We start from the raw sequence: 57,432 nt of genomic DNA, 5'->3' as shown, positions 1-57,432 counted from the left end.
TGGCTAGGGCGGTGGCCGAGCTGCCGTCGTCGCTGATGACCGTGACCAGGTCCTTCCCGACGACGGCGCTGACGCCCGCTTCAAGCGCTTGGGGGAGCGAAATGCTGACCAGCTGTTTGTGGTGGGCCGTGGACTCCGCCACCAGCACCACGTTCTTCCGGGTGCTGTTGATGCCTACCCCAGCCAAGCGGCGGGCCGCTTCAATGGTTTCCAGGGTGCCGTGAATGACGTCGTCCAGCACCTGTCCTGCCATGGCCCGCTGCGACTGGCGCTGCTTGACCATGTTGTTGAGCTCCACGCTGATCAGGTTCTGCGCATAACTGACAATCCCGGAGTCCACGAAAGGCTGACGCAACCACAGTGTGCATGCGTCCCTGCGGCCCGTGGGAATGGGGTACGAAGCCCAGCCGTCCGCCGTCGGTGCCGGTTTCCCAGTCACGCTGTTGTAGAGCTGGGCACTGAACTGGGTCAGCACCACATCGGTGCGGAGCATGCTGCCCAGCTGCTTGAGGAGCTCGTTGAGCCCGCCGCCTGTGAGGAGCGAGCGGGCCAGGATCTGGTGCCCGGCCAAGAGGCGTTCGAGGTTGGAATAGTGGTCCGCGGAGTGCGACTCGGCCACGAGCTTGCCGATGGCGATGAACGGGATCTCGTAAGGTACCTCCACCAGCGGCAAACCCCACCGGTTGGCCTCGGCGATGAGGGCCTCCGGAACAGACTCGTGGGTCAAGCCGATGCCGAAACCGATTCCGACGGCACCGGCGCGTTGGGCCTGACGGACGAAACGCCGCTGGTCCGCGGCGCTCTTGAGACGCAAGCCCGTGGTGAGGACCAACTCGCCGCCGCTCAGGAAGCGCTGGGGATCCTCCAACTCCGTCACCGCAACCCAGCTGATGTCCTGGTTGAGGGTGGTCTCGGCAAGGCCGGCCTGGCGGAGTTTGAGTGAGGGGACAGCGACGAGCGAAGCGAGGGACATTGCCATGGATAAAGGGTAACCCGACGCTGGGCAAGCGCACTAAGGGAGGGGGGCGTCTGTGTGCAGCTGACTATTCCTTGGACCCCCTCCCTGGCATAGGCTCTGATCAGCTAAACCCATGCCCAGACACCGAAAGAGGGTTGCACGCCGTGGTTCAAACCTTGCAGAACTTCATCAATGGCGAATTCGTTACGCCGGCAGGTACAGGTCTCCTGGACATCGTCAATCCTGCCACCGGCGACATCGTTGCCAAGTCGCCCATTTCGGTTCAGGCCGACGTGGATGCCGCCATGACCGCAGCCAGTGACGCGTTCAAGTCGTGGAAGAAGGCCACCCCGGGCCAGCGCCAGCTCATGCTCCTCAAGCTCGCGGACGCAGTAGAGGCCCACAGCGACGAACTCGTCGAAGCGCAGCACCGCAACACCGGACAGGTCCGCTCCCTGATCGCATCCGAGGAAATCGCGGCAGGCGCAGACCAGCTCCGCTTCTTCGCCGGAGCTGCACGCATCATGGAAGGCAAGTCCGCCGGGGAGTACTTCGAAGGCCACACTTCCTACGTGCGCCGCGAACCCATCGGCGTCGTGGCCCAGGTTGCCCCGTGGAACTACCCGTTCCTGATGGCCATCTGGAAGATCGGCCCCGCACTGGCCGCCGGCAACACAGTCGTCCTGAAGCCCTCCGACACCACGCCGGAATCCACTCTGGTGCTGGCCCGCCTGGCCGGCGAGATTTTCCCTGCCGGCGTCCTCAACGTCGTCCTCGGCACCGGTGAGACAGGCGCAATGATGGTTGACCACAAGGTCCCGGGCCTGGTTTCCATCACCGGCTCCGTCCGCGCCGGCATCGCGGTCGCCAGCGGCGCAGCGAAGGGCCTCAAGCGTGCCCACCTGGAACTCGGCGGCAAGGCACCGGCCATCGTCTTCAAGGATGCCGACATCAAGAAGAGCGCCGCGGCCATCGCCGAGTTCGCCTTCTTCAACGCCGGCCAGGACTGCACCGCCATCACTCGCGTACTGATCGAAGACTCGGTCCACGACGACGTCGTGGCAGCAATGGTGGAGCACACCAAGACCCTGCACACCGGTTCGCAGAACGACGAAGACAACTACTTCGGTCCGCTCAACAACGTGAACCACTTCAACGCTGTGACCTCCGTGGTGGAGCACCTCCCGGAGAACTGCAAAATCGAAACCGGCGGCCACCGCGCAGGGGAGAAGGGCTTCTTCTTCGAGCCCACCATCATCTCCGGCGCCAAGCAGAGCGACGACATCGTGCAGAAGGAAACCTTCGGACCGGTCATCACCGTCCAGAAGTTCAGCACCGAAGAAGAAGCGATCGAACTGGCCAACGACGTCGAATACGCCCTGGCTTCCAGCGTCTGGACCACCGACCACGGCACTGCCATGCGCATGACCCGCGACCTGGACTTCGGTGCAGTTTGGATCAACACCCACATCCTCCTCACGGCAGAGATGCCGCACGGCGGCTTCAAACAGTCCGGCTACGGCAAGGACCTCTCCATGTACGGCGTTGAGGACTACACGCGCATCAAGCACGTGATGTCTGCACTCGACGCTTAACCCGGCTTCCCAGAAAGGCAACCACCCCATGACCACCACCGCGAACGAACTCTCGTACCGCATCGAGCAGAAGCGCAACATCAACGGCGCCTTCCCCGGCCCCAAGTCGCAGGCACTGGCAGAGCGCCGCTCCGCCGTCGTTGCTGCCGGCGTCGCCTCCGGCGTCCCCGTGTACGTTGAAGACGCCGACGGCGGCATCATCCGCGACGTCGACGGCAACTCCTTCATCGACCTCGGCTCCGGCATCGCCGTGACCAGCGTCGGTGCGTCCGACCCCGCCGTCGTCGCCGCTGTCCAGGAAGCTGCTGCGCACTTCACGCACACCTGTTTCATGGTCACCCCGTACGAGGGCTACGTTGCAGTCGCCGAGCAGCTCAACCGCCTCACCCCGGGCGATCACGCCAAGCGCACCGTGCTGTTCAACTCCGGCGCTGAAGCCGTGGAGAACGCCGTCAAGGTTGCCCGCCTGGCTACAGGTCGCGACGCCGTGGTTGCTTTCGACCACGCTTACCACGGCCGCACCAACCTGACCATGGCCCTCACCGCCAAGGCCATGCCGTACAAGACCAACTTCGGCCCGTTCGCGCCCGAGGTCTACCGCATGCCCATGAGCTACCCGTTCCGTGAAGAGAACCCGGAAATCACGGGTGCCGAGGCCGCCAAGCGTGCCATCACCATGATCGAGAAGCAGATCGGTGGCGACCAGGTTGCCGCGATCATCATCGAACCCATCCAGGGTGAGGGTGGCTTCATCGTTCCGGCCGAAGGCTTCCTGCCGGCACTGTCGGCTTGGGCCAAGGAAAAGGGCATCGTTTTCATCGCCGACGAGGTCCAGTCCGGCTTCTGCCGCACGGGCGAATGGTTCGCCGTTGATCACGAAGGTGTTGTCCCGGACATCATCACCATGGCCAAGGGCATCGCCGGCGGCCTTCCGCTCTCGGCCATCACCGGCCGCGCCGACCTGCTCGACGCCGTCCACCCGGGCGGCCTCGGCGGCACCTACGGTGGCAACCCGGTTGCTTGTGCAGCAGCACTGGCAGCCATCGACACCATGGAGCAGCACGACCTCAACGGCCGCGCCCGCCACATCGAAGAGCTCGCCTTGGGCAAGCTCCGCGAACTGGCAGCTGAAGTTTCCGTGGTTGGCGACGTCCGTGGCCGTGGCGCCATGCTGGCCATCGAACTCGTTCAGGCCGGCTCCAAGGAACCGAACGCCGAGCTCACCAAGGCTGTAGCTGCCGCTTGCCTCCAGGAAGGCGTCATCATCCTGACCTGTGGCACCTACGGCAACGTGATCCGCCTGCTCCCGCCGCTGGTCATCAGCGACGAGCTGCTCATCGACGGCCTCGAGGTCCTCGCCGCAGCCATCAAGGCCCACGCGTAAGGGCTGTTTTCCACCGCAAGAGGCGGGCCGGGGTTTTACTTCCCCGGCCCGCCTCTTTTGCGTTGCCATGTTTCCGCGAGCTCGTGGGAACATGTCGATTTCGCTGTCCAGTTCCGGCGGTTTGGCAATGTTCCCACGATCTCGGCGCGGGCGCCTTCCCGGCACGTACGACGGCGGCGCTTGCCTAGGTGGCCAGCAGCAGGTTCTTCTGGTGGCCGTGTCCGTTGAGCTGGACCTCGATGGTGTTGCCAGTGATGAGCGCAGCGCCAGCATCCGCCTGGACCACGGTGTTCCACGAACCGGGAAGCGTCACCCGCACCGAAGCCTGGGACCGTGACGGGTCTGCCACGGACACGGTGAGCTTGTCACCGACCTGGCGCACGGCAACGCTGCATGGTCCGGACGCCGTATATCTACCGCCGGAGCCTGCATCGAAGAAGTTGGCCATGACCAGTCCGTCTTTGCCGGACTCAACCATCTGGACATCCGCCGAGTTGGCAAGGACCTTTACGTCGGGATTAGCGGACTGGGAGAACGTGGTGGAATGATCGGCGGCAGGCAGGATCATGTAGGCGTAGCCCGATCCCGCAGGGTCAACGCCATGGCGATGCGTGATGGTCACATAGTCCCTGGTGACAGGATCCGCGCTGCCGCCGGTGTCCGCGCCTGAATTTATGTTGAACCACGTCCCTGACCGGCGGACCACAGCAACGTCGGGTGTTCCGGTAAGCCCCGGCGCATCAAGGAAGACGTACCCACCGTGACCCTCAAGATGCACGGATCGCTTCAAAGCTACGGGAGCATCTCCGGGGGCGAAGGTGCGGTTCCGGGAATCCGTCCGGATAGCCGGGACGGAACCCGGGGCAAAGGACCTGTTCTCGATGGTGGTCTGCACCGCAGCCCCGCCCGCCCCGGTAATGCCCGCACCGAGGCACACCACGGCGTCGTCCAGGAAAAACCAGGACTTCCGGCCGGAGAGAGTCTTGTTGTGGTTCAGGTGGTCCATGCCGATGATGCCCCACCGGCCGTCCACCGTGAGGCCACCAGCGAATGCCTGGAAAGCGCGGGGGATTCCGGTTCCCGCACTGCCGGCGCCGCTGGCACGAACTTGGTCGCTAACGGTGGTCCCGGGAAGGGCATAGGGGTCAACAGTGGGCCAGAAGTCTGCGCTGAACTGTGAAGGGTCTTCCCGGGTATAGAGGAACGTCATGCCATCGCCCTGGTACCAGCCGAGGTTGTTTTCACTGTTGCCCCACTCGTAGCGCCCTATCCGCTTGGAGGAAAGGTTCACTGTGAAGCCCCACTGCGGTCGGTGGTGGACCAACCGGTCCTGATCAGCAAACATACGGCTGTAGACGGGGGCTGGGGCACTGACCACCGCTGAATCGGAAAGCACGCCAAGGGAAAGCAACGACTTTGCCAGGCTCTGGGTTGGGTGGCCGACGAGCTTCTGGTCCGCGCAGCGTTCCAGCCAGCCCTTGGCCAGAGCCAGGAACCGTGAACGGTACGGCTCCTCGCAGCCCGGCGCCAGCAGCAGGACCGCCGAGATCAGGCCAAAACCGCTCACGTAGTCGGGTTCACGTTGCCGGGAGACCGCACGGCCACGGACGGTGTCCATGATGCGTCCGTCCCACACGAACGGCGCATACGTGTCCTCCACAGCGTCAAGGAGTACCGAACGCTTGGGATCGTTCACCGACCACGTGCTTCCACCCAGCATCGCAATGATCTCCGCGATTCCAGCCAAGGCAACCACGCCGTAGGTTCCTGCGTAGGGTAGGTAAGAGTGCTGAACATAGGAGCCATCGGCGTAGAAGCCGTCGCCGTTGGTGACGTAGGTGAAGACACTATTGGTGCCGCCGCGGACGGTATCGCTCAGGGCATCCCGGCCGACGGCAATCTCGTCCGGTTTGTTATCCAGGATCCCCCGCATGCAGCAGGCCAGCGACTTGTCCACGCGGTTGGCGCCGGTCTCTGCCAGGGACGTAGCACGGCCGCGCCAGTTTGGATTGGGTGCGAACCAGCGGACAGCAGTCAACAAGGACGTCCGCAGGGCTTCGGGAACTTCAGCATGAAGGAGCGTCAGGATGTCAACGGTCTTGCGCGGGACGCCGATCTCCCAGAACCACCAGTTGCCCGCTGCCTTGATGGACGGCTTGTAGGCCGTATCGTTCAAGAGTTGCAGGCCGCCAACAATGTCAGCAGCCAGTGCCGTATTTCCAGCGTAGGGATTGCCCGCCACCGCGTATCCGAGGGCCATGTCGTAGAGACGGTTGAAGTGCAGGCCCATATTTCCGGTTGCAGCCGTGGACTGACCGATGCCAGTCAGTGGAATGTCGGCCCACAAGGTTGTCCGGGCGGACGCCTTGTCCATGGACGACCACCATTTTTCGGTGGTCTGGCCCATGCCTGCAAGCTGCGACGCCAGTTCCGGGATTCCCGCGGCGCTCTGGCCACCTGTGAGGACCAGCCGCCGTCGATCAATGAGTTCCTGCAGCCCGGCGTCGGTGGCGGCAAACGAGGTGCCAGCTTGGGAAAGCAGCACCCCTGCAAGGGCCGCCGCACCTCCTGCCCGGAAAAGGGTCCTGCGGCTCACTGTGGGTCCATTGAAGTTCAAAACTGCTCCGTTCAGACTGCGGGGGTGCGGTGGGGTGGACATTGCGGTGAAAGTTTCCGCAACTTTATGTCCGGCTCCCCGGCCCCTCAACAGAAATGAACAAAACTGCTCACCATGCCCAGAACCGCACGGACCCTACATGTGGGACGCCTCGAGTCGGGCTTTCTTCTTGAGCGCGGAGTTTTTCCGTGTCGTCCGCAGCATGTCTATGGTCAGCAGCACCAGGGCGAGCCAGACCACGCAGAAGCCGATCCAGCGGGCCATGGTCATGGTCTCGTTGAAGACTGTCAGGGCCACAATGAACTGGAGGATCGGCGCGAAGTACTGAAGCAGACCTATGGTGGTCATGGGCAGCCGTCGGGCCGAGGCGCCGAAGAAAAGCAGGGGCACAGCCGTGATGACCCCCGACGCCACCAGCAACCAGAAATGCCCGGACCCGTGGGTGGTCAGTGTTGCGGCGCCCGATACGCCAAGGACAACCATGGTGATCGCGGCGAAGGGCGCCAACACCACCGTTTCAACGGACAAACTCGTGAGCGCATCAACCTTGGGTCCCACACGCTTTTTCACGAAGCCGTACAAGCCGAAACTGAAGGCAAGGATCAGGGCGATCCAGGGAAGCTGTCCGTAGGAGAATGTCAGGACGCCCACCGCGACGAAGCCAATACCTACCGCCGCCCACTGGAGGGGACGCAGTTTTTCCTTCAGGACGAAAACGCCCAGCAGCACCGATACCAGCGGATTGATGAAGTACCCCAACGACGTTTCAACGGCATGCCCGGTGGTCACGCCGAACGTGTAGGTGAGCCAGTTGATGGCGATCAATGCGGCCGCCAAGGCCAAGGGACCAAAGACGGACCGGTCCTTGACTGCGGCACCGAAGACCCGCCAGGCCCGGGTGATAGTGATCAGCAGTGCGCAGAAGATCAAGGACCAGACAACCCGGTTGGCGACGATTTCCACGGCACTGGCCGGCATCAGGATGAAGAAGTAGAGCGGGAGCAGCCCCCACAGCCCGTAGGCGCCAATGCCAAACAGGATGCCCGCCGTCGACTCGCTCCTCACCGCTTTACCGGTGCCGCCGCTTTTGCCACCCGGCGTCGTTGACGTAGTTGCTGAGGAACTTGAGATGATCTGATCCGGAGTCGACACAATGTCGGCAACACCGCTGATGGACGCAATATTCCGCAATCTATATGAATTTCTGTGACTCCTGCCATATAAGCCGCCGGGCGTAGGGTCGACATTTAGAATTGAACCCTGCGCGCCCACCAACGGCGCGGCTCACTGCTTCGGAAGGGCTTACGGTGTCAAACTCAGCCGCAACCAATCGTCCGTTACGCGTTGCAATTGTGGGGGCTGGCCCAGCCGGAGTCTACGCCGCGGACATCCTGACCAAGTCCAACGAGGTCAAGGACGGCGACATTGAGGTCAGCATCGATCTCTTCGAGGCGTACCCCGCGCCGTACGGACTGATCCGCTATGGAGTTGCCCCCGACCACCCCCGGATCAAGGGCATCGTCAATGCTTTGCACAAGGTTTTGGACCGTGGCGACATTCGCTTTCTGGGCAACGTGACCTACGGCCGGGATCTGACCCTCCATGATTTCCGTGCTTTCTACGACGCCGTGATTTTCTCCACCGGCGCCATCAAGGACGCGGACCTGAACATCCCCGGAGTCCACTTGGACGGTTCCTTCGGAGGCGCCGACTTCGTGTCCTGGTACGACGGCCATCCTGATGTTCCCCGCGAATGGCCCTTGGATGCCAAGGAGATCGCGGTCATCGGTAACGGCAACGTGGCCCTGGACGTTGCCCGCATGCTGGTCAAGCACCCGGAAGAGCTTTTGGTCACCGAGATTCCGGACAACGTGTACGCCGGGCTTAAGAAGTCGCCCGTCACCGACGTCCACGTGTTCGGGCGCCGCGGTCCTGCACAAGTGAAGTTCACCCCGTTGGAACTGCGGGAGCTTTCACACTGCAAGGACGTTGACATTGTGCTTTACCCGGAAGACTTCGAATTCGACGACGCCTCTGATGAAGCCATCCGCACCAACAACCAGATCAAGACCATGGTCAACACCATGACCAACTGGCTGGTGGAGGAGCATGCCGAGTCCGAGCAACCTTCCTCGCGACGCCTTCACCTGCACTTCCTGCACAGCCCTGTGGAAATCCTGGACTCACCTGAGACTCCAGGCAAGGTGTCCGGAATCAAGTTTGAGCGCATGGAGCTCGATGGCACCGGCAACGTCAAGGGCACGGGCGAGTTCATCGAGTACCCGGTCCAGTCCGTCTACCGCGCCATCGGCTACCACGGCTCGCCGTTGGAGGAACTTGAGTACGACGCCCGCCGCGGTGTCATCCCGAACGACGGCGGTCGCGTCCTGGACGCGGACGGCAACCACGTCCCGGGAATCTATGCCACGGGCTGGATCAAGCGTGGCCCCGTGGGCCTGATCGGCCACACCAAGGGCGATGCCCTGGAGACCATCGGCTTCCTCCTTGAAGACCGGCTCACGCTGCCCCCGGCGGAAAACCCCGACCCGCAGGCCATCATCGACCTCCTTGAAGAGCGCGGGATCGAATACACCACGTGGGAGGGCTGGAACCGGCTGGATGCCCATGAGGCCGCGTTGGGCGCGTCATGGAGCGAAGCCGCAGCCGCGGCTGCCGGTGATGGTTCGGGCGACGGTGTGGTCCGCGAGCGCATCAAAGTGGTCCCGCGCGAGGACATGGTCCGGATTTCGCGCGGCTGACCTCGGAGTTTTTGTGCACCTGGCCGCTCCAAAGGCGTTGGCTGTACAAAAACTCCGGCTCCCGAACTAGACTGCTGGGTACTGTGCCGCCCACCACATGCACGGTACCCAGGGGAGTTCGATGAGGAATCCAATCCATCCGCCGATTCCAGGCGACGCCGCGGAATTGGTGCAGAGGCGTGCGCTGGCGGGCCATGAGCGCCTGAATCACAGCGGCCTCCTGGACGATGAAGGCATCGTTGGCCTGCGTCGCCTGGTCCGTGAGTCCTGGCAGCGTTCTGCGACCCTGCAAGCCAATCCGGACGTCGCGGAGGCGCCCCTTGCGATGGACAGGGACGAACTCGAGGAGTATCGCAGGCAGCATCCGTTGGCTGCGATCATGCCGGTGATCAAGAAGCTCCTGGTCCAACCCAGCCATGACAGTGGCTTGTTGGTGGCGGTAGGCGACGATGTCGGGCGGCTTCTGTGGGTTGACGGCGACCCTGTGATGCAGCGCCGCGCCGAGGGCATGATGTTCGTGGCCGGCGCTGACTGGTCCGAAGCCTCCGTTGGGACCAGCGCCCCCGGAACTGCCTTGGCCCTGGACCGCAGCATCCAGATCTCCGGTGCCGAACATTTCAAACGGTCCGTTCACCCGTGGAGCTGTACAGCCGTGCCGTTCCATGACCCTGATTCCGGTGCCGTGCTGGGCGTCGTGGACATTACCGGCACGGAAACAGCAGTGGCGCCGCACACCCTGTCCCTGGTGGAGGCAACCGTTGCTGCGGCCCAGGCACAGTTGCGCATCGAGCGGCTCCAACTCGCCGCAGCCATTCGAGACAAACCACGACGTCGGAGCGCGCCTTCAACGTCGACCCAAACCACTGGTGCGCTGTACCGGAACAGCTTGCAATTGTTGGGTCGCGATCAGGCGTTGCTGAGCATTGATGGCCGAACCGTCTCCCTGTCAGCACGGCACAGTGAAATCCTGGCCGTCCTCGGCAACCACCCTTCCGGCCTGAGCGCCGACGATCTGTGCGCCCAGTTGTACCCAGGAGACGGTTCTGCCGTGACGCTGCGCGCCGAGATGGTGCGGCTGCGCAAGGTCCTCCACGGGCTCAGCCCCGATGCTGTTCCCGAATCCCGTCCCTACCGCTTGCCCGTGGAATTGCTGCCCGACTCCGGACAGGTCCTCAGCTGCCTCCAACGCGGCGCCCACCGGATTGCCCTGGAGATCTACAAAGGTGCGGTTCTGCCACGCTCGGAGGCGCCCGGCGTCGTGCAGTTGCGTGAGCGGGTATCGCATCTGCTGCGCGAAGCGCTGCTCAGCGACGGCAGCGTCGATTCGCTCCTCAAGTACGCGGAGCTGCCTGAGGCGAAGTACGACGTCGACCTCCGCCTTGCCGTCTTGAAGCTGCTGCCACCGCGCTCACCCAAGCGGGCCGCCGTCGTGGCCGACGTTGAGCGGATCGAAACGGACATGGCAGGGTGAGTTGAGTCACAGGATTGCAACGTAGCTGCAACCTCCCCGCTCCTAGGCTCGGATCAATGGCGACAGCCACCGTGATTCGCAGCAAAGGAGCTAGCAATGACTGTTTACGCACAGCCGGGTGCAGAGGGTTCGAAGGTCACCTTCAAGGACCGCTACGAGAACTGGATCGGCGGCGAGTGGGTTGCCCCCGTCAAGGGCGGCTACTTCGAGAACATCACCCCGGTCACGGGCAAGGCCTTCTGCGAAGTTGCCCGCGGAACCTCCGAGGACATCGAGCTTGCGCTCGACGCCGCCCACAAGGTTGCACCGTCCTGGGGCAAGACCTCAGCCACTGAGCGCGCAGCGATCCTGAACAAGATCGCCGACCGCATTGACGAGAATGTGGAGCTCCTTGCGGTTGCGGAGACCTGGGACAATGGCAAGCCCGTCCGCGAAACACTGAACGCGGACATCCCCTTGGCCGCTGACCACTTCCGCTACTTCGCCTCTGCCGTGCGAGCACAGGAAGGCCACCTCTCCCAGCTGGATGAGGACACCACGGCATACCACTTCAAGGAACCGCTGGGCGTGGTTGGGCAGATCATCCCGTGGAACTTCCCCATCCTCATGGCTGTTTGGAAGCTGGCCCCGGCGCTCGCGGCCGGAAACGCCGTGGTGCTCAAGCCCGCCGAGCAGACGCCGACGTCAATCCTGGTTTTGATGGAACTCATCGGAGATCTTCTGCCGGCTGGTGTGGTGAACGTGGTCAATGGCTTCGGCGTCGAGGCCGGCAAGCCGCTCGCTTCGAGTTCACGTATCCGCAAGATCGCCTTCACGGGTGAGACCACCACAGGCAGACTCATCAGCCAGTACGCGTCGAACAACCTCATCCCCGTCACCTTGGAACTTGGCGGCAAGAGCCCCAACATCTTCTTCGACGACGTCGCCGACCAGAACGACGCCTTCTACGACAAGGCGCAGGAGGGCTTCACGCTCTTCGCGTTCAACCAGGGAGAGGTCTGCACCTGCCCGTCCCGGGCCCTGGTCCAGGAAGGTATCTACGACTCCTTCATGGCCGACGTCACGGCCCGGACCAACAAGATCATCCAGGGCAATCCGTTGGATACGGATACCCAGGTTGGTGCCCAGGCCTCCAACGACCAGCTGGAGAAGATCCTGTCCTACATCGACATCGGAAAGCAGGAAGGCGCCAAGATCCTCACCGGCGGCGCCCGAGCCGAACTGGACGGTGACTTCGCCGGGGGCTACTACGTCCAGCCCACCATTTTCGAAGGCCACAACCGCATGCGCATCTTCCAGGAGGAGATTTTCGGCCCAGTGGTGTCAGTGACCAAGTTCAGCGACTACAACGACGCCATCGGCATCGCCAACGACACGCTCTATGGCTTGGGCGCCGGCGTCTGGTCGCGCAATGGAAATGTCGCCTACCGCGCAGGCCGGGAAATCCAGGCCGGCCGCGTGTGGGTCAACAACTACCACGCCTACCCGGCAGGGGCTGCGTTCGGCGGCTACAAGTCCTCAGGTATTGGCCGTGAGAACCACGCCATGATGCTGGACCACTACCAGCAGACCAAGAACCTCCTGGTCAGCTACAACGAGAACAAGCTCGGCTTCTTCTAAACCGTCTTGTCTACCGATCAAAGGAGATCGTCAATGACCACCATGCAAGCTGCAGTCGTCACCAAGTTCGGTACCGACCTCGAGATCAAGGAAGTGGAAAGGCCGACGCCGGGTCCCGGGCAGGCACTGGTCCGCGTCATTACCTCGGGGGTATGTCACACCGACCTGCACGCCGCCGAAGGCGACTGGCCGGTCAAGCCGACGCCACCGTTTATCCCAGGCCATGAAGGTGTGGGGGAAGTAGTAGCCCTGGGCGAGGGCGTCACGGATGTAGCCATTGGACAGATGGTAGGCAACGCCTGGCTCTGGTCTGCCTGCGGAGACTGCCAGTACTGCCGGACCGGCTGGGAAACCCTGTGCGAGTCGCAGCAGAACGGCGGCTACAGTGTGGACGGCTCGTTCGGTGAGTACATGCTGGTGGATACCCGTTTTGCTGCGCGGATTCCAGACGGTTCGGATCCGGTGGAGGTTGCGCCCGTGCTGTGCGCGGGCGTCACGGTCTACAAGGGTTTGAAGATGACCGAGGCGAGGCCGGGGCAGTGGGTCACCATCTCCGGCATCGGCGGCCTGGGCCACATTGCGGTTCAGTATGCGGTGGCCATGGGTCTTAGGGTCGCTGCCGTGGACATCGCCGACGACAAGTTGGCGCTTGCCCGCGAACATGGGGCAGAGCTGACAGTCAACGCCCTCCACGAGGATCCGGCCGAGGTCATCCAGCGTGAAACAGGTGGGTGCCACGGTGTCTTGGTGACGGCTGTGCACCCCTCGGCCTTTGGACAGGCGATTGGCATGGCACGGCGCGGTGGAACCATCGTCTTCAACGGGCTGCCTCCGGGAGACTTCCCGGCGCCCATTTTCGAGATCGTCCTCAAAGGCCTCACCGTCCGCGGCTCAATCGTGGGAACGCGGCAGGATCTTGAAGAGGCGCTGGAATTTTACGCTCAGGGGAAGATCAAGCCAACGGTCTCCACGCGGGAACTCTCCGAGGTCAATGCGGTCTTTGACGAGATGAAGCACGCCAAGATCGACGGTCGCGTGGTGCTGAAGTTCTGATGAACGACATCAGCTTGGAAGCCGCGGTGACCCTCCCCGGGGAGAATTTCTCCCGGGTAGGGCTCACCGCGGTGTCCGTTGAACTCCTGCGGAAACTCTGGGACCAGCACGGCCCGCTCATGTTCCATCAGTCCGGTGGCTGTTGCGACGGCTCCGCACCCATGTGCTATCCGGCGGGAGAGTTCCTGACCGGCGACTCCGATGTGCTCCTGGGCAGGTTCGACATTGGGTCCGATGGGCAAGCGCAATCGTTGGAGTTCTGGATGTCCAAGGAACAGTTCGCCTACTGGTCCCACACCCATCTCACAGTGGATGTGGTTCCGGGGCGAGGCAGTGGGTTCTCCGTCGAGTCTCCCGAAGGGAAGCGGTTCCTTATCCGCTCAACGCTCATGGATTGGGACGTGCCCAGCATTTGATTGGTGTGACGGTGGCTACCTGCCTCCGTCACACCAGCCACAGCAGTCACGGGATTTCCGGGCTCGTCTCACTATCTGGGATAAATATGGTCGTCCATTGGCCGGACACTATCCTTGATGAGTCCTATACCACTCCCATCCAGAATGTGGCATTTTTATGAACATTTTCAGGACCAAGTCGATCGAGCAGTCGATCGCTGATGCCGACGAACCCGGGCGCAAGCTGAAACGCAGCCTCAGCACCTGGGACCTCATGATCATGGGCGTCGCCGTTGCCGTCGGTGCCGGCATCTTCTCCGTTGGTGCCAAGGCCGCCGCAAACTTTGCAGGACCGGCCGTCACCATCTCCTTTGCCATCGCCGCCGTGACTTGTGCGCTGGCCATCATGTGCTACGCAGAATTCGCTACGGCCATCCCCGTGGCAGGTTCAGCGTATGTGTTCACCTACGCCACCATGGGCGAGGTCCTCGCGTGGATCATCGGGTGGAACCTTATCCTCGAGTTGTTTACGGCCGCTGCGGTTATCGCGAAGTACTGGGGTATTTACCTCAGCACTGTCTTTGGCTTGATGGGCGTGGACATGCCGCCGTCAGTCAGCGTTGGCGGAGTTGACCTTTACTGGGGCGCCTTCCTGATTGTCGCGATCTTCACCGTGCTGCTGGTACTGGGGACAAAGTTGTCCGCACGCGTCGGCAACGTCTTCACGCTGATCAAGATCGCAGTGGTGCTCTTCGTGATCGTTGTGGGCTTCAGCTATGTGAAGTTCTCCAACTACACGCCTTTCGTCCCGGCCTCGCAGCCCACTGATTCGGGCGCTGCCGATGTCATGAAGCAGTCCTTCTTCGGCTTCCTGACCGGCGCCGCTCCGGCCCAGTACGGAACGCTGGGCGTCTTCGCCGGCGCAGCCCTGGTGTTCTTTGCCTTCATCGGCTTCGACGTGGTGGCAACCTCCGCCGAAGAGGTCAAGAACCCGCAGAAGACCCTGCCGCGCGGCATCTTCGGTGGCCTGGCCGTAGTTACCTTGCTCTACATTCTGGTCTCCCTGGCGTTGACCGGCATGGTGTCATACACGCAATTGGCCGAGGTGAAGAACCCCACTTTGACCACGGCCTTCGAGGCCGTGGGAAACACGGATGCTGCCAAGGTCATCGCGTTCGGCTCCCTGGTTGGCCTGACCACCGTGATCATGGTGCTGCTCATGGGCCTGTCCCGTGTGGTCCTTGCCATGAGCCGCGACGGACTTCTGCCGCGCTCACTGTCCAAGACCAGCGAAAAGCGCTCCACACCGGCCCGCCTGCAGATCATCTGCGGCGCAGCGGTGGCCATTGTGGCGGGCGTAACCAAGGTGGACCTGCTCGAGGAAATGATCAACATCGGAACGCTCTCTGCGTTTGTGATGGTGAGCCTGGGCATCCTGGTGCTGCGCAAGAAGCGTCCGGACCTCAAACCCGCTTTCCGTGTCCCGTTCGGCAAGGTACTGCCGTGGGTCTCCGCAATCCTCTGCCTTTACCTGATGACCAACCTGGCTGTGGAAACCTGGATCTTCTTCGCGATCTGGCTGGTCATCGGCATGGTCATCTACTTCTCCTACGGCCAGCGCCACTCAAGGCTCAACGAGAAGTTCGCCTCTGCTAAGTCTGCGGTCAACGGTGCCGCCGGAAGCAACCAGTCCAAGGGCGACGAGGACGAAGACACCTACACCAAGGTCTGACAGACCTCGACCGGCCGTCGCAGAGGCTGCCTGTCAGACAGCTATGACGAATCAGCCACAAAAGCGTCCGGAAGCCAGCGGTTTCCGGGCGCTTTTTGCTTGCCCGCCACCCTACGGCGCGGCATGCTCACCCACCCATTCAACCAGCGGCCTCAACACCTCCCAACGGGCAGCGATCCGGTCCTTCGCTGCAGGCGTGGACAACCAGGCAGGCTCGCCCACCTCAACACCGGCGGACAGGGACTTGTGCTTGAGGAGCTCGGCCCGCGGGTGGTCCTTGTCGAAGCCGCGGGGTACTGTCTTCAGCTTTTCGCCTTCGATGGCAAAGCCTGAAGCCGCCACATCATCAATAATGCTCTGAAGCTCTTCACCGCTTGCGGGAGCATCAACTGCCGCACGGAAACGGGCCAACTGGGCCGGGGTATGGGAGTGGTATCCACCGCCAATCAACAGTCCGTCGGCGCTGATCTGGACGTAGTACCCCACGCCTTCCTGGGTAGCGGCAAAGGCACCCTGCGCCGTTTTGTACGGTGACTTGTCCTGGGAGAACCGGACGTCCCTGTTGGGCCGGAAGATCTTGGCCGGGCCGAACTGCGGCTCCAGCTCCGAAAGCAGGGCTGTCAGCGGTTCCTTCACCTCGGCGTCGTACGTTGTTTTGTGCTCCAGCCACCACTCCCGGTTGTTGTTGTCTTCAAGCTCTGCGTAGAAACGGAATGCGGCAGTAGGGATGCCTTCGAATGTGCTCATAGAAGGATCCTAGGGATGGCAGCACCGGCCCAGCCAGAGCCCAAAGCGGGCTATGTGGAAAAACAAAAAGAACACCCCGCTGCGGAGATCCGCAGCGGGGTGTTCCTGGAAATGCAGTGAGGCAATGACGCTTAGAGCTTGTTGGCTGCTTCGGCGTCGGACTCGGTCTGGCCTGCACCGAGGTTGGCGCGCAGCTTGGCGCCGAGCTCGGAGTCAACGTTGGTCCAGTACTGGATAGCGCGTTCCTTGATGTCGGCGTTCTTCACGCCGCCAACGGCACCGGTGATGGTGTCCAGGAGGCGGGCCTTGGCGGCGTCGTCGTAGACCTCGCGGTACAGGGTACCGGCCTGGCCGAAGTCGTCGTCCTCAGCGTGCAGGGTGTGGGCGGAGAGGGTGAGCTCGCCGTCGTTCTCCCAGCCGCCGGCCGGTGAAGTGGGCTCAACAGCAGCCGGGCCGCCTACCGAGTTCGGTGCGTACACCGGGGTGGAGGGGGAGTTGAACAGGTAGCGTCCCTGTCCGTCCTGGCTGTAGTTGTTCACAGCGTTCTTCGGCTGGTTCACGGGGATCTGTGCGTGGTTGGTGCCCACGCGGTAACGGTGTGCATCGGCGTAGGAGAAGATGCGGGCCTGCAGCATCTTGTCCGGGGACGCGGCGATGCCCGGCACGAAGTTCGACGGCGCGAAGGTGGCCTGTTCGATCTGCGCGAAGTAGTTCTCCGGGTTCTTGTTCAGCTCCATGGTGCCCACGTGGATCAGCGGGTAGTCAGAGTGCGGCCACACCTTGGTGAGGTCGAACGGGTTGAACCGGTAGGTCTTGGCGTCTTCGTACGGCATGACCTGGACGTGCAGTTCCCAGGAGGGGAAGTTGCCGGCGTCGATGTTTTCCTTGAGGTCGCGGATGTAGAAGTCCGCGTCCGAACCGGCAAGTTCTTCAGCCTGGTCGCCGGTGATGGTCTTGACGCCCTGGTTGGACTTGAAGTGGTACTTGACCCAGAAACGCTCGCCCGCAGCGTTAATCCACTGGTACGTGTGCGAGCCGTAGCCCTGCATTTCACGCCAGGAAGCCGGGAGGCCGCGGTCGCCCATGAGCCAGGTGACCTGGTGCGCGGACTCGGGGGACAGCGTCCAGAAGTCCCACTGCATGTCGGCGTCGCGCAGGTGGCTGCCCGGGAGGCGCTTCTGGGAGTGGATGAAGTCCGGGAACTTGATGCCGTCGCGGATGAAGAAGACGGGGGTGTTGTTGCCCACGAGGTCGTAGTTGCCCTCGGAGGTGTAGAACTTCACGGCGAAACCGCGGGGGTCGCGCCACGTGTCGGGGGAGCCGTTTTCGCCTGCGACGGAGGAGAAACGGATCAGCATGTCGGTCTCGGCACCCGGCTGCAGGAATGCTGCCTTGGTGTAAGCGGAGACATCCGAAGTGGTCTTGAACGTACCGAAAGCGCCGCCACCCTTGGCATGCACAACACGCTCCGGGACCCGCTCGCGGTTGAACTGTGCGAGCTTTTCCACCAGGTAGTGGTCGGTCAGGATGATGGCACCGTCGGCGCCGACGGACTTCGAGTGCGCGTCGGACGTAACGGGCGCACCTGACTGGGTTGTTGAAATAGCAGTCATTGTTCTCCTTTTTCCTATGTGTGAGTAACGGAAGTTTCAACGGGAAGCTGTTGTTTGGACTGGCAGTCCTGGCAGATGCCCTGGTACAGGACGTCTGCGATCTGGATGGTCATGGGCTTGGAGTTCTCATCCCAGTGCGGTGTGAGGCACGGAGCGTGTCCCACTGCGCAATCCACGTCTTCCACCTTGCCGCAGCTGATACAGACGGCGTGATGGTGGTTGTCACCCACCCGGGTTTCGTAGAGCGCCGGGGAATGCGGTGGTTCGAATCGTCGCAGCATCTGCAAATCCGTGAGGTCGCTGAGCACCACGTAAACCGACTGCGCCGTCAATTCCGGTAGCTCTGCGCGGGCGGCGGCCAGGATTCCCTCCGCAGGGGAGTGCGGATGGTGCTGGACGGCGGCGAGCACTGCCAGACGCTGCTTGGTCACACGCCTGCCGTGGGCATGCAGGGCTGCTGCCCATTCTGCTTGCTCGGCTGTGTGATCGGTCATGCATTCAGTAAAACACTTATTATGAGGAGTTCACAATAAGGCAAGGCTAACTTCGGGTGAACAAAGCAAAGCCTCCAAGGGATTCCCCTCCTCGGCGGCCGATCGTCCCAGCACATGGACCCGTACCGGGACCCCGTTTCCCGTCGATTCCAGCGCTATGCAGCTGAATCCACTGAGTCCTCCAGCCACGGGCAGCGCGCCCAGCGCAGCGCCCATGGCCAAGAGTTCCGCTGGAGAGACGTCGCCGATCGATTCCACGGCCCTGATCGGTTGGATCACTGCATGGTTGCGTCCGGAGTCCGTCGATTCAACCAGCCCGCCCGGTTGCAGGACGGGCTCGACGGCGGTACTCGCCCCCTCCGGGAATGTCGCCGCGGCTGGCGGTCGGGCGCGCACCAGCACCTCCCTGATCGCATCATCGGTCGCTTCCAAACGTTCCAGGGGTTCCCCAATGCGCCGGTGCGCCGGCAACAACAGTTGGTGTCCCGGCGTCGAGGTTTCACCCGGTCCACGCCCGAAGAGGTGGAAGGTGGGTGTGGAGGACTCGGCGACGGGTTCGCCGATCGCAGCACCGAGCGGGTGCCAACGGTAGGTAAACATGATGGGGCAACGGGCAACGCCCAGGACATCGCGGAGTGCTGTGCGGATCAGGTTGTGGCAGAACAGCCAGTCGGTCGCCGAGGGGTGGGCGAACTCTGTGGAAGGGTCGGACAACCTGAGTAGCACATGGCCGGCGGTGAGGGGATGGCGCGGCCGGGCTATCTCCCAGAAGGCCGAACGGTACAGCAATCGTCGCGACATGACGTGTCAACTCCCTCCCCGGGGTGAGCCTACCAAGCAGGATGGCGGGTGCGGGAGGCAGCCGTCATGCTGGTTAGGGTTGGACGGTGGCGAAATTACTGGCAGACATCACTCCGTTGAAGGAGAGTCCCGCTTTCCGACGACTCTGGCTGGGAGCCTCGGTGGCCGCCATTGGTACCCAACTGACGTTGGTGGCCGTCAGCCTGGAGGTTTACAGGCTGACCCAGGAAAGTTTTTACGTGGGCCTCCTGGGAATCTTCGCACTGGTTCCCTTGGTCATTGCAGGGCTCTACGGAGGCTCTGTCTCGGATGCCTACGATCGCCGCAAAGTGGCCATCATCGCTTCACTGGTCCTCTGGGCAACCACGGCGGGACTGGCGTTGCAGGCCTGGTTGGAGATTGGCAACATCTGGATCCTCTATGCCCTGGTGGCGATCCAAAGCGGAGCACAGGGCATCAACGGTCCGGCCCGCAGCGCCATCATCCCGCTCCTTGTCAGGAAGGACCTGCTCCCTGCAGCCAACGCCCTGAGCATGCTGACCTTTGGCTTGTCCATGACGGCCGGACCACTGCTGGCCGGTGTCCTCGTGGCGACCATCGGGTTTGGTTGGACCTACACCATTGATGTCATCAGCTTCACCTTTGCCCTGTGGGGACTCTTTCGGCTTCCGCCGCTGCCGCCGTCCAAAGACGCGGTGCGGCCGGGGCTGCGTTCAGTGGTGGAAGGCTTCCGCTTCCTGGGAACCCGGCCCAACGTCCGCATGACCTTTATCATCGACCTCATCGCCATGATCTGTGCTCAACCCAGGGCGCTCATGCCAGCCATTGGCGCCGTCATGATCGGCGGAGGCGAAACAACAGTGGGCGTCTTGCTGGCGTCCACGGCCGTGGGGGCTTTCCTGGCCGGGCTTTTCTCCGGGCCCCTTGGCCGGGTTAGGAAACAGGGAAGCGCCGTGGTGTGGTCAGTGGTTGGTTGGGGAGCCTCAATTGCCGGATTCGGACTGGTGGTGCTGCTTGCCGGGGATTCGGGCCGCGGAGGCGTCACGCCCTGGTTGCTGCCAGCGGCCCTGTGTTGCGCGCTCGCAGGAATCTCCGACTCCATCAGTGCGGTCTTCCGCACCACCATTCTTCAGTCCGCAACCCCCGACCATCTCCGGGGACGGCTTCAGGGCGTGTTCATCGTGGTGGTTGCGGGCGGCCCGCGGGTCGGCGACATGCTGGCCGGTGGGGTCACCCAGTTCCTCAGCGAAGGCGGTGTGCTGTTGCTCGGCGGGCTCCTGTGCATTGTCCTGGCGTGGCTGGCCTCGCGCATCCAGCCCGGCTTCGTCGCCTACGACGCCAAGCACCCCGTCCCTTAGCTCCGGCAGTGGCAACGCCGACGTAGGCTGGTAACGGAACCCGAGGACCGGCGTCGGCGTTAATCCGTACAGAACCCCTGCAAGAGCGGAAGAAAGCGACAACCGTGCATAAACACAACAATGGACTCAAGACTGCAGCGCTCTTTGGTGTGCTGTGGGCAGTGTTGTTGGGGTTGGGCGCCATCATCGCAGCCGGGACGCGCAGCACCACGCCCATCTGGATCATGGCCTTGATCGGCGTGGGCACAACAGCTTACGGATACTGGAACAGCGACAAGATCGCCATCCGTTCCATGGCCGCCTACCCGGTCACCGAAGCGCAGGCGCCGCAGCTTTACCAGATTGTTCGTGAGCTGTCCGTGCGCGCCAACAAGCCCATGCCGCGGATCTACCTTTCGCCCACCATGACACCCAACGCTTTTGCCACGGGCCGCAATCCCAAGAATGCCGCTGTCTGCTGCACCGAGGGAATCCTGCATTTGCTTGATGCCCGTGAACTTAGGGGCGTGTTGGGGCATGAACTGATGCACGTGTACAACCGCGACATCCTCACCTCGTCCGTCGCTGCGGCGGTGGCCGGTGTCATTACGTCCGTGGGTCAGATGCTGTTGATCTTCGGCGGCGGCGATCGGCGAAACGCCAACCCGTTGGCCACCATTGCCATGGCCCTGCTGGCACCGTTCGCGGCCTCATTGATCCAGATGGCTATCTCCCGGACGCGCGAGTACGACGCCGATGAGGACGGAGCCCAGCTGACCGGCGACCCGCTGGCACTCGCCTCGGCCCTGCGGAAGATCGAGTCCGGCGTGAGTCAACTACCGCTGCCCCAGGACCAGAAGCTGGTCAATGCCTCGCACCTGATGATCGCCAACCCGTTCCGGGGTGGTGGCATGCGGCGGATGTTCTCCACGCATCCTCCGATGAAGGAACGGATCAGCAGGCTGGAGCAGATGGCCGGGCGGCCGCTCTCCTAGCCAGCGCCTGCTCGGCTGCGGGGTCTCGGCTGCCGCGCCTCGGCTGATTCGTCGCCAACCCGCTGATTCGTTGCTGGCCAACAACGTAACAGCGGGATGGCAACGCTATTGAGGCAAGGAAGAGCTAAGCGAAAAGCCCCTCGCCGATGAAACCGCCCGCTTCCACACCCGGAGGCACCGCGAAGAGACCGGAACCGGTGTGCTTCAAATACTCCACGGACAGGGTGTCACCCTTGGCCAGTGCCAGTTGCATGGGGACGTAGTGCGTCCGGGGGTCCTTGACGAAAGCTATGAAGAACAGCCCGGCGTCCAGGTGCCCCAGGCCGTCCGAACCGTCGGTGAAGTTGTAGCCGCGGCGCAGCATCCTCACACCGTCGTTCTGGTCCGGGTGGGCGAGCCGCATGTGGGAGTCGAGAGGGATGAGCGGAGCGCCCTCCCTGCCGGCCAAGGCAAAGTCGGGAGCGGTGAATTCATCGCCGCCGGACAGGGGAGCGCCCGCACCCTTGGTCCGCCCGATCAGCCCTTCCTGTTCCCGGAGCGAGGTCCGGTCCCAGGTTTCGATGTGCATTTGGATCCTGCGCGCTACCAGGTAACTGCCGCCGGCCATCCACTGCTCGGACGGGCGGGCTGTTGAGGAAACCCACACGTGCTCGTCCAGCAGGGCGTTGTCCTCAACCTTGAGGTTGTTGGTGCCGTCCTTGAAGCCAAAGAGGTTCCGCGCCGTCACCTGCGTCCGGGACGTGGATGACGTTCGGCCAAAGCCCAACTGCGACCAACGGACCCGGACCTTGCCGAAGCCGATCCGCGCCAAGTTCCGGATGGCGTGTACAGCGACCTGGGGGTCGTCGGCGCAGGCCTGGACAACAAGGTCGCCACCGGTTCGTCCGGGTAGAAGGTCGTCACCCGGGAAATGCGGGAGATCGATCAGTGCATCCGGCCGGCGCCCATCGAGCCCAAAACGGACCTTGCCGTCCTTTTCGAACAGCCCAGCGCCGAAACCGAACGTCAAGGTCAATTTCGCCGCCGGCAGGTCCAACGCTTCGCCGGTGTCTTCCGGTGGGGCGTCGTAGGGGCCATCGACGGCACCGGTCTTACCCGTCGGGACCCCCGTGGTCATGGCCTCAGCCGCGGCAGTCCAATCCTTCAACAGCCTGATGAGTTCCTTGCGGTCCTCTGTGGTGACGTCAAAGGCGGCCATGTGCAAACGGTCCTGTGCTGGCGTCGTGATGCCGGCCTGGTGCTGGCCAAAAAAAGGAATAACTGAAGCGCCGGGATCAGGCGTAGCAGCCGACGCCGAAGCCGCAGTCACCACGTCGTGGCCAAGGAACCCGGCCGCCAGGCCCGCCACAGCACCGGCGCCGCCGACTCCGGCGAGCGAAAGTAAACCGCGTCGGGAAAAGCGCGACGTGCCGGTCGAAGCGGCAGCCGCACTGTCGCCGTCGGCCGCTTCCTGGGAGGTCACGACGGCGGTCGGCTCACCGGAACGCTCGACGGCGGTTGGCTCACCAGAGCGGTCCGCGTCGGCGGGATCGCTGGTGTGCCCAAAGGGGCAGCCGCTCACAACACGACGGCTGAAGTGAGCTTGGACAGGGGCTCACCCAGCGAATCGACCAAAGCTGCGAGCTGCTGGACCTGCTCCGGGGTCAGCTCGTTGTAGTAAGCGAAGCCGTCGCCCTTGGCGTGCTTCTTGAGCTCAGCCTGGAGGGCGTCGAACTTGCCTGCCAGGGACGTGGCGAGCTCGGCATCCTTCTGTTCAAGGGCCGGCTTCAGGCTCTCAAAGGCGATACGGGCCCCGTCAACGTTGGCCTGGAAGTCCCACAGGTCAGTGTGCGACCAGATTTCTTCCTCGCCAGTGACCTTGCCCGTGGCCACCTCGTCCAGCAACTCCTTGGCTCCGTTGCCCAGCTTGTCCGCGGTGAGTTCCACGGTGCGGGTGCGCTTGGCGAGGTCCTCAGTGTCGGCTACGAGCTGAGTAGAGATGGCAGTGCGTTCCGCGGCGGTCATGGCCGTGTAGCCTGCCGGCGGGAAGAGGTCTTTCTCCGCCCGGTGCCAGCCTGTCCATTCCTGGCCAGGCTCAAGGTCCGCCTCGCGGGCATCCAACTTGGGGTCCAGATCGCCGAACGATTCAGCAACCGGTTCAATGCGCTCCCAGTGCATGCGGGTGGCAGCGTACAGGTCCCGTGCCTTGGCGGCGTCACCGGCAGCGAAAGCGTCTGCGAAAGCCTTGGTGCCCGTAACCAGTTGCTCGGTTTGGTCCTTGACGTACGCCGCGTACTGCTGGGTTCCCGTGTCCACGAGCTTCTGCAGATCGGCATCGACGCTGGGCTTGTTGCCGGACTCAGTGACCTCGAAGGACGCCCGGATTCCGTCACCCTGCATGCCCGGCTTGCATGCCGTGTTGTACTTCCCTGCAGGAGCAGTAACCACCAGGTTCCGGGAGATGCCCGGTCCAATGTTCTCCACTTCACCGATGATCCGCAGGCCATCTTCGGCAAGCAGATAGAACTCGGTGACTTCCGTGCCCTCATTCTTCACCGAAAAGGTCAGGTTGCCGCTGGGCGCTGTGGCCGCGGAAACCTTGCACTCGTTGGCGGTACTGGAGACCTGGATGGGGCCGTCGCTGGCGCTCGCAGGCTTGGTGTTGTCCGTGCAGCCCGTCAGTACCAAAGGCACGGCGGCCGCTGCCCCGATAACTGCCAGGGTCTTGCGGTACTTAGCGGATGCGGGCAGGAATGTGCCAAACATAGGTGTTTCCTTTGTTAAGGGGGAGTGGCGTCAGGGCGCAGGATCAGGGGTGGGCCGTGACGACGGGGGCGGAGGTCATTCCTACTGCCTGGGTTGCCGGTTTGCGGTTGGCCCGGATGTATAGGAACAAGACGGGAACAACGTAAAGAAGCCAGGCTGCGGCTTCGAGCCAGGTGGTGGCGGGGGAGAAGTTGAGGGTGCCTTTCAGCAAGGTGCCATACCAGGACGACGGCGGGATGGCAGCTGAGACGTCGAAGGCCAGGTTATGTAGGCCCGGGAGAATGCCGGCTTCCTGGAGATCATGGATTCCGTACGCCAGGACGCCACCTGCGATGACGATCAGGCCCACTCCGGTCCAGGTGAAGAACCGGCCAAGGTTTACTTTGAGGACGCCTCGGTGGAGCAGGTAGCCCAGCCCCGCCGCGGCCAGAAGGCCCAGCAGGGCGCCGAGCAGCGGGAACGTGGTTTCTCCGGTGGCTTGCGCTGCGGCCCAAATAAAGAGCGCTGTCTCCAGCCCTTCCCGTCCCACAGCGAGTGCGGCCACGAGCACCAGGCCCCACGCGGCGCCGTCGGCTGCTTTGTCCACGTGGGAGCGAAGCTCGCTGCCCAGGCTGCGCGCTGTGCGTGCCATCCAAAAGACCATCCAGGTCACCAGGCCCACTGCCACTATGGACAGGCCACCGCCGATGGCTTCCTGGGCTTCGAACGTGAGGCCGCGCGGACCGAAGGTGAGGACTGCACCGAAGGCAAGGGAAACCGCGATGGCGAGTCCCACTCCGGCCCAGAGCCGGGGGATCAAGTGCCGCCGGTCGGTCTTGACGAGGTAGGCCATCAGGAGGACCACAACGAGTGATGCCTCAAGGCCTTCGCGCAGGCCGATCAGGAAGTTGGCGGTCATGTGGGTTTCTTTCACTAAGGGGAGCCATACTTAGGCCCGCCTAAGGAAGAAGAATACTGTGTTCCGAGGATTACGCAAACTATTCATGTCCTAATTTGCGGCTGAATTACGGTGATCGGTGGAGTTATGGGCAGCAAAAAGCCGGGATGTGGTGCCTTTGATTGGCCCCGCATCCCGGCTTTTGCTGAAAACAAAACGAGGACCGCAGGATCAAGGCTGATCGCTGCGGTCCTCGGAGATTCTGCGGACTTGGAGCGGACTACCGCGGCAAGCCCCCAGTAATCACGCGGCCAAATCCGTGCTAACTGCGGAAGTTCACGAACTGAAGGTCGGCCTCTTCGAACTTCTTCAGGATGTTCATGGTTTCCTGGAGGTCGTCGCGGGACTTGGAGGTCACGCGGAGCTCGTCGCCCTGAATCTGGGACTTGACGGACTTGGGGGCTTCATCGCGGATGATCTTGTTGATCTTCTTGGCGATGTCCTGGGCAATGCCTTCCTTGATGGTGCATTCCAGGCGGAATTCCTTGCCGGAGGGGAAGGGCTCGCCTTGGTCCAGGGACTTCAGGGAGATGCCGCGCTTGATGAGCTTGGACTGGAAGACATCCAGGACGGCAAGGACGCGGTCCTCGGAGTTGGCCTTCATGAGGATTTTCTCGCCGCTGAAGTCGATCTCCGCGCCAACGCCCTTGAAGTCGTATCGCTGCGCGATTTCCTTCTGGGACTGGTTGAGCGCGTTGGCGACCTCTTGCTTGTCTACCTTGCTGACGACGTCGAATGTGGATTCGCCTGCCATGACTCTCCTTAGGTTGGGGGCCCTGTGAGGGCGGATTGGTCTGGCATCCAGCCTAGTACGGAAGCCGGCACTTGGGACGGTGGAGGGCTTTCACAGTTCGCTCACAGCACACGCAAGGTGGGAACCGAGGTAGCCGGGCGAGAGTTGTACCAGTTGAAAGAACGTATCGTCGGAGGATCAGCATGAGCAGCAAGGCCGTCCAATCCATCAGCAAGTCCGCTTCGGCAGCAGCCGGTTCGATTGGCACAGCAGCCGTAGCAGCTGCAAGCGCCGTCGCTGCGGCGGCCGTGGCGGCCTCGATTGTCCTGAGCCCGGTGCCGGATGCTGCGGCCCGCATGGACGGAGTGCACGCGGATCTGCTGCGGGCTGTGCAGCTCAACCAGATCACCGCCGAGCAGGCCGAGAAGTTCGAAGCGAAACTGGCTGGCCGGATCCTTGGGGAGGCGTGAAATACCGCTCAATCCCGGGCGCCTCCCCCCGATTAGATTCTTCGCAGAAAGTTCTGTAAGGTTGTCTCTGCCTTCGGTTACCGGATCGAAAAGAAACGGTCTCCGGAAGTGATCTTCTTTTGAAGTTCGGCAGATTACCCGAGCGGCCAAAGGGGGCTGACTGTAAATCAGCTGGCAACGCCTACGGGGGTTCGAATCCCTCATCTGCCACCCAAAGAAAATCCCCGGAACCACTGGTTCCGGGGATTTTTTGTGCCCTGGTGGAATTTCACGATGTGAGCTGCCATTTTCGTCCGGGCCGCGGCAATGGATGGAGGACACCCAAATTTCCGTGTCATTGGTCCGGGGCGATGTCCGCAGTGAATGTGGGTGTCCCCGGCCAGCGCGAGCCGGGCCCGGGGTGGGGCGTCTGAGCCGCTCAGCGACTCTCGGAGATTTTCCGGAGCTCCGCTATCTCCAGCCGCAGGGCCGCGATTTCGCTCACCAGGTCCGCCATTTCAGCCCGGACTGGTTCTTCGGCCGCTGCCACCTTTTCTCCCGCTGCGGCGGCGACCCCCTCGGCGTTCTCCTCGATCCGCTGAACGAGCCAGGAAGCGATGGATGCCGTCACAATACCGAGCACCGCGATGCCGCTCATCATGAGGGCCGCAGCGACGATCCTGCCGATGGGGGTCACGGGGTACAGGTCTCCGTATCCAACGGTGGTGATGGTGGTGACGGCCCACCAGGCTGCGTCGCCGAAGTTCACAATCTTCGCGTCAGGGGCGTTCTGCTCGACATCCAGCACGGCAAGTGCGCCGATGAGGATGAGCATGGCGGCCGCTCCTGCAACATAGGTGGCCACCCTGCCCCGCAGCGTTTCGCCGACGGTGCGTTGGAGAACGGACAGGAGCGTGACCAGGCGCAGCAGGCGAAGGGGTCTGAAGAAGGGGAGCACCACGATCAGGAGTTCGTGCAGGTTCCACAGGAACCACCGCCCACGGTCTTCGGCGAGCCAGAGGTTGACGAAATAGTCAAGGGCGAAGATACCCCAGGTGATCCAGAGAACGATCTCGAAAGGCGCCGCAGCGGCGCCGTCCACCCTGCCAATCACCTGCCACGCGTAGGCAGTGAGAAAGATCAGTGCCGTGGCCATGAGGGGCCACTCCACGAGGTCCCGGTATCGCGCTTGAGTCATAGGGGAATACTAGCCACAGGGACCGCGGCCTGAGCCAGGTCAGGCGGCAGGCGTTTCCAGCCAGTAACCGTCGGGGTGGTGGATGAGCTGCCGGCCCAGTCCGCCTTTGAGTTGGATCCACAGCGTGCTGCGGTCATCGGTCATGCCGTCGATGGTTCCCTCGATGCGATTACCGCGGGCATCCTGAAGGACAACGTTCTGGTGACGGGATAGTTCCGGCCAGACCTGGCCCTGCGGCCTGGTGGTTTGCAACGTGCTCAAAGGGGTCCCCCTCGTAGGGTCGTTCATCAATACGGGTTTCAGATATTCTGCATGGCTTTGATGAACCAGCGGTAAACGTTAGTGCAAACGTTGGACATAAAGCAGGTCTTGCACTAGCCCTGCGTCCACTCTGCGGCGACGCCTTCCCCGCAAAGTTACTGATGGGTAACATGGGGTCATGCATCTGCTTCTTCGTACCCTCATGCTGCTGTTCACCTCATCCAAGCGCACGCCGTTGGGCGTGTGGGAGGAGTCGTCATTGCCCCTGAGGGTCCTGCCCACGGACATCGACATCGCCATGCACGTCAACAACGGCATGTACTTCTCACTGATGGACCTTGGACGTTTTGACCTCATGGTCCGCAGCGGCATCTGGAACAAGATGCGCAAAAAGGGGTGGAGCCCGGTGGCTGCGGGAGAAACCATTGCCTTCCGCAAGTCCCTGCAGCTCTGGCAGCGCTACACCATCGAAACCCGCATCATCGGCTTGGACACCAAGGCCATCTATTTCGAACAGCGCATGGTGGTGGACGGCGAAATCTACGCCCGCGCCCACATCGCCACCCGCTTGGTGTCCAAGGGCAAGCCGGTGACGCAGGACGAGATCATCGCTGAGTTCGGTGCGCCGCCGGCGGACCTTGAACTGCCGGAGTGGATCCATGAGTGGCGTGAGAACAACGCACTCCCGGGCGCACGTCGCCCTGCCCCGCACGTCTGGAGCTAAACACCAACGTCGCGCTGCTGCAAGGCCAAAGTCCCCAGCGCAATCAGCGCCGCCGATATGCACAGCAACCCTGTCACAGCGCCCCAGTCAGCCCCGTTGGTCACGGGTGAATTGCCGTACGCCCAGTGATACGGCGAAAGGTTCAGCAGCCACTCCACATCAGGGCTCTGCCGTCCTACCGCGTTGAATACGTAGCCGAGGACCGCAACAGCAGCACCCGCAGCTACTCCATATACCTTCCGTCCCGTGAGGGCTCCGGCACACAGTGCGGCCGTACCGCTCAGAAGGGCCAAGGCGGCGAACAGCAGCACGGCACCGAAAAGATGCCCGACGTCGATCTCAAGTTTTGCGGGTCCGTTCAGTACCAGCACCAGCACGAAGACCAACGTGGTGAGCAGTGCAATGCGGACCAGAATGGCCAACGCCCGCTCAAGGACCACCTGCACGCGGGTGACGCTGTGGGCGAGCGTGAGTTCCAAAAGCCCGGATTCCTCGTCGCCTCCCACCGCCGCCGCGCCCCAACCGATAGAGGCCATGGACATCAGCAGGAAGCCGATGAGTCCGAAAAGGGTGGCCTGGGTGTAGCCGGGGCCGGTTGCGATCTGATCGTAATTCAGGGCTTTGGTCATGCCTTGAGGCAGGGCATCAATCATTTGCTGCATCTGGGCGCTGCCTCCGATGGACGGATACAGCGGCAGATACAGCATGATCGCGCCCGTGAGCCCCAGCGCCCATGCCACGGTGGAGCGCCACGAATCAGTCAGTGCTTTGGTGAAGAGTGGCAGTGGCCTAGGCACGGTGGGCTCCTTCCGGTTGCTGGGTGGCTCTCTGGGTATTTCCTGTGCTGGGCGGAGCTTCGCCACCCGTGTAGAGCGTCAGGACGGCTTCTTCCAGGTCGGGTTCTTCCAAGACCAGTTCTGTCAGGTGCAGCCGCGCCAGTTCCTGGACCAAGGGCTGGATATGGCCGGACAAGGTGGCAGTGGCCTCCACTGTTCCGCTCGCGTGGCCGTCTGCGGGCAGTTCCCGCACGGCGACCTTGGCGACGCCCGGCACCCGGGCCAGCAGCGCGCCGACGTCGTGCGCTTTTGTTCCGATGCTGTTGAACCGCAGTTGCCTGACCGCCGCAGTCCGCAGGGCCTCCACAGTGGAAACGGTGACGATGTCGCCGTCGCGGAGGATGGCTACGGCGTCCGCGGCCTGTTGGACTTCGCTCAGGACATGCGAGCTGAGGAACACGGTTGCGCCGCCGTCCACGGCCTCGCGGACCATGGCATGGAAGACCTGCTGGACCAAGGGGTCAAGCCCGCTGGTGGGTTCGTCCAGGACCAAGAGCTCAGGCTTGTGCATGAAGGCCTGCAGGAGGCCCAGCTTTTGCTTGTTTCCCTTCGATAGCTTTCGGGTCTGCCGGTCCAGGTCCAACTGAAGGCGGTCCGCGAGATCGTTGACGTGGCGTTCATCCACCGGGCCGCTGATGGCAGCAAAATGCTCCAGCATGCGGCGGCCTGTGGTGCGGTTCTCCAAATGCAGTTCACCGGGCAGATAGCCGATCCTCCTGCGCAGTGCTGTGCCGCCCTGCCTCGGATCCTCTCCCAGGACGGAGATGGAACCGCCACTGGGCCGGATGATGTCCAGCAGGCAGCGCATGGTGGTGGTCTTTCCGGCGCCGTTCGGCCCGATCACCCCGAAGACAGTACCGGGTTCCACCGCAAAATCCAGCCCGTGCAGAACCTCGCGTTGACCGAACTTCTTGCGTAACCCCTTGACGACGATTGCCTGGGTCACGGGGCATGCTCCCTTCCGTTGTTGGTGTTGTTTCCTTCCAGGGCTTCGCGGGCTGCGTGCAGGAACCGCGCGTCCGAATAGAAGCCATGCGTATAGATCTCAAGAAGAGGCAGGGTGAGTTGCCGCAGGAGATCGGGGCCGATGCCGTTGGGCTCCGGGGCCGGATCTCCCAGGGTCCGCGAGAGGTGCCGGCCCAGCATGAGGATCGAGAGGCTGTTGGAGGCGATGACCACCGCGATGGAGCGGATGTCGTCGAATTTCCGGATCGTGCCTGCTTCGATGCCGGCGTGGATGATGTCCTGGCACTGGTTCACCACAGCGTCGAAGAAGGCATCTCCGGCGTCGGATTCATCGCCCAGGCTGCGCCGGATGTAGGCGATTTCCTCCGTGTACTGATCGGGGTTGTTCAAGTAGTCCTGGATAAGCCTGCCGGTGGAACCCGGGTCCGCTTTTTCCCGGCCCTGGGTGGCCGTCTGGGCCAGGACGTGCTGGTCGCATGCCTCACGAAGGCCTGCTTTGCTGCCGTAATGATGGATGACCAGGCCCGGACTGACGCCGGCGAGGGAGGCCACTGCCCGGACTGTGGCACGGGAGAATCCGTCGCGGCCGAAGAGACCGATGGCGGCGTCCCGGATGCGTGCCCTGGTGGTTAAATCGTCTGCGCTTGAACGCATGTTTCATACGCTAAACACTTGTTCAACGCGAATCAGGAGGCCGGGATATAACAATGTGGCACCAGTGGCTGGGTCATTCGTGGTGGGAGGGCCGGCGTCGAAGATACTTGCCTCAGTGTTGTGATGGGGGCAGTAGTTGGGAATGGGCGAGGTGGGTTTGAAAAAGACGACGGCGGGGCGGGCTCGGCGTTGGATTCCAGGTTTGGTGGCACTGCTGCTGGTGGTTTCCTTGGTGCCCGATGCGGCGCTTCCTGCCCAAGCCGCTGCTTCCCGGGCTTCGCTGACCGTCCCATCGGAGACCTCGACGCCTGCCCTCACAGGCGCCATCGGCAACCTTTACAACACCAGCGCGTGGGCACGCAGCGTGCTCCTCCGCCCCACCAATGCCGAGGAATGCTCCGGAAGCGGAAGCACCAGCGGCTGCGTGCAGCGGTTCGCGGGCGGCGACATCGCCTGGTCGGCCCGCACGGGAGCGAAGGTTGTGGTCAACGGACCCGTCCGCACGGCGTGGTGGGATGCGGGCGCCCCTTCCGGATTCCACGGCTATCCCACAACAGATACCATCAGCGGCCTGCGCAACGGCGGCTCCAAGCAAGCGTTTGAACGTGGTGTCATCACGTACTCACCGGCAACGGGCGCCCAGCGGACCAGCGGATCGATTCACCTGGCATGGGGACGCGCCGGATTCGAAGCCGGTTTCCTGGGCTACCCGGTGACCGGGGAAAGCACGGGTCTGCGCGACGGCGGTGCCTGGCAGGCTTTTGAGCGCGGGTTTGTGGTGTGGTCGCCGGCCACCGGGGCCCACCCTTCCATGGGAGCCATTCGTGCGCGCTGGCGGCAATCCGGAATGGAGGAAGGCGAACTGGGCTACCCCGCCACGGACGAAGCCCTGGGCCTGAAGAATGGTGGTTCGTCCCAGCAATACCAGCGCGGAACCATAGTGTGGTCCCCCTCCACCGGTGCGCGGGCTTTGACCGGGGCCATCCGAACCTACTGGTCGGCCACGGGCGGCCAGAACGGCGCGCTTGGGTATCCAGTGGGCGAGGAAGTGCGGCAAAACAACTTCGTCTACCAGCTCTTCCAAGGCGGCACGGTCTACTGGTCAGCGGCAACGGGGGCGCACTCGACCACCCACGGGGACGTCCACAACCGCTACAACTCGCTGGGCGGAGCGGCAGGCCAGATGGGACTGCCGCTGACGGACAAACTTCCGCGCGCGGGAGGACTCGTTCAGCAGTTCGCCAATGGCTGGCTGGTCTGGGGACCTTCCACCGGTACCCGGATCGTGGGCCACCCCACGTACAAGGTGTGGTCCATCAATCCAGGCGACTTCGGCTGGCCCGTGCGCGACACCTGGGCGGACAGCCGGGGAACCCATGTAGCTTTCCAGAAACTGGAAACAATCTGGAACGACACCACGGGGGAGCTCTACTCTGCCGAAGCGGTGGATGCTTCCACGGTGGTCTTCCTGGGTGACTCGCAGCTGGACCTGGATTCCTGGGGCGAGCAGGGTGCGCGGGCGGCCGGCTACCCGCGCCAAGTAGTCCGCAGCATCGGCGGGATCGGCTACGTTTCGGGAAGTCCCGCCGTCGGTGGTGGCTCCGCAACTGACGCCTTGGCACAGGACCGTATTCTCCTGCCGCAGGGAAATCCCGGCCTGGTGGTGGTAACCCTTGGCGGCAACGACGCCAGGATCGGTGCCACCGACGCGGCCATCCTGTCCCAGGCCAACAGGCTCTGGGATGAACTTCGCCGGAAATACCCGCGCAGCACCATCCTCATCAATGGGGTTCTCTCACGGTATGACGCCAGCCACGCCCAACGGCGCTGGGTGGACGGCCTCGTGACCCGCGAAGCGGCACTTCGGGGCTGGCCGCGCATCTCAATGTCCGGCACCGCAACCATCGCGGGGGCCGCCGGCGACTACCTTGATGGTGCCCACATGAACCAGACCGGCCACAACAAAGTGGCGCCACTCTACGCATCTGCGCTGAGGTACGTGCTGGGTAAGTAGGGGATTGAGGGCTTTATTCCCGGTGACGCGGGGAGCGAACAGGGGCCCGCTCCGCGGGACTTAGCAGCCAGGGTCGCGTACCGTGGAACCATGGCTACAGTTGACATCACTGGAGAACAGTTCGCATCGACCATCGAGGACAACGATATTGTCCTGGTGGATTTCTGGGCTGCCTGGTGCGGCCCATGCCGCCAGTTTGCTCCCACCTACGGAGCGGCATCGGAAAAGCACTCCGACGTAGTCTTCGCCAAAGTGGACACGGAGGCCGAGCAGCAGCTCGCTGCCGAAGCCGGAATCACCTCCATCCCCACGCTCATGGCCTTCCGCGAGAAGGTCCTAGTGTTCTCCCAGCCCGGCGCCCTCAACGGCCCCCAGCTTGAACAGGTCATTGAGGCTGTTAAAGGCCTGGACATGGAAGAAGTCCACGCCCACGTCGCCAAGGCCCGCGCCGAGGCTCAGGAAAGCTAAATCCCTCCGGTGAATTCGCCGGAAACGCATCGAGGTCGCCGGAAAATTCCGGCGACCTCGATGCTTTAAGGCGTTCTCGCAGCCCTGGCTATTTCTTAGAGCCGGTCGAGCTTGACGGGTTCAGCAAGCAAAGCGCTCAGGGACTCGTTGAGGTCCTGCACGGCGATGCCCTTGGAGTGCTTCTCGAGGAGTTCCTCGGATTCCCAGCGCTCCGTGAGGACCAGCTTTTCTTCGGTGGCTTCCGTCAGTTCGTAACGGATGCAGCCGGGTTCGTTGACGACCTCATCGATCGCGATTTCCAAAGCGAGCTTCACGCGGAAGAACTCGCCCTCGTTGGGGATAAACGTGGCCTGCAGGTCAATGGGTGCACTCATGCTTCCAACCCTACCGGCAGGACACGGCGGCGCTGGAGGTGGTTACGGTTCTGTTGCGCGCCGTCCCTTGGTAGCGTTCCGTCATGTTGTCCTACACCGCCGGAGACACTGACGTCCCGCTGCTCGAAGAGACCATTGGCGCCAATTTTGAGCGCACCGCCGCCCGGTTTCCCCTCCGGGACGCCCTCATCGAGGCGGCAGCAACCCCTGGAGGGGACGCCCGCCGCTGGAGTTACCAAAAGCTGAACGACGACGTCGATCGCCTCGCCCGCGCGCTGCTGGCGATGGGCGTGGTCAAGGGCGAAAGGGTGGGTATCTGGAGTCCCAACTGCGCCGAGTGGACCATCCTGCAATACGCCACCGCGAAGATCGGCGCGGTGCTGGTCAATGTGAATCCTGCCTACCGCAGCCACGAGCTGGAGTTCGTGGTGAAGCAGAACGGCACGCGGATGCTGGTGACTGCCCCGTCGGACAAAAACAGCGACTACGTCGGCATGTCGCGTGCTGCGGCTGTCTCCTGTCCCGAGCTTCGCGAGGTGGTGTTCCTCCCAGGCGACCCGGCGAACGGACTCACAGCCGGCGTCCCCGAAGCGGGCCACGAAGTTTCTTACGCCGAGCTGCTGACCCGTGCTGACGGCGTCGGGCCTTCAGCGGTACGCGACCGCATGGCAGAACTCGATCCGCACGATCCCATCAATCTGCAGTACACGTCGGGTACTACGGGCTTCCCGAAGGGTGCCACGCTGACGCACCACAATATCCTGAACAACGGGAATTCGATCGGGCGGCTCTTGAAGTACACCGAGCATGACCGCGTGGTGATTCCGGTGCCGTTCTACCACTGCTTCGGGATGGTGATCGGCAACCTCAACGCGCTCAGTTTCGGGGCAGCCACCATCATTCCGGGCCGCGGTTTCAATCCCTCCGCGGCGCTGGAAGCTGTGCAGGATTTTGGCGGGACCTCGTTGTATGGAGTGCCAACCATGTTCATCGCGGAGCTCGCGCTGGAGGACTTCGGCTCCTACGACCTCTCCACACTGAGGACCGGGGTCATGGCTGGATCCCTGTGTCCCATTGAGGTCATGCGCCGGGTCATCGACGAGATGCACATGGTGGATGTGGCCATTTGCTACGGCATGACGGAGACCTCGCCCGTGTCCACCATGACGCGGGCCGGAGATACTTTGGAGCAGCGGACCAGCACCGTGGGCCGGACCATGCCTCACCTGGAGAGCCGGATCGTCGACCCGGGGTCCGGTGAGGTGGTGGAGCGCGGAGTGATTGGTGAGCTCTGCACCAGGGGCTACGCGGTGATGCAGGGATACTGGGGCCAGCCGGACAAGACCGCGGAGGCTATCGACGCCAAGGGTTGGATGCACACCGGCGACCTTGCCCGCATGGACCAGGACGGCTACCTCGTGATCGAGGGGCGGATCAAGGACATGGTGATCCGCGGCGGTGAGAACATCTACCCACGCGAGATCGAGGAGTTCCTCTACTTGCACCCGTCCATCCAGGATGTGCAGGTGATCGGCGTTCCCGACGAAAAGTACGGCGAGGAGCTCATGGCCTGCATCATCCTCAAACCCGGAGCCGGTCCACTGACGGCCGCGGACCTGGCCGAGTACTGCCGGGGCAAACTGGCCCACTACAAGATCCCGCGCTACGTGGATGTCCGAGAGAGCTTCCCCATGACGGTGTCCGGCAAGGTACGGAAAGTGGACATGCGCCAAGAGGCGGTCTCCCGCCTCCACCTTTAGTGGTGGCGGTGATCCTGCACGGTCATCCGGGGTCCGAACGTGGGTTTGCGGAAGCCACTCAGGTACAGCATCCGGACCACTCGTTGCCGCTGCCCTTGCCAGGGTTTCAGGAGCTCGATCATGCCGGCGTCGTCGGTTTTCCGGCCTGTCAGCGCGTACCCCACGTAGGAAGCCAGGTGATAGTCGCCCACGGAGATCGAGTCGGGGCAACCGTGGGTCCGTTGAACCACTTCAGCGGCGGTCCAGATCCCGATGCCCGGGATGGTCTGCAGCTTGGCGCCGGCTTCCGTTGAGTCCAGTTGGGCGAGCCGTTCAAGCGCGACGGCGGACTGCAGCGCCCGCATGACTGTTGCCGAGCGCTGTGGCCCAACTCCGGCCTTGTGCCACTCCCAGGATGGGATCGCCAACCACTGGCGGGCGGTGGGGGGAACCAGGAGCCCAGCGGGGGCCATGCCTGGCGCTGCCGTTCCATACCTGTACATCAGGTACCGGTACCCGCGCCGAGCCTCCAGTGTGGTGACTTTCTGCTCCAGGATCGTGGGCACCAGTGTGTCAACCACCCGCCCGGTGGAGGGAAGCCGCACAGCCAGGTTCCGGCGTCGTGATTCTGTGACCAGGCGGGGAAGCGTGGCATGGAAGGCAGGTTCGTCGAAACCGGACCAGTCGTCGCCGGCGCCGAGCAGCCTGGGCACCCCGGCCACGGCCTCCCCGGCGCCAGGCCCCCACGCCTGGGCGTCCACGAAGGACCCGGCCCCCAAACCGCCTCCCGAGAGACGCAGCGTGACCGGTCCCGAAGCGGCCGTGAACGCCATCCAATATCCGGAAGAGTGCGCCGCGAAGGACGGATCGGCGTTACCCCGCATGAGGGGGAACATGGTCTGATCCAAGCGGAAGGAACGTCCGGGATGCCACCTGATGGCTGCATCTGCCGCGGCCGCAACACGTGGCGGGGCGTCTGCGATGGTCATGTTTTCATGGTCCCATGCCCGGCTGACAATCCCATCAAAAGCCCCTTACGGCAGCAGCCACCCGGGTCTAGACTCCCTGATGTGGCACGGGTGGGCCGCGCCGCATCCCAGGAAACACTTCCAGGAACAAGGAGCGCCAAACCATGGCCGCAATAGTGCATTTCGAGATCCCGACGGATGACAAAGAACGGGCAAACACCTTTTACCAGAGTGCTTTCGGCTGGAACCTTACCCCCATGCAGGGGATGGACTACACCATCGCCATCACCGCCCCATCCGACGAAAAGACAGGTGCCCCCAAAGAGCCGGGAGCCATCAACGGTGCCCTGTTCCCACGGACGGATGCACTGAGGACGCCTATCCTGACCATCGACGTGGACGACGTCGATGCGGCCCTGGCGCAGGTGGAGTCGGCCGGAGGCAGTGTGGTTCAAGCGAAGGACGCGGTTCCCACCATGGGCTGGTACGCCTACTTCAAGGACACCGAAGGGAACATCATGGGTGTCTGGCAAACGGATCCGGGCGCGGGCAGCTAGGCCGGCTGCGGCTGCCTCACCTGGCCGAGGCGGGGGCGGGCGCGGGCAAGCGGTAGCTTTGTACCTATGAAGTATGCCCAGTCCGTGTTGGACCTCATCGGCAATACGCCGCTCATCAAGCTCAACCACGTCACCGACGGAATCAAAGCAACCGTCCTGGTCAAGCTCGAATACGTCAATCCCGGTGGATCCATCAAGGACCGGATCGCCGTGAAGATGATCGAAGAGGCCGAGAAGGACGGCCGGCTCAAGCCGGGCGGAACCATCGTTGAGCCGACGTCGGGCAACACGGGAGTGGGCTTGGCGCTCGTGGCCCAGCAAAAGGGCTACAAGTGCATCTTCGTGGTGCCGGACAAGGTGGGCGAGGACAAGCGCGCCGTCCTGAAGGCATATGGCGCTGACGTTGTGGTGACGCCAACGGCCGTTGCTCCCGAAAGCCCGCAGAGCTACTACGGCGTGTCCGACCGCCTGGTCAAGGAAATCCCCGGCGCCTTCAAACCGGACCAGTTCTCCAACCCGGCAGCCCCCGGCAGCCACTTCGAATCCACCGGCCCGGAGATCTGGAACGACACCGACGGCAAAGTCACACACGTGGTTATCGGCGCCGGAACCGGCGGCACCATCACGGGCACCGGCCGGTTCCTGAAGGAGGTCTCGGCAGGCCGGGCAGAGGGCGACGGCGGCCCGGTCAAGGTCATTGGGGCAGACCCGGAAGGTTCGGTCTACTCCGGCGGCACCGGCCGTCCCTACTTCGTGGAGGGTGTTGGCGAGGACATGTGGCCCGCCAACTACGACCCCGCCGTCCCGGACGAGGTCATTGCCGTTTCCGATGCCGACTCCTTCGCCATGACCCGCCGCCTGGCCCGCGAAGAGGGCCTCCTGGTGGGCGGCTCGTCCGGCATGGCCGTGGTGGCTGCCCTGCAGGCGGCCAAGGACCTGGACGAATCGGCCGTGGTTGTGGTGATCCTCCCGGATTCCGGACGGGGTTACCTTGCCAAGATCTTCAACGACCAATGGATGCGTTCCTACGGCTTCCTTTCCGGCGGTGAGGAAGCGTCAGTGGGCGAAGTCCTGAAGTCCAAGACCGGCGAGATGCCGGACCTGGTGCATATCCACCCGAACGAAACCGTCCGCGACGTCATCAACATCATGAACGAGTTTGGTGTCTCCCACATCCCGGTCCTCTCACAGGAACCGCCTGTGGTCATGGGCGAGGTCCTGGGGGCCGTGGACGAACGCAGCCTCACCAGCAAGCTGTTCCGTGGCGAAGCCAAGCTAGCGGACAAGATCTCCGAACACATGGGCGACCGCCTCCCCGTGATTGGCTCGCTGGAAACCATTTCCGCGGCCCGTGAGCTGCTGTCCGACGTCGATACGGTCATGGTGACCTTCGCGGGGGCCCCGGTGGGCATCCTGACCCGTCACGACCTTTTGGCGTACCTGAGCAACTAATCGTGCGCCTGACCACCCGCTGAACGAACAAACCTTCAAGAAACAAAGAGGTGCTTCCATGACTGCCAACAACAACGCCGGATTCAACACGCGAGCCGTTCATGCGGGACAGGCTTTCGAGCCCCGGACCGGGGCAGTTGTTCCGCCGCTGCATTTCAGCACCACCTACGCACAGGATGGCATCGGCAACCTGCGGTCCGGCTACGAATACGGCCGCGGTGGCAACCCCACACGTGATGCGCTGCAGGAACAGCTGGCCGCCCTTGAAGGTGGATCTGCCGCGTTTTCCTTCGGTTCGGGGCTCGCCGCCGAAGACTCGCTGATCCGCGCCATCGCCCGCCCGGGCGACCACATCGTGCTCGGCAACGACGCTTACGGTGGCACCTACCGGCTCATCAACCGCGTACTGGGTGACTGGGGCATTGGGAACACTCCCGTGGACATGTCCGACCTCGACGCCGTCGCCACTGCGGTCGCTGCCAACAAGACCCGGATCGTGTGGGTGGAGACGCCGTCGAACCCGATGATGAAAATCACCGACATCGAGGCGCTCGCCGCTGTAGCGCACGACGCCGGGGCCCTCCTGGTGGTGGACAACACCTTCGCGTCTCCCTACTTGCAGACCCCGCTCGCCTTGGGTGCCGACGTCGTGGTCCACTCAACCACCAAGTACATCGGCGGGCACTCCGACGTCGTGGGTGGGGCCCTTGTGGTCAAGGATGCAGGGCTGGCCGAAAAGATCGGCTTTATCCAGTTCGCCGTGGGCGCCGTTTCCGGTCCCATGGATGCGTTCCTGACAACCCGTGGCTTGAAGACCCTGGGCGTCCGCATGGATCGCCACAGCGAGAATGGCCAAGCCGTGGCCGAATGGCTGCTGCAGCGTCCCGAAGTTGAAGCCGTGCTGTACCCGGGCCTCCCGGACCACCCCGGCCATGATCTCGCGGCGAAGCAGATGAAGAGCTTCGGCGGCATGGTGTCCGTGCAGTTCAAGGGCGGCGAAGCAGCAGCGCGGACCGTTGCGGAGAACACCACAGTGTTCACCCTCGCCGAGTCGTTGGGCGGCATCGAGTCACTCATGAACTACCCCTCGGAAATGACCCACGCCTCGGTCAAGGGCACCGAACTGGCCGTGCCCGTGAACCTCCTGCGCCTGTCCTGCGGCATCGAGGACGCAGAGGACCTGATTGCTGACCTTGAGCAGGCTTTCGCCAAGATCGGCTAACACCGCCGGCTCTAGTCCGTCACACCCACCCTCCTATGGCGGATGTGACGGACAAGAGCGGGAATGGGGGGGTGCCCGCTAGCCGGAGATGCCCTCCTGCCCGTCTTCCTCACGGCCGGTCAGGCGACGCCTGAAAGACCCATCCTCAGTTGAGGTGACCTGGAGGTCGTACCAGCCGTTCGCAGTGTCCCAGCCGATCTTCCTGCTCTGACCCGGCTTGAGCTTCACCGTTTCCTTCCCGGCTGAGTACTGCAGGGACTCCAGCGATACCGTCACCGTCGCAGTGCCCGCGTTGCGCACTTCGAGTTCCACGGCTTTCTTGCCGCGGCGCCCCGTGACGGCGACGTCGACGCCCGACGCGACGCCCGCCGTCGTGCCTTTCAGTTCGTACTGGTACCTGTTGGGCCCGGTGACGACGACGTCGAAGATTCCTGTGGCCACGGGGAGTTCCACTGTCCGGCTGCCCGTGACGTCCGCGTGCAGGGGTTCGGAAACTTCGCCCGCGTAGCCGTAGACAGTGAAGTGGGTGGAGCGCGACCCGCTGTTGCCCAGTGCCAGGTTGATCTTCCCTTGCTTGACCGTGGCGGAAACCCGCGGCTGATACGGCAGCGGCCGGGCAGGCCGGGTGCCCATTTCCTGGATCGGAGCTACCTGGACGGCAGGGGGATTCGGGCGCCAGCGGCTGATCTTGGCAGGAACCGGGGCGGGGTGGTCAAGGGTTGGAGGCGTGCCGGGGGAATCGAAGTTGAAGACGCCGGTCAGGTCGCCGCAGACCTCGCGCCGCCATGGCGAGATGTTGGGTTCCTCGACACCGGTCCAGCGCTCCAGGAATCTCAGTACGGACGTGTGGTCGAAGACCTCGGAACTGACGACGCCGCCCATCGTCCAGGGCGAGACCACGGTCATGGGGACGCGGGGGCCCAGCCCGATCGGCCGTGCGGTGGTCCAGTCCGTGGATTCTCCGGAGGCCGGGCGTGGCTGGACGGGCGGCGGAACGTGGTCGAAGTAGCCATCGTTCTCATCGAAGTTCAGGAAGATGGCGGTACTGTCCCACGTACCGGGGTCGCTGGCGATGGTATCCAGCAGGCGGTAAACGAAGTTCGCACTGCCCACTGGCGTGGAAGCTCCAGGGTGTTCGGAATCCGCCGCCGACGGGACCAGCCAGCTGACCTGCGGCAAGGTGCCATCGGTGATGTCCTTGCTAAGGCGTGCCAGGAGGGTGTCCGGGCGGCCACGCCACATGGCTTTGTCGAACAGCGACCTTTCGGCGTTGGTCAGCGTGCTCCTGCCCAGCTCCAGTTGGGCCAGGAGGTGGTCCTGTTCCGCGGCGCTCTTGCCGGCAAGGCTGTCATAGAACTCTTCTGTGGTTCTCAGCTTGCCGTCTACGGAGGCCAACATCTTCCTGCCGATTGCCTTGAACGTTTGGAAGTACTCCACGGCGTTGTCCGTGAAGTTGTCCCAGTCCTGGTAGATCCGCCATGAGATTCCGGCGCGCTCCAAGCGCTCAGGATAGGTGGTCCAGTCGTAACCGCCGTGGTCGTAGCCGTAGGCCGCGTTGGTGACGGCCCTCTTGTTGCTGCCGGGTTCGTTGCCCGTGGTGCCGCTCCAAAGGTAGGTGCGGTTGGGGTTGGTGGATCCGTTGACGGAGCAGTGGTAGGCGTCGCAGATGGTGAAGGTGTCAGCGAGTTCGTACTGCAGCGGGATGTCCTGGCGCTCGTAGAACGTCATGGTGGAGGCGCTTTTGGCGGGAATCCATTTGTCACACCAGCCGTTGTTCCAGGCCGTGGTGGTGCCGGCGAAGGAGTGGTCCAGGTCGCCGAGGTACTGGATGTCCGAGCCTGGCCTGCCGGCGAGTTCGGCGGCCTTGCGGAGGGAGAAGGGCAACACCGTCTCGCCTGTGGCGCGGGGCTGCTCGAACACGGACTTACCGTTGGGCAGGCGGGTGACGGACGTGTCGGCATAACCGCGGACGCCGCGAAGCGAGCCGAAGTAATGATCGAAGGAACGGTTTTCCTGCATCAGCACGATCACGTGCTTGATGGACTGGAGGTTTCCTGGCGGAACGGGTTTGGCCATCGCCGCCTGAACGGAAGGAGGCAGCAGGGATCCGGTCGCGGCCAGGGCCGTGGCTGCGGCGGCGGTGCCGAGGAAGCCGCGGCGGGACAGGCCTGTAGAACCATCGGTTGAACGTTTCACCGAATCAGGGGAGTGCGAGGACATCAAGGCGCCTTTCATGGTCAGGGTTGTCCCGGCCAGCCTAGGCAGCCCAAGTGAACCGATGATGAAACCGCGGCAAACCGGCGGGGGTGTGTCGTGCAGTGCGAACTCTGGCTTTCTTTAGAGAAGTCAGCTACCTTGGTGCTCATGCCCTTGCGATCTGACTGGTCCGCCCGAACGTGCAGCCTTGCCCGCGGCCTGGATGTCCTTGGCGACCCATGGGGAAGCCTGGTCCTCCGCGAAATCTTCTTCGGAAACGGGCGGTTTGACGCCATCAAACAGCGACTCGAAGTGGCAGACAATGTCTTGAGCAAACGCCTCGCCTGGTTGGTTGAATCCGGCCTGCTTGTCCAGCGCCCCTACCGGGATGGAACACGTACCCGCCAGGAATACGTCCTCACACCCAAGGGCGAGGACGCGCTCCCGGTCCTGAACGCCATCATTATCTGGGCCGAAAAACACCTGGACGCCCCCAACGAGGTCTCCCACATGCGGGTCATCCACACCGAGTGTGGCCAAGCAACATCGTCGGCCGATACCTGCACCCATTGCGGGATCGCGCTGACCGCCGCCAACACCAGCTGGCACAGCTACAAGCGGAGCGACCAGCCCCTTCCCCTTGCCGTCGCACCCCGCGAAAGCCACGCTTCCGCCCTCGAAACGGAGATTCCCGCATGACCGCTCCCGACCTCACCGGAACCTCGTCCGGGATAAAACGGGCTCCCTCAGGCAAACGACCACGCCTGCACCCCGCCTGGATCGTTGCCGCCGTGGCCTTCCTGGCGCTGGTAGGGGCGGCAGGGTTCCGTGCGGCGCCAGGTGTGCTCATGGTCCCCCTCCAGCAGGAATTCGGCTGGTCAACCACCGTGCTGTCCCTGGCCGTCAGCATCAACCTGGTTCTGTTCGGCTTGACTGCGCCCTTTGCCGCCGCGCTGATGGAACGGTTCGGCATCCGCAAGGTCACCTCACTGGCCTTGTGCCTCATCGGTTTGGGCTCGGCACTGACGGTCTTCGTCAACCAGTCCTGGCAAATCCTGCTCACCTGGGGCGTCCTGATCGGGCTCGGCACGGGATCCATGGCACTGGTGTTCGCCGCGACAATTGCCAACACCTGGTTTGCCAAAAGCCGTGGCTTGGTCATCGGCATCCTCACCGCGGGCAGCGCCGCCGGGCAACTGGTCTTCCTGCCGTTCATTGCAGCCCTCGCCCAGAACCCAGGCTGGCGGGGCGCTTCCCTGCTCATCGCCGCAGGTGCGCTCGCCGTGGTTCCGCTGGTGCTGCGCTGGCTGCGGAACTCACCGGCCGACGTCGGGGTGTTGCCCTATGGTGCTGAAGAACCCAACGCGGAAGCCGCTGACGCCGGGAACAAGCCACCCGCTGGCGGGACTGTCGCCGTGGTCGCGTCGTCAGTGACGGGTGACTCCGCCAACGCGGCCGTTCGTGCCCTGCAGGTCCTCAAGCGTGCCAGCAAAGTCCGAACCTTCTGGGCGCTGGCGGCAGGGTTCGCTATCTGTGGGGCCACCACCAACGGGCTCATCGGCACGCACTTCATCCCCTCGGCCCACGATCACGGCATGCCGGAAACCACGGCGGCAGGCCTGCTGGCCGTCGTCGGAATTTTCGACATCGTGGGAACCATCGCCTCCGGTTGGCTGACCGACCGTTTCAACCCCAAAGTCCTGCTGGCCGTGTACTACCAATTCCGCGGGATCGGCCTGCTGGTACTGCCGTTGCTGCTGGGCTCGTCGGTGGAGCCGAGCATGATCATCTTCGTGGTGGTCTATGGGCTCGACTGGGTGGCCACGGTGCCTCCCACAGCGGCGATTTGCCGTTCGGTCTTCGGCGCCGACGGTTCGGTGGTGTTTGGCTGGGTGTTCGCTGCCCATCAGCTCGGTGCCGCTGCTGCCGCGCTGGCAGCCGGGTTCATTCGCGACGCCACCGGCCACTACAACTACGCGTGGCTTGGCGCGGCAGCCATGTGCACCGTGGCGGCCGTCATCAGCGCCACCATCCGTAAGGACGCCGCCAAGAAGGTACCGGCCGCAGTGGCTTGATGACCGATTGTTGGGCCCGTTCTGCACGCTATTCCGGCCCGGAAAGGCGCAGAGCGGGCCCCGCAACTCGGGACGGTTAGCCGCGAAAGGCCCCGATCCCCGTGATGTGCTGCCCCAGGATAAGCGTGTGGACCTCGTCCGTGCCTTCGTAGGTCCGAACGGATTCCAGGTTGTTGGCATGCCGCAAAGGGGAGTAGTCCAGCGTGACGCCGTTCCCACCGAGGATGGTCCGGGCCTCACGGGCAACCTTGATGGCCTCCCGGACGCTGTTCAGCTTTCCGAGCGAAATTTGCTGCGGCTGCAGGTGCCCCGCGTCCTTCAATCGGCCCAGGTGAAGGGCCAGGAGCGTACCCTTCTGGATCTCCACCAGCATGTTGACCAGCTTTTCCTGCGTCAGTTGATACCCGGCCAGTGGCCGCCCGAACTGGAGCCGGGTGCCGGCATACTCCAAGGCGGCCTCGTAGGAATCGCGCGCTGCACCCATCGCGCCCCACGCGATTCCGTAACGGGCCTCATTCAGGCAAGTGAAGGGCCCCCTCAACCCCGCTGCACCGGGGAGGATCGCGTCCGGCCCCAGCCCCACGCCCTCGAACGTCACATCGCACTGGATCGAGGCGCGCATGGAAAGCTTGGGTTCGATCGGCGTCGCGTTCACCCCGGGGGTTCCCGCCGGGACCAGGAAACCCCGGATGCCGTCCTCAGTGTTGGCCCACACCACCATGACGTCGGCGATCGAGGCGAGGCCGATCCAACGCTTGGCACCGTCCAGGACCCAACCGTCGGCGGTCCGTCGGGCAAACGTGGTCATGGACGACGGGTCCGAACCCGCCGTCGGCTCCGTCAGGGCGAAGCAGCCGATCAGCTCGCCGGCCGCCATCCGTGGAAGCCATCGCTCTTTCTGCTCCTCGGAACCCCACTTATGGATGGCCGTCATGGCCAGGGAGCCCTGCACCGAGACAAAGGTGCGGATCCCTGAATCACCGGCCTCCAGTTCCATAGCAGCCAGACCATATTCGACCGCCGTTCGGCCGGGGCATCCATACCCTTCCAAGTGCATGCCCAACACCCCGAGCTCACCCAGTTCAGGGGCAATTTCCCTGGGAAAAACAGCGTCCTCGTACCAACGGGCGATGTTCGGCCTGATCCGCTGCGCTGTGTAGTCCCGCACTTTCTCGCGGAAGGCCAACTCGTCCGCAGTCAGGAGTGAGTCGAGGGCCAGGATGTCGGAGGGGTTCGTCGTTGAATCGCTCATTCCAGCATCCTAGGCGGCTACTCGCCGCGAACTATCCCAACCTCGGCTCGTTCGCCCGTGAAATACCCCCGGGTGGACGGCGCGAACCTGCACACAATGGCCAGGACGACGCCGAGGGCCAGAAGCAGGACGCCGCTGACGAACGCGCCACCGATCCCGAAGATGCGGGTATCCCCGTAGGCCGGGTCCCACATCTGTACGGCCGAGACGAAGAACGCGGCGGTCAGGGACAGTGCCCCCAGCAGCGGCAGGATGCCCCGGAACCACAGGTTACGGGCGGATTCGCGCAGCGTGGAACGGAAGAACCAGACGCAGGAGAAACCGGTCAAGGCGTAGTAGAACGCGATGAAAAGGCTGATCGCGCTGATGGAATCCGACAACAGGTTTTCGCTGAGGAAGCTCATGGCCACGTAGTAGACCACGGCCACCGCGCCCATGACCTGGGTGGAGAACCCGGGTGTCATGAAACGCTCATGGACTTTTCCGAAACGGGGAGGGAGGGCGCCGTGGACTCCCATGGACAGTGTCCCGCGGGCCGTGGGCAGGATGGTGGTCTGTGTGGAGGACAGGACGGAGGCCAGCACGGCAACAACAATCAACCAGCCCCAAGGGCCCAGCACAACGTCCTTCATGGCCAGGAAGACGTCATCCTGGTTGGCTTCATTGCCCAGTCCAATGCCGTCCGAGCCGATGGTGGCGTACATCATGACCAGCAGTGCCACGGAAACGTAGATCGCCAAGAGGACCGTCGCTGAAATGACGGCGCCACGGCCAGGGGTCTTCGCCGGGTTCTCGGTTTCTTCGTTGAGTGCCAGGCATGTGTCCCAGCCCCAGTAGATGAACAGCGCCAACAGCACCCCGTGCACGACGGCGCCGGGGTCCGCAAAGGCTCCCGCGGGGTTGAACCATTCGAAGTCAAAAGGCTGCCCCTCGGGCGCGCCGCCGGCAATCCTGAAGACGATGGCCACTGCGAAAATGCCCAAGGAAATGTATTGGATGTACGTCAGGGTGCGCTGAACGTGCTCGCCAAGCCGGATGCCGCGGTGGTTCACATATGTCATGAACACGATGAACAGCACGCCCGTGGCCGTCACCAGCCAGGTGTTGTCCGCCAAGGAACCGTCGCCCACCAGCAGCCAGAGGTACTTTCCTGCAATTTGTGCCAGGTTGGCCAACACCACGATTCCGGCGAGGGCAACTCCCCAGCCGCCAAGCCATCCAGCCCAAGGACCAAAGGCTTTACGGGCCCAGAAGAACGTGGTGCCACAGTCGGGCATGGCGCTGTTAAGTTCCCGGAAGGCATAGGCGATGAACAGTACCGGGATGAAGCCGAGGACCAGGATCAGTGGAGTGTAGTTGCCGTTGACAGCGACAATGAGGCCCAGCGTTGCGGCCAGCGAATACACGGGCGCGGTGGAGGCCAGGCCCAGCATGACGGAGTCGCCCAGGTCCAGGATTCCTGCGTGGAGGCCTTTGGAAGGTACGACGGCGGAACGGTCGCCGCCCGCTGAGCCGCCACCCGGCGTCGAGGTTTCAGTGCTCATAGTGCGGCTCCGTAGGAAGTAGCAGGTGGCGCGACAGGCGCCGGGGCGTCAATGGTGTTGGGAACGAAACGGCAGAAGTAGTCCGTGATGGGGCCGTCGGATTCGCGGATGCCGCAGCCCACGGATTCGCCATCCACTACCCAGAGGCCCAGGACGGGGTGGTTGCCGTCGAAATCCGGAAGGGAGTGGTACTGCTGGAAGCACCACCCTTCTCGGCCGTAACCGCCGGGCTGCTGTATCTCAATGCCAGGGGCGTGGATGCGGATGTTGTCGCCCTCGCGTCCGTGCAACGGCTTGGCCACCCACTCCTTGAGCGGACCCGGGTCTCCCAGGTACGCCGGCAGCAGGTTCTCATGGTTCGGGTAGAGGTGCCACAGCGCGGCCAGCAGGGCTTTGTTGGACAGCAGCATCTTCCAGGCGGGCTCAACCCAGCGGGGGTTGTGGGCGCGCTGCAAGAGCCGTTGTCCGAACGGTTCCTTCATCATGAGTTCCCATGGATACAGCTTGAACATGGTGCTGATCATGAAGTTGTCCAGGTCCACGAAGCGGTTCAGGTTCGGGTCCCAGCCGATATCGGACATGTTGATGCCGATGGTGGTCCACCCGCCCTGGCTCGCGACATCCCGCATGTAGGCGGCCGTCATCCAGTCTTCGCCTGACTCCTCAGCCTCGGAGTGGGCCACGTGCAGGGTGCTCATGCCGGTGCGGAACTGCAATTTCTTCCACTGCCGGATCAGGGCCTCATGGATGCCATTCCACTGGTCTTTCTCCGGGAAGACGTCCTGGAGCCAGAACCATTGGGCCACGGAAGCTTCGATCAATCCTGTGGGGGTATCGGCGTTGTACTCCAGCATCTTCGCTGGGCCGCCCTTGCCGTCATAAATGAAGTCGAAGCGGCCATAAATGTCCATGTCCGCAGCCAACAGCGAGTCACCGGCAAGCTCCAGCGCCTGTTGTCCGATCCCGATGTCGCCCATGGCTCCGGTAGCGAGGTACTTGGCCGCTTCCAAGCACATGATGTGCATGTCCTCGGCGGTCTTTTCCAGCGTTTCCACCTCGTCCATGGTGAATTCGTAGTACGCCGATTCGTTCCAGTATTCGATCTTGCGGCCATCGGGCATGGTGGTGGTGGAAAAGACCAGGCCCTGTTCCTCGATCTTCTTCTTCCAGTCCGGACGGGGCACGGAGGGCAGTCGACGCATCCTTAGCCCCCCGAGCTTCCGCCGCTTTTGGAACTGCTGCCGAAACCGCCGCGGCTGACAGTGCCGCCCTTGGTGCTGTACCCGGTGGAGGACTTGGCGCCGGACGGCACGTTCTTGGTGTAGCTCGGGTAGGCGGACCTGTTCTGGCCGACGGCCGGAACGCTGGCGCCCCGCGAATAGAAGTACCAGGCGTAGATGCCCGAGCTGCGGCCCGCCGAGCTGCTGTTGTCGCACTGGTTGTCGTCAACGCGCTCGCCGGTTTCCTCGTTGAAGCAGACCTGTGCGTAGTCAGCTTCCTGCTCGTTGCTGGCAACGATCGCGGTGATGGTTCCCGCCAACAAGGCAGTCACGCCGAGGCCCACCACTACGGTGCGGCGTTGCGAGCGCTTCTTCTTTTTGGCTGCTTCCGCCGCGCCGCGTTCGCGTTCCTTGGCGAAGGGGTCAATAACGGGCAGTGGCTGGCCAGGCTGCGTTGGTCCTGCCGGGCCCTGGGATGCCCCAGCGGCTACAGGGCGCTTCTTGCCCTTGCCGGCGGCCCGGCTCTTGTCCTGGTTCCCGCCCTGCTGATCCTGGGCCGGTTCCTCCACGGGAGCGAACAGTTCGGGGTGGAGTTCGGGTTTGGGCACCTGCCACGGCGGGGGTTTGGGCGGATTGTTGCCCGCTCCAAAATCGGCGTTGTTGTCCCCGCCGCTGCCGGCAGCGTCGGGGTTGTCTTTCGGGCCCATGCGTATCCCCCTGGATAGACCGTGGAAGTGTCCGGCGCCACGCCGGACCAGAATGCTCAGAGCAAGCCTAGTACCTGTGCGGAGCGCTGGCACCGGTGACAGTCCCACATGGGGAGAACTGCCCACCAACGAACCATGTAAGGATGTAGCCATGGCGGCACCTGAGGCACACAGCAACGGCGAGGACGGCGTGCTGCTGCGGCTTCCGTCGGTGCGGGGCATCGGCCAGGGCCGGGTGATCACCGGGTTGGTCCTGGCACTTTTGCTGCCCCCTGCGGTCGAAGTTCTCGTCACGGTGCTGGGTTTCCGTAATTTTGCGATGATCATGCTCCTGCAACTGGCGGTGGCAGTGGCCGTGGCCGCTGTCGGGGGCTTATGGCCAGCGGTGGTGGCCGCCGTGCTGGGCAGTTTCCTCCTTAACTACTTTTCGGCGGACCCCGTAGGTTCGCTATCCATAGCAGACCCCAGCACGCTGTTCACCGTGGTGGTCTTCCTTGCCGTGGCGTGCGGCGTGGGGCTTGCTGTGGGCCTGGCCACCCGGAGGGCGCAGGAAGCGGCGAGATCGGGAGCGGAGGCCACGGCACTGAGCGAGCTGGCCCTGCGCATCCTCAGCTCCGACGGCAGCCTGGAGTCGTTCCTGGAGAAGGTCCGCGGCAATCTGGGCATGCAGGCTGTGACATTGCTGGGAAGCCAAGGAATTACAGTGCAGGGCGCGGCACCGGAGTGGCGTGTCCTGGCGAGCGCCGGCCCCAATCCGCCGGTGACCCATGCCGCCGCGGACCATGCCGCCGTCGTCGATCCCCACTACACGCTGTTGCTGCGCGGCGGGCCGTTATCCCCACACCACCAGCGGATGCTCGCGGCATTTGGCGCGTTTGTGGTCGCCGTGCGCGAGCGGCAACAACTGGTGCAGAGCCGGCGCGATAATGTGCGGTTATCGGAGGGCAACAAGATGCGTACCTCCATCCTGCGCGCCGTGTCGCATGACCTGCGGACGCCCTTGGCCGGGATCAAACTGGCGGTCAGCAGCCTACGCCAGGATGACGTGGATTTTCCGCCGGATGTGGAGCGGGAGCTGTTGGAGACCATTGAGGATTATGCGGACCGGCTGGACCACCTGGTGGACAACCTCCTGGACATGTCGCGCATTACCGCGGACGCCGTCAATCCGTTGCTGACCGGTACGGCATGGGCGGACGTGCTGCCGGAAGCGCTTCAGGGGATTCCCCGGGACCGCCTCCGCAACGAACTGCCACCCAACCTCCCGCCGGTTCAAGCCGACACCGGCATGCTCGAGCGCGTTGTCGCGAACATCGTGGAGAACGCTGTGAAATATGCGCCGGATTCGGACGTGGTGCTCAGGGCCAGGGCAGGTGCGGACATCACCTTGGGGGAGCGGCCCGCCAGCGAGTTGCGGATTGTGGATCATGGCCAGGGAATAGGCCCGCAGGAGGTCCTCACCATGTTCCAGCCGTTCCAGCGTTTCGGTGACGCGCCCACCCCTGGGCCGGCCGGTGGGATAGGACTGGGGCTCGCGGTCGCCAAGGGATTTACCGAAGCCATGGGTGGAAGCCTCGCGGCGGAGCCGACGCCGGGCGGCGGACTGACGCTGGTGGTCACGCTGCCGCTGTGGACCGGGGAGCAGCTGTGACGCTGGTGCTGATCGTTGAGGACGAGGCACGCATTGCCCGGGCCATGCAGGTGACCCTCCAGGCCCACGGGTACCAGGCCTTGACAGTGGGAAACGGCGCGGATGCTCTGAACGCCGCCGCGAAGCAACCGGTGAAGATTGTGGTCCTGGACCTCGGCCTGCCTGACATGGACGGCGTGGAGGTCATCCGGCGTATCCGGGGCTGGTCCAGCATGCCCATCATCGTGCTGTCCGCCCGGCACGCCTCGGAAGACAAGGTGGAAGCGCTCGACGCCGGTGCGGACGACTACGTGACCAAGCCCTTCGGTTTGGATGAGCTGCTTGCCCGGTTGCGGGTTGCCTCCCGCAGGGTCGTCACCGGAGAAGAAGAACCCACCTTGGCGACCGCAGACTTCGTGGTGGACCTGGCCGGCAAGAAAATCGTCAGGGATGGTGCGGACGTCCGGCTGACACCTACCGAGTGGAACATCCTGGAGTTGCTGGTCCGCAACAAAGGGAAGCTGGTGAGCCAACAGCAGATCCTCACCCAGGTTTGGGGCCAGGCGTATGCCAAGGAAACCCAGTACCTCAGGGTGTACATCGCCCAGTTGCGGCGGAAACTGGAACGGGATCCTGCGGAGCCACGCCACCTCCATACCGAAGCTGGCATGGGCTACAGGTTCGATCCCTAGCACGGCACGCGCATCCGTACACTGTTGTCCATGAACACCGCATCCCTCCTCGCCGTCTGCCGTGTCCACCAGTTGCTGCCTGATCCGGGCAACGTGGGCGTCACTGCCATCGACAAGCGTCCCGTCGAGGGGCCGGTCAGGGTGCACAAACTGGGACTTCACGGTGATGTGCAGGCGGACCGGGCCAACCACGGCGGAGAGGACCAGGCACTGTACGCCTATTCGCAGGACGACGCTGACTATTGGTCGGGGGAGCTGGGGCGGGAACTTGCGCCAGGCTTCTTCGGCGAGAACCTGCGCGTCACCGGAACCGAAACCACAGGCGCGGTGATCGGCGAACGTTGGAGGATCGGTTTGGACCTGGAGTTGGAAGTGACCTCTCCCCGGGTTCCTTGCGCCACCTTCCAACGCGCGATTGGGGAGCCACAGTGGGTGAAGAGGTTCACGCAGGCCGGCAGGGTTGGCACGTACCTTAGGGTGATCCGGGCGGGCACCATCTCGGCGGGAGACCACATCCACCGCACGTTCATTCCGAAGCACGGTGTCACCGTGGGCCAGTGGTTCAGCGAACCCACCGCGGAACTCGTCCAGGTCCTCTTGGATGCCGAGGCGGATGGGGAGATCCGGCTCCAGGACGAGTACCACGCGAAGTTCGAAAAGGTCCTGCGGCGCAGCGACCTCTGAACGCAGCCAGTCGGTCTCTGGGCGCAGCTTCGCGGTCCTGTCGAGCCCGTGGTGAGCCGGCGTTCAATGCCCGGCAAGGGGAATGTGAACAAGCTCACCGGGATCCGGGTCGCGGGCACCCCGCCCTGTGCCCTACACTTGAAATATCCCCCACTCCGGAAATCCCTTTATCCTGCCCAATTCTTGAGGCAGGACTGGTAAGTGTTGGGGCCCGCAAATGTGTGCGGGCATTTTCATAGGGAGAGCCGGCTAAAGAAAACGCTGTACAGACTGCTGGGATAGCAGCCAAGAGATGCAGCGGGAAGTCCTGCCATGGGATTGCGATAGCGCCGGACTTCTTGCGAATAGCAGGGCACCTTTTCCTGTCTCTTCGCGACGAGTACTGCGGCCAGCCCAACCGGGTCGCGCCGATGCCCTATGGATGAGGAATTTCCCCTTATGACCGAAAATCTCAACGAAAACTTCGACGCCCCGAACGATGAGTCTGCTGAAACAGCCCCCGTTGCTGAAGCAGTAGAGACCGCCGCACCCGCCGAAGCTGAAGCACCGGCTGCTGCCGCTGCCCCCGTCGAGACTGCCGCAGCTGAGGCTGCAGCCCCCGCCTTCACCGAAGCTCCTGCTCCCAAGGCAGACGAGGACGAAGAAGAAGGCGTTCGCTTTGCCGAGCTCGGCATCGACGGCCGCGTTCTGGCCGCTCTGCAGGATGTCGGATACGAAAAGCCGTCACCCATCCAGGCCGCAACCATCCCGCTGCTCCTTGAGGGCCGCGACGTCGTTGGCCTGGCTCAGACCGGTACCGGCAAGACCGCAGCATTTGCTGTCCCCGCCCTGTCCCGCCTGGCTGAACTTCACGACCTCAACGGCCCGTCCCGCAAGACCCAGGCATTGGTCCTGGCTCCCACGCGTGAACTGGCCCTCCAGGTTGCCGAGGCTTTCACCTCCTACGCCAAGCACATTGACGACTTCACCGTCCTGCCGGTGTACGGTGGCTCGGCCTACGGCCCGCAGCTTGCCGGCCTCCGCCGTGGTGCCCAGGTTGTTGTCGGTACTCCCGGCCGCGTGATCGACCACATCGCCAAGGGTTCCCTGGACCTTTCCGAGCTCCAGTACCTCGTCCTTGACGAGGCTGACGAGATGCTGCGCATGGGCTTCGCCGATGACGTGGAGCAGATCTTCCAGCAGACCCCCGAGGACCGCCAGGTTGCGTTGTTCTCGGCCACCATGCCGGGCCAGATCCGCCGCATGTCCAAGCAGTACTTGAACAACCCGGCTGAGATCTCGGTGAAGTCCAAGACCACTACCGGTGCCAACACCCGCCAGCGCTACCTGCAGGTCATGGGCCCGCACAAGCTGGACGCACTGACCCGCATCCTTGAGGTTGAGGACTTCGACGGCGTCATCGCCTTCGTGCGGACCAAGATGGCTACCGAGGACCTGGCTGACAAGCTGAAGGCCCGGGGCTTCCAGGCTGCCGCCATCAACGGCGACATCCCGCAGCAGCAGCGCGAACGCACTGTTGACGCGCTCAAGGAAGGCCGCATCGACATCCTGGTTGCTACCGACGTCGCAGCCCGTGGTCTTGACGTTGAGCGCATCAGCCACGTCATCAACTACGACATTCCGCACGACACCGAGTCCTACGTCCACCGCATTGGCCGTACCGGCCGTGCAGGCCGTTCCGGTGACGCGATCCTGTTCATGACGCCGCGCGAGAAGTACTTGCTGCGTTCCATCGAGAAGGCCACGCGCCAGCCGGTCGAGCAGATGCACCTGCCCACCGCGGAGACCGTGAACACGCTGCGCCTGGGCAAGTTCGCCGAGCGCATCACCGAGACCCTCGCGTCCGAGGATGTCGCAGCGTTCCGCGACCTCATCTCTTCCTACGAAGAAGAGCACAACGTTCCGGCTGCGGAGATCGCAGCTGCCCTGGCCGTCATGGCCCAGGGTGGACAGCCCTTGCTGGTGAAGGAACTGCCTGCAGCTCCTGAGTACCAGAAGCGCGAGCGCTCCAAGGACGGCTTCGGTTCCCGTGGCCCGACCCGTGCACTTACCGAGGGCAACGCTACCTACCGGATCGCCGTCGGACGCCGCCAGCGCGTCATGCCGGGTTCCATCGTTGGCGCCATTGCCAACGAGGGTGGCATCTCGTCCGCACAGATCGGTGGCATCGACATCCGCTCGGACCACTCCCTGGTGGAGCTCCCGGCAGACCTGAGCCCCGAGCAGCTGCGCGCACTGTCCCGCACCCGCATCGGCGGCGAGTTGATCAACCTCGAGTTGGACAACGGCCGCAGGCCGAACAGCGAACGTGGTGGCTACTCCGGTGGGGGACGCGGTGGCTACGGCGACCGTGAAAACCGTGGTGGCGGAAACTTCAAGGGCAACGGCGGCTTCAAGAAGGACTTCCGTAAGTCCGACGGCGAGCGTACCTCCGCTGACCGTGGCGGCCGCTCCTACAGCGACCGCTCTGAGCGCACCGCAGGCAGCTTCGGCGACCGCGATCGCGGACAGGCCAGCGGATCCCGCTTCGGTGGACACGGCGACGGTGCACGCAAGCCCCGCAGTGGCGGCGAAGGCGGACACCGCGACTTCAACCGCAAGGGCAAGTGGTAAACACAGCCCGGTGCTAAACACCAAGTAGTTCCCACAGGGGGTCGGCTTTCGAGCCGGCCCCCTGTTGCGTTAACCGCGGGCCCCGGCCCCTGTCGCCAGCCGTGCGGCACGAATTCCGGGGAGGCATTGGGTTACGGGGAACAGCCCGCCGCCGTACTATCGCTTCATGGGACTGCTGGATAACGTGAAAAAAACCCTCGGCATCGGCGACAAGGATCACGGTGAAAAGGATCACAGTGCCTCCGCGACCCCCGTTGCTGCCCCGGACCCCGTTCAAGTAGACCAAACCGCGGTCCGCCAGGCGGCCGAGGATGCAGCCGCCGTCGAGGCCGCATCTTCCACCCGGAACGCAGCGGAAGCTGCAGCTGCGCAGGCAACGCACAACCAGGAAGCTGCCGACGTGGCGGGGGCACAGGCGGCCAGGCAGGTAGAAGCAGACATCGACGGCGCCCAACAGGCCCAGGAAGCTCAGGAAGGCGCCCCTGAGGGCTCCGCTGGGCGTTCCTCGGGAGCCCGGAGGGTCACCGAGGTGGTAGTGGAGCCCGGAGACACCATGAGCGGTATCGCGGCCCAGTTCGGCGTGGACCTCGGCGTTCTGATCGCAAGCAACTCCGATACGGTCCCAAACCCCGACCATCTTTACCCTGGGCAGGTACTCCGGTTGCCTTGATGTTCTCCGTTTGTAGATCAACTCAGGGGCCCCTTTGCAAATTGTGTCGACGCGGATTTTCCGCGTCCTTTCGCCGATTTGTAGCTTCTGAAAACGTCCGGTAGAGTATTTACTCGTTGCCCCCCTAGCTCAGTGGTAGAGCGCGTTCTTGGTAAGAACGAGGTCACCGGATCGATTCCGGTGGGGGGCTCTGAATGAGGGCCTGTGTCAGGGCGGTTTTGACCGGCTTGACACAGGTTTTTCTCATTCGTGGCGGTGTAGCTCAGTTGGTTAGAGCGCACGACTCATAATCGTGAGGTCGGGAGATCGAGCCTCCCCACCGCTACAGAGCAAGACCCCGCAGAATTCACCTGCGGGGTCTTTTTTCGTTTCGTGGGACAGAATGGGTCCATGAGCCGAATCGCAATCATTGGCGGCCACGGCAAAGTGGCCCTGCATCTGTCCAAAATCCTCAGTGGCGAAGGTCACGACGTCACGTCCTTCATCCGCAATCCCGACCATGTGCCGGATGTCACGGAAACGGGAGCCTCCGCCGAGGTGCTGGACGTGGAAAACTCGACGACGGCGGAACTCGCCCAGGCGCTCACCGGCCACGACGCGGTGGTCTGGTCGGCCGGTGCTGGCGGGGGCAACCCGGACAGGACCTATGCGGTGGACCGGGACGCCGCGATCCGCTCCATGGATGCCGCGGGTCAAGCCGGGGTCTCCCGTTATGTGATGGTTTCCTATCTCGGGGCCGCCAAGGACCACGGCGTGCCCCAGGACAATCCTTTCTTCGCCTACGCCGAGGCCAAGGCTGCCGCCGACGAGTACCTCCGGGGTACTGACCTGGACTGGACCATCCTGGGCCCGGGCGCACTGACGGATGAACCGGCCACGGGTTTGATCGAAACGGACCCTGCCAACCCCGAAGACGGGACCGAAACGTCACGGGCAAACGTGGCCCTGGTGGCTGCTGCGGTCCTGGAACTTCCCGGGACAGCCCATCGGACGATCACCTTCAAGGACGGTACCGAGGACGTGGTGGACGCCCTCACCAAGGACTGACCGGACCTGCCCAGGTGGTTACCCCGGGATATGTTGGTAGGGAACTTTCCCGGTGTTGCCGGGTAAGGGCCGTACAACATCTGGGGAAGCAGGGACATGGATCAGTTGGCGCTCATAATCGGGTTGCTGCTTGCAACGGTGGTGGCTGTGGGCCTTGGCGACCGGCTGCGCCTTCCGTATCCGGTGCTGATGCTGCTGCTCGCTGTGGCCCTGACCTTCATTCCGGGCTTCCCCGAGTTTGAAATCTCGCCGGACCTGATCCTGCCGATCTTCCTTCCGCCGCTGTTGTTCGCCACGGCGCAAAAGAGTTCCTGGGCGGTTTTCCGCGTGCGTTGGCGGACACTGCTGCTGATGGCTGTGGCCCTGGTGGTGGTGTCCACCGCCACGGTGGCCGGCGCAGCGTGGCTGATGATTCCGGGTATCGGGATACCGGCAGCCATCGCCCTGGGTGCCATGGTGGCGCCTCCGGATCCCGTAGCCGTGGAATCCGTTGCCGGACGCGTACATATGCCGCGGAGGCTTATCACAGTCCTCCAAAGTGAAGGCCTGTTCAACGACGCCGCAGCAATCGTGATCTTCCAGGCGGCAGTCGCGGCGACGGTCTCAGGCAGTGAGGTAGGACCGAACGTCATCCTGCAATTCGTGGTTGGCGCGGCGTTGGCCATCCTCATTGGCATCGCGATGGGCTGGGTGACCAAGGTCATCACCAAGCTGGTTACGTCCATGGTGGCCAGAAGTGCCGTCACACTTGTTGTGCCGTTCGCCGCGTACATCCTTGCGGAAGAACTGCACGCCTCAGGCGTGGTGGCCGTCGTCGTGACCGCCTTGGAACTGCAGCGCCACACGCGACCCCAGGACGCTGCCGAGCGGATCACCCGTACCGCTTTTTGGGACGTGGTGGAGCTGCTCGCCACGGGGTTGGCCTTCGGCTTGGTTGGCCTCGAGATCCGTCACGTTATACGGGACGAGGGAACAGCCATTTTCGGGATGATCGGCATGGCCGTGGTGATCTGCGTCCTGGTGTTCGTGGTGCGCTTCCTCTGGCTGGGCCTGCTCTCATTGACCGCACGACGACGGCGCAACCTCCTGCCGACGTCCCCCAAGGAAGTGCTGATCCTGACGTGGTGCGGTATGCGGGGGCTGGCAACCCTGGCCTTGGCTTTGGCGCTCCCAATGACCTTGCCGGATGGCAGCGATTTCCCGGCCCGGCACGAGATCCTGGTGATTGCGTGCG

Annotated in this window: 50 protein-coding genes and 3 tRNA genes (2 of these 53 cut by a window edge); 30 read left to right on the top strand and 23 right to left on the bottom strand. The window is 63.4% G+C overall.

From position 1 onward, the window contains the following. Positions 1–979: the 5' portion of a PucR family transcriptional regulator gene (locus J2Y68_RS09265; protein WP_309992458.1), read on the bottom strand. The gene continues 464 nt to the left of window position 1, outside the view; only the first 979 of its 1,443 coding nucleotides appear in the window; its start codon is at positions 977–979; its stop codon lies off the left edge, out of view. Between the two features lie 143 nt (positions 980–1,122). Here J2Y68_RS09265 and J2Y68_RS09260 point away from each other — a divergent pair, with 143 nt between their 5' ends. Together J2Y68_RS09260 and gabT are read left to right on the top strand one after the other, a co-directional pair. Beyond that, positions 1,123–2,553, top strand: a complete 1,431-nt coding sequence (locus J2Y68_RS09260) for a gamma-aminobutyraldehyde dehydrogenase (RefSeq protein ID WP_309992455.1) — start codon at positions 1,123–1,125, stop codon at positions 2,551–2,553. 28 nt (positions 2,554–2,581) lie between these two features. Continuing rightward, positions 2,582–3,937, top strand: a complete 1,356-nt coding sequence (gene gabT, locus J2Y68_RS09255) for a 4-aminobutyrate--2-oxoglutarate transaminase (protein ID WP_309992453.1) — start codon at positions 2,582–2,584, stop codon at positions 3,935–3,937. A gap of 184 nt (positions 3,938–4,121) precedes the next feature. Here gabT and J2Y68_RS09250 read toward each other — a convergent pair whose 3' ends face one another. Then, the gene (locus tag J2Y68_RS09250; RefSeq protein ID WP_309992450.1) at positions 4,122–6,533 is read right to left on the bottom strand and encodes a polysaccharide lyase 8 family protein; all 2,412 of its coding nucleotides are present in this window, start codon (positions 6,531–6,533) and stop codon (positions 4,122–4,124) included. Positions 6,534–6,689: 156 nt separating this feature from the next. Then, positions 6,690–7,745, bottom strand: a complete 1,056-nt coding sequence (gene rarD / locus J2Y68_RS09245) for an EamA family transporter RarD (RefSeq protein ID WP_309992448.1) — start codon at positions 7,743–7,745, stop codon at positions 6,690–6,692. A 116-nt stretch (positions 7,746–7,861) separates the two neighbouring features. On the opposite strand from rarD, the gene J2Y68_RS09240 reads away from it, so the two are divergent. From J2Y68_RS09240 to J2Y68_RS09215, 6 genes are all read left to right on the top strand, one after another. Beyond that, positions 7,862–9,313 carry an FAD-dependent oxidoreductase gene (locus tag J2Y68_RS09240; RefSeq protein WP_309992445.1) on the top strand — a complete coding sequence of 484 codons (1,452 nt, stop codon included), beginning with the start codon at positions 7,862–7,864 and terminating at the stop codon, positions 9,311–9,313. Between the two features lie 121 nt (positions 9,314–9,434). Further along, a complete protein-coding gene (locus tag J2Y68_RS09235) occupies positions 9,435–10,784 on the top strand; it encodes a GAF domain-containing protein (protein ID WP_309992442.1) in 1,350 nt (449 codons plus the stop codon). Positions 10,785–10,880: 96 nt separating this feature from the next. Continuing rightward, positions 10,881–12,404, top strand: coding sequence for an acetaldehyde dehydrogenase ExaC (exaC, locus tag J2Y68_RS09230; RefSeq protein ID WP_309992440.1), 1,524 nt, complete (start codon positions 10,881–10,883; stop codon positions 12,402–12,404). 42 nt (positions 12,405–12,446) lie between these two features. After that, positions 12,447–13,457, top strand: a complete 1,011-nt coding sequence (gene adhP, locus J2Y68_RS09225) for an alcohol dehydrogenase AdhP (RefSeq protein WP_309992628.1) — start codon at positions 12,447–12,449, stop codon at positions 13,455–13,457. Continuing rightward, the gene (locus J2Y68_RS09220) at positions 13,457–13,873 is read left to right on the top strand and encodes a DUF779 domain-containing protein (protein ID WP_309992438.1); all 417 of its coding nucleotides are present in this window, start codon (positions 13,457–13,459) and stop codon (positions 13,871–13,873) included. The genes adhP and J2Y68_RS09220 overlap by 1 nt, the downstream gene beginning before the upstream one ends. Positions 13,874–14,030: 157 nt before the next feature. Further along, complete coding sequence (locus J2Y68_RS09215; protein WP_309992435.1) at positions 14,031–15,584, top strand: amino acid permease; 1,554 nt, start codon at positions 14,031–14,033, stop codon at positions 15,582–15,584. Positions 15,585–15,695: 111 nt separating this feature from the next. Here J2Y68_RS09215 and J2Y68_RS09210 read toward each other — a convergent pair whose 3' ends face one another. From J2Y68_RS09210 to J2Y68_RS09195, 4 genes are all read right to left on the bottom strand, one after another. Then, entirely contained in the window at positions 15,696–16,331 is a 636-nt protein-coding gene (locus J2Y68_RS09210; protein ID WP_309992432.1) for a DUF2461 domain-containing protein, read from the bottom strand. A 131-nt stretch (positions 16,332–16,462) separates the two neighbouring features. Further along, positions 16,463–17,944, bottom strand: coding sequence for a catalase (locus tag J2Y68_RS09205; RefSeq protein WP_211712031.1), 1,482 nt, complete (start codon positions 17,942–17,944; stop codon positions 16,463–16,465). Between the two features lie 14 nt (positions 17,945–17,958). Then, positions 17,959–18,438 carry a Fur family transcriptional regulator gene (locus J2Y68_RS09200; RefSeq protein WP_211712032.1) on the bottom strand — a complete coding sequence of 160 codons (480 nt, stop codon included), beginning with the start codon at positions 18,436–18,438 and terminating at the stop codon, positions 17,959–17,961. Between the two features lie 30 nt (positions 18,439–18,468). Beyond that, positions 18,469–19,239, bottom strand: a complete 771-nt coding sequence (locus J2Y68_RS09195) for a hypothetical protein (RefSeq protein ID WP_309992428.1) — start codon at positions 19,237–19,239, stop codon at positions 18,469–18,471. A gap of 86 nt (positions 19,240–19,325) precedes the next feature. Here J2Y68_RS09195 and J2Y68_RS09190 point away from each other — a divergent pair, with 86 nt between their 5' ends. Together J2Y68_RS09190 and htpX are read left to right on the top strand one after the other, a co-directional pair. Then, positions 19,326–20,597, top strand: a complete 1,272-nt coding sequence (locus J2Y68_RS09190; RefSeq protein WP_309992425.1) for an MFS transporter — start codon at positions 19,326–19,328, stop codon at positions 20,595–20,597. Between the two features lie 104 nt (positions 20,598–20,701). Continuing rightward, entirely contained in the window at positions 20,702–21,571 is an 870-nt protein-coding gene (gene htpX, locus J2Y68_RS09185; RefSeq protein ID WP_309992422.1) for a zinc metalloprotease HtpX, read from the top strand. Between the two features lie 124 nt (positions 21,572–21,695). On the opposite strand, the gene efeB is transcribed toward htpX, so the two are convergent. The 4 genes from efeB to J2Y68_RS09165 form a co-directional block, all read right to left on the bottom strand. Further along, complete coding sequence (gene efeB, locus J2Y68_RS09180; RefSeq protein WP_309992626.1) at positions 21,696–23,033, bottom strand: iron uptake transporter deferrochelatase/peroxidase subunit; 1,338 nt, start codon at positions 23,031–23,033, stop codon at positions 21,696–21,698. 95 nt (positions 23,034–23,128) lie between these two features. Continuing rightward, complete coding sequence (gene efeO / locus J2Y68_RS09175; protein WP_309992420.1) at positions 23,129–24,316, bottom strand: iron uptake system protein EfeO; 1,188 nt, start codon at positions 24,314–24,316, stop codon at positions 23,129–23,131. Between the two features lie 43 nt (positions 24,317–24,359). Next, positions 24,360–25,214 carry an iron uptake transporter permease EfeU gene (gene efeU, locus J2Y68_RS09170; RefSeq protein WP_309992417.1) on the bottom strand — a complete coding sequence of 285 codons (855 nt, stop codon included), beginning with the start codon at positions 25,212–25,214 and terminating at the stop codon, positions 24,360–24,362. Positions 25,215–25,515: 301 nt separating this feature from the next. Then, positions 25,516–26,007 carry a YajQ family cyclic di-GMP-binding protein gene (locus J2Y68_RS09165; RefSeq protein ID WP_017200185.1) on the bottom strand — a complete coding sequence of 164 codons (492 nt, stop codon included), beginning with the start codon at positions 26,005–26,007 and terminating at the stop codon, positions 25,516–25,518. Between the two features lie 182 nt (positions 26,008–26,189). Here J2Y68_RS09165 and J2Y68_RS09160 point away from each other — a divergent pair, with 182 nt between their 5' ends. Together J2Y68_RS09160 and J2Y68_RS09155 are read left to right on the top strand one after the other, a co-directional pair. Next, a complete protein-coding gene (locus J2Y68_RS09160) occupies positions 26,190–26,456 on the top strand; it encodes a hypothetical protein (protein ID WP_309992414.1) in 267 nt (88 codons plus the stop codon). A 128-nt stretch (positions 26,457–26,584) separates the two neighbouring features. Further along, positions 26,585–26,666, top strand: a tRNA-Tyr gene (locus J2Y68_RS09155). A 208-nt stretch (positions 26,667–26,874) separates the two neighbouring features. Here the strand turns inward: J2Y68_RS09155 and J2Y68_RS09150 are convergent. Then, a complete protein-coding gene (locus tag J2Y68_RS09150) occupies positions 26,875–27,633 on the bottom strand; it encodes a potassium channel family protein (RefSeq protein ID WP_309992411.1) in 759 nt (252 codons plus the stop codon). Between the two features lie 39 nt (positions 27,634–27,672). Beyond that, a complete protein-coding gene (locus tag J2Y68_RS09145) occupies positions 27,673–27,894 on the bottom strand; it encodes a hypothetical protein (RefSeq protein ID WP_309992409.1) in 222 nt (73 codons plus the stop codon). Positions 27,895–28,072: 178 nt separating this feature from the next. Between J2Y68_RS09145 and J2Y68_RS09140 the strand changes: the two genes are divergently transcribed. Further along, a complete protein-coding gene (locus tag J2Y68_RS09140; RefSeq protein ID WP_309992407.1) occupies positions 28,073–28,618 on the top strand; it encodes an acyl-CoA thioesterase in 546 nt (181 codons plus the stop codon). Here J2Y68_RS09140 and J2Y68_RS09135 read toward each other — a convergent pair. The 3 genes from J2Y68_RS09135 to J2Y68_RS09125 are packed head-to-tail and all read right to left on the bottom strand — an operon-like array spanning position 28,615 to position 31,074. Then, complete coding sequence (locus J2Y68_RS09135) at positions 28,615–29,415, bottom strand: ABC transporter permease subunit (protein WP_309992404.1); 801 nt, start codon at positions 29,413–29,415, stop codon at positions 28,615–28,617. The two genes, J2Y68_RS09140 and J2Y68_RS09135, sit on opposite strands and share 4 nt — an antisense overlap. Then, complete coding sequence (locus J2Y68_RS09130; RefSeq protein ID WP_309992401.1) at positions 29,408–30,400, bottom strand: ABC transporter ATP-binding protein; 993 nt, start codon at positions 30,398–30,400, stop codon at positions 29,408–29,410. Before J2Y68_RS09130 ends, J2Y68_RS09135 begins: the two co-directional genes overlap by 8 nt. Further along, a complete protein-coding gene (locus tag J2Y68_RS09125) occupies positions 30,397–31,074 on the bottom strand; it encodes a TetR/AcrR family transcriptional regulator (RefSeq protein ID WP_309992398.1) in 678 nt (225 codons plus the stop codon). The genes J2Y68_RS09130 and J2Y68_RS09125 overlap by 4 nt, the downstream gene beginning before the upstream one ends. A 142-nt stretch (positions 31,075–31,216) precedes the next feature. Between J2Y68_RS09125 and J2Y68_RS09120 the strand changes: the two genes are divergently transcribed. Together J2Y68_RS09120 and J2Y68_RS09115 are read left to right on the top strand one after the other, a co-directional pair. Further along, positions 31,217–33,088: a GDSL-type esterase/lipase family protein gene (locus J2Y68_RS09120; RefSeq protein WP_309992394.1), complete on the top strand. Its 1,872-nt coding sequence runs from the start codon at positions 31,217–31,219 to the stop codon at positions 33,086–33,088. A gap of 90 nt (positions 33,089–33,178) precedes the next feature. Then, positions 33,179–33,556: a thioredoxin family protein gene (locus tag J2Y68_RS09115; protein WP_309992391.1), complete on the top strand. Its 378-nt coding sequence runs from the start codon at positions 33,179–33,181 to the stop codon at positions 33,554–33,556. A 95-nt stretch (positions 33,557–33,651) separates the two neighbouring features. Here the strand turns inward: J2Y68_RS09115 and J2Y68_RS09110 are convergent, their stop codons facing one another. Beyond that, positions 33,652–33,930, bottom strand: a complete 279-nt coding sequence (locus J2Y68_RS09110; protein ID WP_211712056.1) for a putative quinol monooxygenase — start codon at positions 33,928–33,930, stop codon at positions 33,652–33,654. Between the two features lie 83 nt (positions 33,931–34,013). Here J2Y68_RS09110 and J2Y68_RS09105 point away from each other — a divergent pair, with 83 nt between their 5' ends. Beyond that, entirely contained in the window at positions 34,014–35,690 is a 1,677-nt protein-coding gene (locus J2Y68_RS09105; RefSeq protein ID WP_309992388.1) for an AMP-binding protein, read from the top strand. On the opposite strand, the gene J2Y68_RS09100 is transcribed toward J2Y68_RS09105, so the two are convergent. Further along, positions 35,687–36,658, bottom strand: coding sequence for a DNA-3-methyladenine glycosylase family protein (locus J2Y68_RS09100; protein WP_309992386.1), 972 nt, complete (start codon positions 36,656–36,658; stop codon positions 35,687–35,689). The two genes, J2Y68_RS09105 and J2Y68_RS09100, sit on opposite strands and share 4 nt — an antisense overlap. Positions 36,659–36,801: 143 nt before the next feature. Here J2Y68_RS09100 and J2Y68_RS09095 point away from each other — a divergent pair, with 143 nt between their 5' ends. From J2Y68_RS09095 to J2Y68_RS09085, 3 genes are all read left to right on the top strand, one after another. Next, positions 36,802–37,194, top strand: a complete 393-nt coding sequence (locus J2Y68_RS09095; RefSeq protein WP_309992383.1) for a VOC family protein — start codon at positions 36,802–36,804, stop codon at positions 37,192–37,194. A gap of 66 nt (positions 37,195–37,260) precedes the next feature. After that, positions 37,261–38,646, top strand: a complete 1,386-nt coding sequence (locus tag J2Y68_RS09090) for a cystathionine beta-synthase (protein ID WP_309992382.1) — start codon at positions 37,261–37,263, stop codon at positions 38,644–38,646. Positions 38,647–38,704: 58 nt separating this feature from the next. Beyond that, positions 38,705–39,868 (top strand): cystathionine gamma-synthase, encoded by a 1,164-nt coding sequence (locus J2Y68_RS09085; protein ID WP_309992379.1) that lies wholly within the window; start codon positions 38,705–38,707, stop codon positions 39,866–39,868. Positions 39,869–39,946: 78 nt separating this feature from the next. Here the strand turns inward: J2Y68_RS09085 and J2Y68_RS09080 are convergent, their stop codons facing one another. After that, positions 39,947–42,064, bottom strand: coding sequence for a phosphocholine-specific phospholipase C (locus tag J2Y68_RS09080; RefSeq protein ID WP_309992377.1), 2,118 nt, complete (start codon positions 42,062–42,064; stop codon positions 39,947–39,949). Positions 42,065–42,232: 168 nt separating this feature from the next. Between J2Y68_RS09080 and J2Y68_RS09075 the strand changes: the two genes are divergently transcribed. Both J2Y68_RS09075 and J2Y68_RS09070 read left to right on the top strand, forming a co-directional pair. After that, positions 42,233–42,763: a winged helix-turn-helix transcriptional regulator gene (locus tag J2Y68_RS09075; RefSeq protein ID WP_309992376.1), complete on the top strand. Its 531-nt coding sequence runs from the start codon at positions 42,233–42,235 to the stop codon at positions 42,761–42,763. Further along, positions 42,760–44,139 carry an MFS transporter gene (locus J2Y68_RS09070; RefSeq protein ID WP_309992373.1) on the top strand — a complete coding sequence of 460 codons (1,380 nt, stop codon included), beginning with the start codon at positions 42,760–42,762 and terminating at the stop codon, positions 44,137–44,139. Before J2Y68_RS09075 ends, J2Y68_RS09070 begins: the two co-directional genes overlap by 4 nt. A 76-nt stretch (positions 44,140–44,215) precedes the next feature. On the opposite strand, the gene J2Y68_RS09065 is transcribed toward J2Y68_RS09070, so the two are convergent. From J2Y68_RS09065 to J2Y68_RS09050, 4 genes are read right to left on the bottom strand one after another with little or no spacing between them, the layout of a single operon-like run. Next, positions 44,216–45,391: an acyl-CoA dehydrogenase family protein gene (locus tag J2Y68_RS09065; RefSeq protein ID WP_309992370.1), complete on the bottom strand. Its 1,176-nt coding sequence runs from the start codon at positions 45,389–45,391 to the stop codon at positions 44,216–44,218. Between the two features lie 17 nt (positions 45,392–45,408). Then, positions 45,409–46,935 (bottom strand): APC family permease, encoded by a 1,527-nt coding sequence (locus tag J2Y68_RS09060; protein WP_309992368.1) that lies wholly within the window; start codon positions 46,933–46,935, stop codon positions 45,409–45,411. Beyond that, positions 46,932–48,137 carry a glutathionylspermidine synthase family protein gene (locus J2Y68_RS09055; RefSeq protein WP_211712067.1) on the bottom strand — a complete coding sequence of 402 codons (1,206 nt, stop codon included), beginning with the start codon at positions 48,135–48,137 and terminating at the stop codon, positions 46,932–46,934. The genes J2Y68_RS09060 and J2Y68_RS09055 overlap by 4 nt, the downstream gene beginning before the upstream one ends. A gap of 2 nt (positions 48,138–48,139) precedes the next feature. After that, complete coding sequence (locus J2Y68_RS09050; protein WP_309992363.1) at positions 48,140–48,862, bottom strand: Tat pathway signal protein; 723 nt, start codon at positions 48,860–48,862, stop codon at positions 48,140–48,142. A gap of 151 nt (positions 48,863–49,013) precedes the next feature. Here J2Y68_RS09050 and J2Y68_RS09045 point away from each other — a divergent pair, with 151 nt between their 5' ends. The 9 genes from J2Y68_RS09045 to J2Y68_RS09005 all read left to right on the top strand — a co-directional run. Further along, positions 49,014–50,513 (top strand): sensor histidine kinase, encoded by a 1,500-nt coding sequence (locus J2Y68_RS09045; protein WP_309992360.1) that lies wholly within the window; start codon positions 49,014–49,016, stop codon positions 50,511–50,513. Beyond that, entirely contained in the window at positions 50,510–51,184 is a 675-nt protein-coding gene (locus tag J2Y68_RS09040) for a response regulator (protein ID WP_309992623.1), read from the top strand. The genes J2Y68_RS09045 and J2Y68_RS09040 overlap by 4 nt, the downstream gene beginning before the upstream one ends. 30 nt (positions 51,185–51,214) lie before the next feature. Continuing rightward, on the top strand, positions 51,215–51,868 hold the full coding sequence (locus J2Y68_RS09035; protein ID WP_309992357.1) for an MOSC domain-containing protein: 654 nt from the start codon (positions 51,215–51,217) through the stop codon (positions 51,866–51,868). 438 nt (positions 51,869–52,306) lie between these two features. Continuing rightward, entirely contained in the window at positions 52,307–54,481 is a 2,175-nt protein-coding gene (locus J2Y68_RS09030) for a DEAD/DEAH box helicase (protein WP_309992354.1), read from the top strand. Between the two features lie 166 nt (positions 54,482–54,647). After that, the gene (locus tag J2Y68_RS09025) at positions 54,648–55,151 is read left to right on the top strand and encodes a LysM peptidoglycan-binding domain-containing protein (protein WP_309992352.1); all 504 of its coding nucleotides are present in this window, start codon (positions 54,648–54,650) and stop codon (positions 55,149–55,151) included. Between the two features lie 118 nt (positions 55,152–55,269). Next, positions 55,270–55,341: transfer RNA gene (locus J2Y68_RS09020), tRNA-Thr, on the top strand. A gap of 61 nt (positions 55,342–55,402) precedes the next feature. Beyond that, positions 55,403–55,476 (top strand) — tRNA-Met (locus J2Y68_RS09015). Positions 55,477–55,541: 65 nt separating this feature from the next. Beyond that, positions 55,542–56,198 carry an NAD(P)-binding oxidoreductase gene (locus J2Y68_RS09010; protein ID WP_309992349.1) on the top strand — a complete coding sequence of 219 codons (657 nt, stop codon included), beginning with the start codon at positions 55,542–55,544 and terminating at the stop codon, positions 56,196–56,198. A gap of 96 nt (positions 56,199–56,294) precedes the next feature. Next, a protein-coding gene (locus J2Y68_RS09005) for a Na+/H+ antiporter (protein ID WP_309992347.1) crosses the window boundary here: on the top strand, positions 56,295–57,432 show its 5' portion. Its footprint extends 431 nt past the window's final position; 1,138 of the gene's 1,569 nt are visible here — the first part of the coding sequence; its start codon is at positions 56,295–56,297; its stop codon lies off the right edge, out of view.

Source organism: Paenarthrobacter nitroguajacolicus, assembly GCF_031455195.1.
In the GTDB taxonomy this organism is placed as follows: domain Bacteria; phylum Actinomycetota; class Actinomycetes; order Actinomycetales; family Micrococcaceae; genus Arthrobacter; species Arthrobacter nitroguajacolicus_D.
The sequence above is the reverse complement of the archived record's forward strand: the minus strand, read 5'-3'. Positions and strand labels throughout refer to the sequence as shown.

Bases quoted from the DNA above. Each gene is read 5' to 3' on its own strand.
- gabT (WP_309992453.1), top strand. From the start codon at position 2,582: ATGACCACCACCGCGAACGAACTCTCGTACCGCATCGAGCAGAAGCGC.
- J2Y68_RS09235 (WP_309992442.1), top strand. From the start codon at position 9,435: ATGAGGAATCCAATCCATCCGCCGATTCCAGGCGACGCCGCGGAATTG.
- exaC (WP_309992440.1), top strand. From the start codon at position 10,881: ATGACTGTTTACGCACAGCCGGGTGCAGAGGGTTCGAAGGTCACCTTC.
- adhP (WP_309992628.1), top strand. From the start codon at position 12,447: ATGCAAGCTGCAGTCGTCACCAAGTTCGGTACCGACCTCGAGATCAAG.
- J2Y68_RS09220 (WP_309992438.1), top strand. From the start codon at position 13,457: ATGAACGACATCAGCTTGGAAGCCGCGGTGACCCTCCCCGGGGAGAAT.
- J2Y68_RS09215 (WP_309992435.1), top strand. From the start codon at position 14,031: ATGAACATTTTCAGGACCAAGTCGATCGAGCAGTCGATCGCTGATGCC.
- J2Y68_RS09210 (WP_309992432.1), bottom strand. From the start codon at position 16,331: ATGAGCACATTCGAAGGCATCCCTACTGCCGCATTCCGTTTCTACGCA.
- J2Y68_RS09205 (WP_211712031.1), bottom strand. From the start codon at position 17,944: ATGACTGCTATTTCAACAACCCAGTCAGGTGCGCCCGTTACGTCCGAC.
- J2Y68_RS09200 (WP_211712032.1), bottom strand. From the start codon at position 18,438: ATGACCGATCACACAGCCGAGCAAGCAGAATGGGCAGCAGCCCTGCAT.
- J2Y68_RS09195 (WP_309992428.1), bottom strand. From the start codon at position 19,239: ATGTCGCGACGATTGCTGTACCGTTCGGCCTTCTGGGAGATAGCCCGG.
- efeO (WP_309992420.1), bottom strand. From the start codon at position 24,316: ATGTTTGGCACATTCCTGCCCGCATCCGCTAAGTACCGCAAGACCCTG.
- efeU (WP_309992417.1), bottom strand. From the start codon at position 25,214: ATGACCGCCAACTTCCTGATCGGCCTGCGCGAAGGCCTTGAGGCATCA.
- J2Y68_RS09165 (WP_017200185.1), bottom strand. From the start codon at position 26,007: ATGGCAGGCGAATCCACATTCGACGTCGTCAGCAAGGTAGACAAGCAA.
- J2Y68_RS09160 (WP_309992414.1), top strand. From the start codon at position 26,190: ATGAGCAGCAAGGCCGTCCAATCCATCAGCAAGTCCGCTTCGGCAGCA.
- J2Y68_RS09150 (WP_309992411.1), bottom strand. From the start codon at position 27,633: ATGACTCAAGCGCGATACCGGGACCTCGTGGAGTGGCCCCTCATGGCC.
- J2Y68_RS09140 (WP_309992407.1), top strand. From the start codon at position 28,073: ATGCATCTGCTTCTTCGTACCCTCATGCTGCTGTTCACCTCATCCAAG.
- J2Y68_RS09125 (WP_309992398.1), bottom strand. From the start codon at position 31,074: ATGCGTTCAAGCGCAGACGATTTAACCACCAGGGCACGCATCCGGGAC.
- J2Y68_RS09120 (WP_309992394.1), top strand. From the start codon at position 31,217: ATGGGCGAGGTGGGTTTGAAAAAGACGACGGCGGGGCGGGCTCGGCGT.
- J2Y68_RS09115 (WP_309992391.1), top strand. From the start codon at position 33,179: ATGGCTACAGTTGACATCACTGGAGAACAGTTCGCATCGACCATCGAG.
- J2Y68_RS09110 (WP_211712056.1), bottom strand. From the start codon at position 33,930: ATGAGTGCACCCATTGACCTGCAGGCCACGTTTATCCCCAACGAGGGC.
- J2Y68_RS09105 (WP_309992388.1), top strand. From the start codon at position 34,014: ATGTTGTCCTACACCGCCGGAGACACTGACGTCCCGCTGCTCGAAGAG.
- J2Y68_RS09100 (WP_309992386.1), bottom strand. From the start codon at position 36,658: ATGACCATCGCAGACGCCCCGCCACGTGTTGCGGCCGCGGCAGATGCA.
- J2Y68_RS09095 (WP_309992383.1), top strand. From the start codon at position 36,802: ATGGCCGCAATAGTGCATTTCGAGATCCCGACGGATGACAAAGAACGG.
- J2Y68_RS09090 (WP_309992382.1), top strand. From the start codon at position 37,261: ATGAAGTATGCCCAGTCCGTGTTGGACCTCATCGGCAATACGCCGCTC.
- J2Y68_RS09085 (WP_309992379.1), top strand. From the start codon at position 38,705: ATGACTGCCAACAACAACGCCGGATTCAACACGCGAGCCGTTCATGCG.
- J2Y68_RS09075 (WP_309992376.1), top strand. From the start codon at position 42,233: ATGCCCTTGCGATCTGACTGGTCCGCCCGAACGTGCAGCCTTGCCCGC.
- J2Y68_RS09070 (WP_309992373.1), top strand. From the start codon at position 42,760: ATGACCGCTCCCGACCTCACCGGAACCTCGTCCGGGATAAAACGGGCT.
- J2Y68_RS09065 (WP_309992370.1), bottom strand. From the start codon at position 45,391: ATGAGCGATTCAACGACGAACCCCTCCGACATCCTGGCCCTCGACTCA.
- J2Y68_RS09060 (WP_309992368.1), bottom strand. From the start codon at position 46,935: ATGAGCACTGAAACCTCGACGCCGGGTGGCGGCTCAGCGGGCGGCGAC.
- J2Y68_RS09055 (WP_211712067.1), bottom strand. From the start codon at position 48,137: ATGCGTCGACTGCCCTCCGTGCCCCGTCCGGACTGGAAGAAGAAGATC.
- J2Y68_RS09050 (WP_309992363.1), bottom strand. From the start codon at position 48,862: ATGGGCCCGAAAGACAACCCCGACGCTGCCGGCAGCGGCGGGGACAAC.
- J2Y68_RS09045 (WP_309992360.1), top strand. From the start codon at position 49,014: ATGGCGGCACCTGAGGCACACAGCAACGGCGAGGACGGCGTGCTGCTG.
- J2Y68_RS09035 (WP_309992357.1), top strand. From the start codon at position 51,215: ATGAACACCGCATCCCTCCTCGCCGTCTGCCGTGTCCACCAGTTGCTG.
- J2Y68_RS09030 (WP_309992354.1), top strand. From the start codon at position 52,307: ATGACCGAAAATCTCAACGAAAACTTCGACGCCCCGAACGATGAGTCT.
- J2Y68_RS09025 (WP_309992352.1), top strand. From the start codon at position 54,648: ATGGGACTGCTGGATAACGTGAAAAAAACCCTCGGCATCGGCGACAAG.
- J2Y68_RS09010 (WP_309992349.1), top strand. From the start codon at position 55,542: ATGAGCCGAATCGCAATCATTGGCGGCCACGGCAAAGTGGCCCTGCAT.